The 51,912-nt window shown below is 64.0% G+C and carries 56 protein-coding genes, 1 tRNA gene and 1 pseudogene (1 of these 58 running past the window's edge); 29 read left to right on the top strand and 29 right to left on the bottom strand.

What is annotated here, in order from left to right; genetic code table 11:
• Together C495_RS12945 and C495_RS12940 are read right to left on the bottom strand one after the other, a co-directional pair.
• Positions 1-334, bottom strand: a pseudogene (locus tag C495_RS12945) (LUD domain-containing protein); the annotation flags it as partial.
• A 2-nt stretch (positions 335-336) separates the two neighbouring features.
• The gene (locus C495_RS12940) at positions 337-840 is read right to left on the bottom strand and encodes an LUD domain-containing protein (RefSeq protein WP_008163609.1); all 504 of its coding nucleotides are present in this window, start codon (positions 838-840) and stop codon (positions 337-339) included.
• A 385-nt stretch (positions 841-1,225) separates the two neighbouring features.
• On the opposite strand from C495_RS12940, the gene C495_RS18500 reads away from it, so the two are divergent.
• A complete protein-coding gene (locus C495_RS18500; RefSeq protein WP_008163607.1) occupies positions 1,226-1,348 on the top strand; it encodes a hypothetical protein in 123 nt (40 codons plus the stop codon).
• Positions 1,348-2,652, top strand: coding sequence for an RNA-guided endonuclease InsQ/TnpB family protein (locus C495_RS12935; RefSeq protein WP_008163605.1), 1,305 nt, complete (start codon positions 1,348-1,350; stop codon positions 2,650-2,652). Before C495_RS18500 ends, C495_RS12935 begins: the two co-directional genes overlap by 1 nt.
• A gap of 266 nt (positions 2,653-2,918) precedes the next feature.
• On the opposite strand, the gene C495_RS12930 is transcribed toward C495_RS12935, so the two are convergent.
• The 3 genes from C495_RS12930 to C495_RS12925 all read right to left on the bottom strand — a co-directional run bounded on the left by C495_RS12930 (position 2,919) and on the right by C495_RS12925 (position 4,079).
• Positions 2,919-3,533 (bottom strand): GAP family protein, encoded by a 615-nt coding sequence (locus C495_RS12930; protein ID WP_008163603.1) that lies wholly within the window; start codon positions 3,531-3,533, stop codon positions 2,919-2,921.
• Entirely contained in the window at positions 3,530-3,658 is a 129-nt protein-coding gene (locus tag C495_RS18495; protein ID WP_275039970.1) for a hypothetical protein, read from the bottom strand. The genes C495_RS12930 and C495_RS18495 overlap by 4 nt, the downstream gene beginning before the upstream one ends.
• 349 nt (positions 3,659-4,007) lie before the next feature.
• A tRNA-Ala gene (locus C495_RS12925) sits at positions 4,008-4,079 on the bottom strand.
• A 315-nt stretch (positions 4,080-4,394) separates the two neighbouring features.
• Between C495_RS12925 and C495_RS12920 the strand changes: the two genes are divergently transcribed.
• From C495_RS12920 to C495_RS12895, 6 genes are all read left to right on the top strand, one after another.
• Positions 4,395-4,862, top strand: a complete 468-nt coding sequence (locus C495_RS12920) for a 30S ribosomal protein S15 (protein ID WP_008163601.1) — start codon at positions 4,395-4,397, stop codon at positions 4,860-4,862.
• A 13-nt stretch (positions 4,863-4,875) separates the two neighbouring features.
• On the top strand, positions 4,876-6,084 hold the full coding sequence (locus C495_RS12915; RefSeq protein ID WP_008163598.1) for a hypothetical protein: 1,209 nt from the start codon (positions 4,876-4,878) through the stop codon (positions 6,082-6,084).
• A complete protein-coding gene (locus C495_RS12910) occupies positions 6,081-6,380 on the top strand; it encodes a KEOPS complex subunit Pcc1 (RefSeq protein ID WP_008163597.1) in 300 nt (99 codons plus the stop codon). The genes C495_RS12915 and C495_RS12910 overlap by 4 nt, the downstream gene beginning before the upstream one ends.
• Entirely contained in the window at positions 6,373-7,014 is a 642-nt protein-coding gene (locus C495_RS12905) for a 30S ribosomal protein S3ae (RefSeq protein ID WP_008163595.1), read from the top strand. Before C495_RS12910 ends, C495_RS12905 begins: the two co-directional genes overlap by 8 nt.
• 119 nt (positions 7,015-7,133) lie before the next feature.
• Positions 7,134-8,114, top strand: coding sequence for a ring-cleaving dioxygenase (locus C495_RS12900; protein ID WP_008163593.1), 981 nt, complete (start codon positions 7,134-7,136; stop codon positions 8,112-8,114).
• 116 nt (positions 8,115-8,230) lie between these two features.
• Complete coding sequence (locus C495_RS12895) at positions 8,231-9,457, top strand: iron-containing alcohol dehydrogenase family protein (protein WP_008163591.1); 1,227 nt, start codon at positions 8,231-8,233, stop codon at positions 9,455-9,457.
• 24 nt (positions 9,458-9,481) lie between these two features.
• Here C495_RS12895 and queC read toward each other — a convergent pair whose 3' ends face one another.
• The 4 genes from queC to C495_RS12875 all read right to left on the bottom strand — a co-directional run bounded on the left by queC (position 9,482) and on the right by C495_RS12875 (position 11,963).
• On the bottom strand, positions 9,482-10,207 hold the full coding sequence (gene queC, locus C495_RS12890) for a 7-cyano-7-deazaguanine synthase QueC (RefSeq protein ID WP_008163589.1): 726 nt from the start codon (positions 10,205-10,207) through the stop codon (positions 9,482-9,484).
• 18 nt (positions 10,208-10,225) lie between these two features.
• A complete protein-coding gene (locus tag C495_RS12885) occupies positions 10,226-11,005 on the bottom strand; it encodes a 7-carboxy-7-deazaguanine synthase QueE (protein WP_008163588.1) in 780 nt (259 codons plus the stop codon).
• 1 nt (position 11,006) lies between these two features.
• Positions 11,007-11,489, bottom strand: a complete 483-nt coding sequence (locus C495_RS12880; protein ID WP_008163586.1) for a 6-pyruvoyl trahydropterin synthase family protein — start codon at positions 11,487-11,489, stop codon at positions 11,007-11,009.
• A gap of 117 nt (positions 11,490-11,606) precedes the next feature.
• A complete protein-coding gene (locus C495_RS12875; RefSeq protein WP_008163584.1) occupies positions 11,607-11,963 on the bottom strand; it encodes a winged helix-turn-helix domain-containing protein in 357 nt (118 codons plus the stop codon).
• A gap of 353 nt (positions 11,964-12,316) precedes the next feature.
• Between C495_RS12875 and C495_RS12870 the strand changes: the two genes are divergently transcribed.
• Complete coding sequence (locus C495_RS12870; RefSeq protein ID WP_008163582.1) at positions 12,317-13,003, top strand: competence/damage-inducible protein A; 687 nt, start codon at positions 12,317-12,319, stop codon at positions 13,001-13,003.
• Positions 13,004-13,135: 132 nt separating this feature from the next.
• Here the strand turns inward: C495_RS12870 and C495_RS18490 are convergent, their stop codons facing one another.
• Positions 13,136-13,261, bottom strand: coding sequence for a hypothetical protein (locus C495_RS18490; RefSeq protein ID WP_008163579.1), 126 nt, complete (start codon positions 13,259-13,261; stop codon positions 13,136-13,138).
• 117 nt (positions 13,262-13,378) lie between these two features.
• On the opposite strand from C495_RS18490, the gene C495_RS12865 reads away from it, so the two are divergent.
• The 4 genes from C495_RS12865 to C495_RS12850 all read left to right on the top strand — a co-directional run bounded on the left by C495_RS12865 (position 13,379) and on the right by C495_RS12850 (position 17,627).
• Complete coding sequence (locus C495_RS12865; protein WP_008163577.1) at positions 13,379-14,494, top strand: ATP-NAD kinase family protein; 1,116 nt, start codon at positions 13,379-13,381, stop codon at positions 14,492-14,494.
• Positions 14,495-14,597: 103 nt separating this feature from the next.
• Complete coding sequence (locus tag C495_RS12860) at positions 14,598-15,629, top strand: phosphate uptake regulator PhoU (protein ID WP_008163575.1); 1,032 nt, start codon at positions 14,598-14,600, stop codon at positions 15,627-15,629.
• Positions 15,630-15,688: 59 nt separating this feature from the next.
• Complete coding sequence (locus C495_RS12855; RefSeq protein ID WP_008163573.1) at positions 15,689-16,978, top strand: MFS transporter; 1,290 nt, start codon at positions 15,689-15,691, stop codon at positions 16,976-16,978.
• Between the two features lie 145 nt (positions 16,979-17,123).
• Positions 17,124-17,627: a DUF5797 family protein gene (locus C495_RS12850; RefSeq protein ID WP_008163570.1), complete on the top strand. Its 504-nt coding sequence runs from the start codon at positions 17,124-17,126 to the stop codon at positions 17,625-17,627.
• Position 17,628: 1 nt separating this feature from the next.
• Here the strand turns inward: C495_RS12850 and C495_RS12845 are convergent, their stop codons facing one another.
• Positions 17,629-18,675 (bottom strand): DUF5787 family protein, encoded by a 1,047-nt coding sequence (locus C495_RS12845; protein WP_008163568.1) that lies wholly within the window; start codon positions 18,673-18,675, stop codon positions 17,629-17,631.
• 146 nt (positions 18,676-18,821) lie between these two features.
• Complete coding sequence (locus C495_RS12840; RefSeq protein ID WP_008163565.1) at positions 18,822-19,256, bottom strand: bis(5'-nucleosyl)-tetraphosphatase; 435 nt, start codon at positions 19,254-19,256, stop codon at positions 18,822-18,824.
• 188 nt (positions 19,257-19,444) lie between these two features.
• Between C495_RS12840 and C495_RS12835 the strand changes: the two genes are divergently transcribed.
• From C495_RS12835 to C495_RS12825, 3 genes are all read left to right on the top strand, one after another.
• Entirely contained in the window at positions 19,445-19,780 is a 336-nt protein-coding gene (locus C495_RS12835; RefSeq protein ID WP_008163562.1) for an uS10/mL48 family ribosomal protein, read from the top strand.
• 68 nt (positions 19,781-19,848) lie between these two features.
• On the top strand, positions 19,849-20,310 hold the full coding sequence (locus tag C495_RS12830; protein WP_008163560.1) for a hypothetical protein: 462 nt from the start codon (positions 19,849-19,851) through the stop codon (positions 20,308-20,310).
• A gap of 82 nt (positions 20,311-20,392) precedes the next feature.
• A complete protein-coding gene (locus C495_RS12825; protein ID WP_008163559.1) occupies positions 20,393-21,673 on the top strand; it encodes an amidohydrolase in 1,281 nt (426 codons plus the stop codon).
• 86 nt (positions 21,674-21,759) lie between these two features.
• Here C495_RS12825 and C495_RS12820 read toward each other — a convergent pair whose 3' ends face one another.
• Together C495_RS12820 and C495_RS12815 are read right to left on the bottom strand one after the other, a co-directional pair.
• The gene (locus tag C495_RS12820; RefSeq protein ID WP_008163557.1) at positions 21,760-22,629 is read right to left on the bottom strand and encodes a DUF4397 domain-containing protein; all 870 of its coding nucleotides are present in this window, start codon (positions 22,627-22,629) and stop codon (positions 21,760-21,762) included.
• Positions 22,630-22,833: 204 nt separating this feature from the next.
• On the bottom strand, positions 22,834-24,237 hold the full coding sequence (locus tag C495_RS12815) for a geranylgeranyl reductase family protein (RefSeq protein ID WP_008163556.1): 1,404 nt from the start codon (positions 24,235-24,237) through the stop codon (positions 22,834-22,836).
• Positions 24,238-24,426: 189 nt separating this feature from the next.
• Between C495_RS12815 and C495_RS12810 the strand changes: the two genes are divergently transcribed.
• The gene (locus C495_RS12810; protein ID WP_008163554.1) at positions 24,427-24,759 is read left to right on the top strand and encodes a 2Fe-2S iron-sulfur cluster-binding protein; all 333 of its coding nucleotides are present in this window, start codon (positions 24,427-24,429) and stop codon (positions 24,757-24,759) included.
• A gap of 51 nt (positions 24,760-24,810) precedes the next feature.
• On the opposite strand, the gene C495_RS12805 is transcribed toward C495_RS12810, so the two are convergent.
• The 3 genes from C495_RS12805 to C495_RS12795 all read right to left on the bottom strand — a co-directional run bounded on the left by C495_RS12805 (position 24,811) and on the right by C495_RS12795 (position 28,376).
• Positions 24,811-25,560 carry a pirin family protein gene (locus C495_RS12805; protein WP_008163552.1) on the bottom strand — a complete coding sequence of 250 codons (750 nt, stop codon included), beginning with the start codon at positions 25,558-25,560 and terminating at the stop codon, positions 24,811-24,813.
• Between the two features lie 133 nt (positions 25,561-25,693).
• Entirely contained in the window at positions 25,694-26,863 is a 1,170-nt protein-coding gene (gene ftsZ, locus C495_RS12800) for a cell division protein FtsZ (RefSeq protein ID WP_008163550.1), read from the bottom strand.
• A 154-nt stretch (positions 26,864-27,017) separates the two neighbouring features.
• The gene (locus C495_RS12795; protein ID WP_008163548.1) at positions 27,018-28,376 is read right to left on the bottom strand and encodes a D-aminoacyl-tRNA deacylase; all 1,359 of its coding nucleotides are present in this window, start codon (positions 28,374-28,376) and stop codon (positions 27,018-27,020) included.
• Between the two features lie 177 nt (positions 28,377-28,553).
• Between C495_RS12795 and C495_RS12790 the strand changes: the two genes are divergently transcribed.
• Both C495_RS12790 and C495_RS12785 read left to right on the top strand, forming a co-directional pair.
• The gene (locus C495_RS12790) at positions 28,554-30,662 is read left to right on the top strand and encodes a bacterio-opsin activator domain-containing protein (protein ID WP_008163547.1); all 2,109 of its coding nucleotides are present in this window, start codon (positions 28,554-28,556) and stop codon (positions 30,660-30,662) included.
• An 87-nt stretch (positions 30,663-30,749) separates the two neighbouring features.
• Positions 30,750-32,024, top strand: a complete 1,275-nt coding sequence (locus C495_RS12785) for a DUF7344 domain-containing protein (protein ID WP_008163545.1) — start codon at positions 30,750-30,752, stop codon at positions 32,022-32,024.
• Between the two features lie 50 nt (positions 32,025-32,074).
• Here the strand turns inward: C495_RS12785 and C495_RS12780 are convergent, their stop codons facing one another.
• Together C495_RS12780 and C495_RS12775 are read right to left on the bottom strand one after the other, a co-directional pair.
• Positions 32,075-33,019, bottom strand: a complete 945-nt coding sequence (locus C495_RS12780; RefSeq protein WP_008163543.1) for a calcium/sodium antiporter — start codon at positions 33,017-33,019, stop codon at positions 32,075-32,077.
• Positions 33,020-33,105: 86 nt separating this feature from the next.
• Entirely contained in the window at positions 33,106-33,522 is a 417-nt protein-coding gene (locus C495_RS12775) for a universal stress protein (RefSeq protein WP_008163541.1), read from the bottom strand.
• Between the two features lie 215 nt (positions 33,523-33,737).
• Between C495_RS12775 and C495_RS12770 the strand changes: the two genes are divergently transcribed.
• The 5 genes from C495_RS12770 (at position 33,738) to C495_RS12750 (ending at position 38,593) form a co-directional block, all read left to right on the top strand.
• On the top strand, positions 33,738-34,547 hold the full coding sequence (locus tag C495_RS12770) for a shikimate dehydrogenase (RefSeq protein WP_008163540.1): 810 nt from the start codon (positions 33,738-33,740) through the stop codon (positions 34,545-34,547).
• 80 nt (positions 34,548-34,627) lie between these two features.
• Positions 34,628-35,272, top strand: coding sequence for a DUF4332 domain-containing protein (locus tag C495_RS12765; protein WP_008163539.1), 645 nt, complete (start codon positions 34,628-34,630; stop codon positions 35,270-35,272).
• Positions 35,273-35,386: 114 nt separating this feature from the next.
• The gene (locus tag C495_RS12760) at positions 35,387-37,039 is read left to right on the top strand and encodes an anthranilate synthase component I family protein (protein WP_008163537.1); all 1,653 of its coding nucleotides are present in this window, start codon (positions 35,387-35,389) and stop codon (positions 37,037-37,039) included.
• On the top strand, positions 37,032-37,706 hold the full coding sequence (locus tag C495_RS12755) for an anthranilate synthase component II (protein ID WP_008163535.1): 675 nt from the start codon (positions 37,032-37,034) through the stop codon (positions 37,704-37,706). Before C495_RS12760 ends, C495_RS12755 begins: the two co-directional genes overlap by 8 nt.
• Positions 37,703-38,593 (top strand): aminotransferase class IV, encoded by an 891-nt coding sequence (locus C495_RS12750; RefSeq protein WP_008163534.1) that lies wholly within the window; start codon positions 37,703-37,705, stop codon positions 38,591-38,593. The genes C495_RS12755 and C495_RS12750 overlap by 4 nt, the downstream gene beginning before the upstream one ends.
• Positions 38,594-38,622: 29 nt before the next feature.
• Here the strand turns inward: C495_RS12750 and C495_RS12745 are convergent, their stop codons facing one another.
• Positions 38,623-38,913 carry a hypothetical protein gene (locus C495_RS12745; RefSeq protein WP_008163533.1) on the bottom strand — a complete coding sequence of 97 codons (291 nt, stop codon included), beginning with the start codon at positions 38,911-38,913 and terminating at the stop codon, positions 38,623-38,625.
• A 184-nt stretch (positions 38,914-39,097) separates the two neighbouring features.
• On the bottom strand, positions 39,098-40,216 hold the full coding sequence (locus C495_RS12740) for a saccharopine dehydrogenase family protein (protein ID WP_008163532.1): 1,119 nt from the start codon (positions 40,214-40,216) through the stop codon (positions 39,098-39,100).
• 91 nt (positions 40,217-40,307) lie between these two features.
• Here C495_RS12740 and C495_RS12735 point away from each other — a divergent pair, with 91 nt between their 5' ends.
• Positions 40,308-40,736 carry a Rieske (2Fe-2S) protein gene (locus C495_RS12735; protein WP_049890346.1) on the top strand — a complete coding sequence of 143 codons (429 nt, stop codon included), beginning with the start codon at positions 40,308-40,310 and terminating at the stop codon, positions 40,734-40,736.
• Positions 40,737-40,801: 65 nt separating this feature from the next.
• Here C495_RS12735 and C495_RS12730 read toward each other — a convergent pair whose 3' ends face one another.
• Complete coding sequence (locus C495_RS12730) at positions 40,802-41,164, bottom strand: DUF7344 domain-containing protein (RefSeq protein WP_008163529.1); 363 nt, start codon at positions 41,162-41,164, stop codon at positions 40,802-40,804.
• A 263-nt stretch (positions 41,165-41,427) separates the two neighbouring features.
• The gene (locus tag C495_RS12725) at positions 41,428-41,724 is read right to left on the bottom strand and encodes a transcriptional regulator (protein ID WP_008163527.1); all 297 of its coding nucleotides are present in this window, start codon (positions 41,722-41,724) and stop codon (positions 41,428-41,430) included.
• A gap of 129 nt (positions 41,725-41,853) precedes the next feature.
• On the opposite strand from C495_RS12725, the gene C495_RS12720 reads away from it, so the two are divergent.
• On the top strand, positions 41,854-42,828 hold the full coding sequence (locus C495_RS12720) for a sugar phosphate nucleotidyltransferase (RefSeq protein ID WP_008163526.1): 975 nt from the start codon (positions 41,854-41,856) through the stop codon (positions 42,826-42,828).
• 15 nt (positions 42,829-42,843) lie between these two features.
• Here the strand turns inward: C495_RS12720 and C495_RS12715 are convergent, their stop codons facing one another.
• The 5 genes from C495_RS12715 to C495_RS12695 form a co-directional block, all read right to left on the bottom strand.
• Positions 42,844-43,569, bottom strand: coding sequence for a diphthine--ammonia ligase (locus tag C495_RS12715; RefSeq protein ID WP_008163525.1), 726 nt, complete (start codon positions 43,567-43,569; stop codon positions 42,844-42,846).
• Between the two features lie 51 nt (positions 43,570-43,620).
• A complete protein-coding gene (locus C495_RS12710; protein WP_049890344.1) occupies positions 43,621-44,889 on the bottom strand; it encodes a DUF373 family protein in 1,269 nt (422 codons plus the stop codon).
• A gap of 72 nt (positions 44,890-44,961) precedes the next feature.
• Complete coding sequence (gene sppA, locus C495_RS12705; protein ID WP_008163522.1) at positions 44,962-45,957, bottom strand: signal peptide peptidase SppA; 996 nt, start codon at positions 45,955-45,957, stop codon at positions 44,962-44,964.
• Between the two features lie 143 nt (positions 45,958-46,100).
• Complete coding sequence (locus C495_RS12700; RefSeq protein ID WP_008163521.1) at positions 46,101-46,982, bottom strand: coiled-coil protein; 882 nt, start codon at positions 46,980-46,982, stop codon at positions 46,101-46,103.
• Positions 46,983-47,393: 411 nt separating this feature from the next.
• Positions 47,394-48,476: a tubulin/FtsZ family protein gene (locus C495_RS12695; RefSeq protein WP_008163519.1), complete on the bottom strand. Its 1,083-nt coding sequence runs from the start codon at positions 48,474-48,476 to the stop codon at positions 47,394-47,396.
• Positions 48,477-48,634: 158 nt separating this feature from the next.
• Here C495_RS12695 and C495_RS12690 point away from each other — a divergent pair, with 158 nt between their 5' ends.
• The 3 genes from C495_RS12690 (at position 48,635) to C495_RS12680 (ending at position 51,311) form a co-directional block, all read left to right on the top strand.
• Complete coding sequence (locus C495_RS12690; protein WP_008163516.1) at positions 48,635-49,060, top strand: DUF5791 family protein; 426 nt, start codon at positions 48,635-48,637, stop codon at positions 49,058-49,060.
• Between the two features lie 79 nt (positions 49,061-49,139).
• Positions 49,140-50,042 (top strand): SDR family oxidoreductase, encoded by a 903-nt coding sequence (locus tag C495_RS12685; protein WP_008163514.1) that lies wholly within the window; start codon positions 49,140-49,142, stop codon positions 50,040-50,042.
• Between the two features lie 54 nt (positions 50,043-50,096).
• A complete protein-coding gene (locus C495_RS12680) occupies positions 50,097-51,311 on the top strand; it encodes a DHH family phosphoesterase (RefSeq protein ID WP_008163512.1) in 1,215 nt (404 codons plus the stop codon).
• A gap of 38 nt (positions 51,312-51,349) precedes the next feature.
• Here the strand turns inward: C495_RS12680 and glmM are convergent, their stop codons facing one another.
• A protein-coding gene (glmM, locus tag C495_RS12675; protein WP_008163510.1) for a phosphoglucosamine mutase crosses the window boundary here: on the bottom strand, positions 51,350-51,912 show its 3' end. 766 nt of this gene lie beyond the right edge of the window; the window shows 563 of its 1,329 coding nt (coding positions 767-1,329); its start codon lies off the right edge, out of view; the stop codon is at positions 51,350-51,352.

Genomic DNA, 51,912 nt, shown 5'->3' with positions numbered 1-51,912 from the left:
AGATGTGTATAAGAGACAGGTTGGCGACGACATCCGAAACGTAGGCGTTCGCGTCTGCAGCGTCGTCGGCGACGTAGACCGTCCCACCGTTCGCCTCGACCGCCTCGCGAACCGTCTCGAGCAACTCGGGGAGCCGGTTGATCGCCTCTTCCTTGATCGCTCGTGCATCGGCCCGCAGCGTCTCGATGTCGTCGGTCTCGGCGTAGGTCTGTGCCTGGCGCGCGCTCATCGCACTCGAGTGGGCGTGGACGGCCTCACCTTCGGTCTCGAGGAGGTGTTGAATCCGCGCGGCCGTCTCGCTTCGGGAGCCGGGCTGATGGGCTCGCTCCGCCATCGTTACCGATCCTCCAGCACGATGACGCTGACCGTTCCGGGGCCGTGGACCCCGTGGACGAGGTCGCCCATGTCCGCCGTTGCGCTTCGGCCAGTCGCGAAGACGACGCTCTTTCGGTCGGCGAAACAGTCCTCGAGACGATCGAATCCGGCTCCAAGATCCGGAACGACGTCGCTTGCGGCGACGACCGCGACGTGGTGGTCAGGGTAGAGGCTGATCGGCTCGTCGCCCGCAGCCCGCGATTCGATGGCGACGGTGCCGTACTCGGCGATTCCGAACGTGGCGGGCGTGACGCCGGTTCGTGCCGCCTCGAGTTCACCGGCCGTCGGCCGCGTCGTCACCGACTCCGGCTGTGAGACGCCGTCGAACGGGAGGGAGACCCCGACGGCGGGTGCCTCGAGGATAGCTGCGATTCGCTCAGTCGCGTCGGCTGCCGGCACCCGTTCGACGCGAACCTCGAGCCCCTCGAGGGCGCGTTCGAACCGGCCGACGGTATCGGTTGTCATCAGCTACCACATTCGAACCGATAGTCAATAGCGTGGCGGTCATCGACGGGTGGCGAACCGATACGGCTCGGTCGCAGTGGGGTACACGGACTCGAGTTCACCCCGCCGACAGCCGTCACTGGCGTTTCCACCGCCTCGGTTCCGGTCATAACGGCGCTCGTAGCAGGTTTTAGCTGAATTGAGGCGCTAAGCCCCCTTCCTCAGCGAGCGCCGAAGGCGCGAGCAGGGAGGGGATACAGCGTTCACAAGAGCTTTGTTCTTGTGCGCGAACGAGACGCGAAGCGTCTCGTCAACGCCGCTCGTGTTTCTTGGACTGTTCTACAGCAGGCTCACAGGCCCACGTAATCGGTAATGTTTTGCGTATAGTGTGTATTGTGTGCATACGGTGAAACGGAAGACTATCACCATTCGGGAGGACCAAGACGAGTGGATCGAGGACCAGCACCTCAACCTCTCGTCGTTTGTCCGCGAAAAACTGGACGAACTAATCGAGGAACGCGAGGACTGATGTATTACGCCTACAAGTATCGCCTTGAGCCGTCCGGCGCCCAACGCGAGGAGTTGGACCGCCACGGCGATATCTGTAGGCAACTGTACAATCACACTCGCTACCGCCTCAACGAATACCGAGAGAACCACGGTGAACTGCCGTCCATGACCACACTTCGGTCGGAGCTACCTGACCTCAAGAAGTGGTGGGATGGTCTCTCGGACGTGTACTCGAAGGTTCTCCAAACCGTCGTCGAACGGCTATTCAACAACCTCAGTAGCCTTTCTGCGCTCAAGCAGAACGGCTACGGTGTCGGTCAACTCAAGTGGAAGCCACCACGGGAATTCCGCAGTTTCACGTACAACCAGTCTGGCTTCAAGCTCGACAAGAAGGGCGGTCAGACTGTGCTGTCGCTCTCGAAACTCGCGGATATTCCGATCCGGCTCCACCGAGAGATCCCTGACGACGCCACACTCAAGCAGGTCACACTCAAGAAGGAACCGACCGGCGAGTGGTTCGCTACGTTCGGTGTCGAAGTCGACCGAGAGCCACCTCAAAAGCCCGACCGGCCGAAGAACGTCGTCGGTATCGACGTGGGCATCCTGAAGTACGCCCACGACACCGACGGCCACGCGATCGAATCGGCTGACCTCTCGGACGAACGCACCCGACTCGAGCGAGAGCAACGGAAGCTCTCGCGGAAGCAACATGGGTCGAACAACTACGAGAAGCAACGCCGCCGAGTGACCGGGTGTCACGCCGACCTGAAGAACAAGCGCCGCGACTTCCTTCACAAACTCTCGAACTACTACGCTCGTGAGTACAATCTCGTCGCGGTCGAAGACCTTGACGCGAAAGGTCTGGTCGAGCTTGACGGCAACTCTCGGAACCGTGCCGGAGCAGCGTGGGGGACGTTCCTCCGAATGCTTGAGTACAAGTGCGAACGCGAAGGCACGCAGTTCGTGGCTGTCGATCCGGCCGGAACGACCAAAGAGTGTGCGGCCTGCGGTGTCTCGACCGACAAACCGCTGTGGGTCCGCGAACACTCCTGTCCTTCCTGTGGGTTCACGGCGGACAGGGACTGGAACGCGGCCTGGAACATTCTTTCTCGTGGTATCAAGCAAGTAGGAGCGGGACGCTCCGAATCAACGTCCTCAGAATCGCCGTGCGATTCTGATGGGCTGCGAAAATCGCACAGCGATTTTCGAACGCCTGTGGAGACTGCGCTCCCTACGGGAACCACTTCGGTTCCTGCAAAGCGCGTCATGGAATCAGGAAGCCCCATTCTCAAGGAGCGAACGGCGTCAGCCGTGAGCGAGTAGGATGGGGTAGTTCACTACGGGATCTGATTCGGCTTCGAACCCACATTGACTCTTGACGGCAGGAACGGGACGAGCGTACACGAGTGTTCCCAGCCACCGTGGAAAACCGCTCGAGGCAGAGGGCGAGGAGTTGCGAGATGAGAAGACCGATCGTTGAACTGCCCATCATGCTCAGACCCACAACGGTCGCTATCTGTACACAGTACTCGACGCACCGTGTCTGCTCATGGAAGTTCCGACGCCACGCTGTCCGCCGCGAGATGGAATCACCCGACGATGTTGGTGATGGTAATCACGACGAAGATGAGGATCACGAGTTCGCTCACGAGCCACGAATGTGTGTTCATCCACGTGCGAACCTTCGGAAGGAGCGTCTCCGCACGGTCGCCGATCATAACGAGAGATAGCGATGGAACGGCCAGAAACAGTAGCGTCAGTAAGACAAACCCGGCCGCGTGCCAGACCGGATCGCCATGACTCGCGAGGTAGGTCCCGACGGTGATCGACGTAAGCACGTCGGTCGGAAAGAACCCCATTAGCAGGAATCCAAGTCGAAACGAGAACGTCGGATTCGCGGTCTCGAGTTTCCCCATCCACGTCGGCGGCTCCGATTGCTCGCGCTGCAAGTAGACGTGCACCATCGCAGCGAGGAGAACGACGAGCATGAGCAGTTGCAACATCTGGTTCGACCCGCCCTGACGAACGCCACTGCCGAGATAATACGCGAGCGTGACGACGAGACTGATCGAGAGGGAGGCACCGAAGACGAACGCAGCCGAATTCCGCCGCCAGTCCTCGCTCGTGGCCAAAAAGATGGCGCTGAGGATTTGCGGCCCACCGATCATGACGAATACCAGCGGGAGAATCACCAGGAAGTTCATCGTTCGAGGATTACACGCGTGATCGCGGCCTGTCCGTCGATACTCGAGAGTTTCGGCTCACGGCTATGACTGACGCCGATTGGAACACCACGCTTCGAGTGTTGGCCGTTGTCAACGATACTCATGAAGCCTTCGATCGAATACACTATCCACCGACATTATACCCCGCTCTTGGGAAGAAGAGTGTTGCTGTAGTAACAACTGAAACGGGTTACACACCGATCACACAGCCGCCGTGCGATCGGATCTGCAGTGACGGTCAGTGGCTACGATATTTGAACGACGGACGCGGCAACCGCGACGCCGATTGGAATCCAATGAACGGCCCTCGCGGTGTTTTCCAATGTATGGCCGATATCTTCTGATAAAGTCTATTCTGAGAGGGAGTCGTTCGTAGCCCAAAAGTAGCGAATCCGGCCAGTTCAAGGCCCGTACCTTGCGGTGTCGAACGCTATTACGGCGGAAAATTTCGAGTGGACTCGCCGGGATTTGAACCCGGGGCCTCTCCCATGCCAAGGGAGTGATCTACCCCTGATCTACGAGCCCTCGTTCGCATTCAATCGTTTCTCCGGGGCATAGATAAACCCCTCGAAACGGATGGGCCGATACAGAGATTCCCACGCACAGAAGCGGATCGGCTACGACCGAAATCACCGCTCTCGAGTCTCCCGTCGGAGCCCCGAATCCGGTCTAGAAACCCTTTAGTCCGTCCGACGGAAAGCGATGGTGGGAAGCGCGCGGCCGCAAATCCGACTGTGTCAACCGCTGTTTCGGTTGGCTTGGGATTGCGGAAGTGCACCGACAGTCGGTCGAGCCGACTGTTACGTACGGAGCGGTCAGTGCGGTTCCTATCCTCGACCAATGGCACGAATGCACACCCGCCGTCGTGGCTCGTCCAGCTCGGACAAGCCAGCGGCAGACGAACCGCCGGAGTGGAGCGACGTCGACTCGGACAAGATCGAAGACCGAGTCGTCGAACTAGCAGAGCAGGGCTACGAGCCAAGCCAGATCGGCATGAAGCTGCGTGACGAAGGTGTCACGGGCACGCCGATTCCGGACGTCAAGCTGGCGACCGGCAAGAAGCTCACCGAGATTCTCGAGGAGAACGACGCGAAGTCGGACATCCCTGAGGACCTCTACAACCTGATGGAACGTGCCGTGCGTCTGCGCGAGCACATCCAGCAGAACCAGCAGGACTACCAGAACAAACGCGCCCTGCAGAACACGGAGTCGAAGGTCCGCCGACTCGTCGACTACTACCGTGGTGACGAGATCGAGCCTGACTTTACGTACTCCTACGACGTCGCAAAGCAGCTCATCGACGAATAAGCCACATTCCGATATGGCAACCGAAGGTCGGTCCGTCGAATCGGCGTCTGCCCCCGTCTCGGAGACACTCGAGAGCGCGGGCTTCGTCCAACTTCTCGCGCGAGCCGACGGCGATGCGCTCGCGGCGAGTGGCCTTCTCGCAAGGGCGCTTGTCGACCGCGACACACCGTTTCAGGTGAGCGTCGGCCGAACCGTCACAGCCCGAACCGAACGGGCACACGCACGAGAGCCGGCAGCGGACGACGTCACGGTCGCGATCGGTGCGATCGATGCGGACGTGACACGACTCGATGTGACTGACCGACCAGCCACGCTCGCAGCACTCGACTGTGTTCGTGATCTCGGCTCGACGCCGGACCCAGTGCTCGCACTCGCCGGCCTCGTGGCCGCCGATATCGCGCCGGGAGCCGGCGAGAGCGAGTGGGTACTCGAGACCGCGAAAGACCGCGGTCTCGTCGCCCGCCGACCGGGTGTCGCGGTGCCGACCGCGGACCCGGTCGATGGGATCGCCCACTCGACGCGTCTCCTCGGACCGTGGTCGGGCGACATTGATGCGACACGCGAGGCCCTCGCGGGACTCGATATCGCCGTCGACGACCCCGAAGCGCTCGAGGCCGACGACCACCGAACGATCGGCTCGGCCGTCGCCCTCGATGTCGTCGGTGCCGAGGAGGCACCCGCGACGGCAGCGGAGACGGTCCAGCGAGCGCTACATCCGTATACGACGCCCGAACACGCCGTCGAGACTGTTGGCGGCTATGCCGACGTGCTCGAGGCAACGGCCCGACTCGAACCGGGAACTGGCGCTGCGCTCGCGATGGGACACGCTGCCCACGAGCCGGCGCTTGCGGCCTGGCGCGAGTATGGCCGTCGTGCCCACACAGCGCTCGAGGAAGCGTCGACGAGCCGCTACAATGGCTTGTTCGTCGTCGAGATCGACGACGGGCCAGTCGAAGCGGTCGGCCGGCTTGCGGCAGCGTTTCGGTCGCCGGAACCGGTCGTGCTCGTCGTCAGCGACACCGACGGCGGAACCGGCGAGGCCGCGCTCGTGACCCAACACGACGACGCCCTCGGCGCGACCGTCGAAAGGATCGCTCGAGCGCTCGGCGATGAGCGCAATGTGAACGCCGAGTACGACATCGGACACCGACGTGGCTACCTTCGGTACGACACGATCGAAGAGCCCTCGACGATCGTTGAGACAGTGAGGGAGTTGCTATGAGTCGACGCGCGACTATTCGAACGGCACACGACGAGCCGGATCTCGTTGTGCGGGCGATTCGCCCCGACAACACCGACGAGATGGAAACCGTCGTGTCCGACGATGGTGACGCCGTCGTCACGCAGATCGAACGCGAAACGACGGGCGGACTCCACTCGACGGTCGACGACTACGTCGTCAACCTCGAGGTCGCAGTCGACGTCATCGAGCAGACACGAGCGGGACAGCGCGAGCAACCGACGGACACGGGCCCTGTGTCCGACAGCGACCAAGAGACACTACCAAACAATGAGTGAACGATCAGTTTCACGCGCAAAACAGGAAAAGCGGTGGTACACCGTTCTGGCACCGGAGCAGTTCGACCGCCAGGAACTCGGCGAAACCCCCGCTGACGAACCGGAGAAAGTCTACGACCGAACCATCGAAACGACGCTTGGCGAGTTGACCAACAACGCCAGCGAGAACAACACCAAGCTGACCTTCAAGATCACCGACGTTGGCAGCGACAGCGCCTACACGGAGTTCAAGGAACACTCCCTGACCCGTGACTACCTGCGCTCGCTGGTTCGACGCGGTGCCTCGAAGGTCGAGGCCTACGTCACCGTCCTCACGACGGACGACTACCGCGTCCAGATCCAGCCCGTCGCCTTCACGACGAAAAAGGCCGACGCGAGCCAGGAGAAGGCCATCCGCGAACTGATGGTCGACATGATCGAAGAGGCCGCCGCCGAGCGTACCTTCGAGGAACTCATCGACAGCGTTGTCGAAGGCCGACTCTCCTCGGGCATCTACGGCGAGGCCAAGACGATCTACCCACTGCGCCGTGTCGAGATCCAGAAGACGACACTCGAGGCCCACCCCGAAGAAGTCGCCGAAGAGGAAGCGACCGCCGTCGACGTCGACGAAGACGACGTCGCAACGGACGACTAACGCCGACGCTGATACCCCAATTTTTCGCGGCAGTGTCCGCTCCACCAGTAACGCCGATGTTAGTTGGTGACGTGAGCGTCCGCAAACAGTTCTCCGTCGTGGATTCGTAGGCGAACTCGATGTCACCACAGACACTCGGCCTCCATCACGTAACGGCCATCGCAGGCGATCCGCAACGAAACGCCGAGTTCTACGTCGAGACGCTGGGGTTGCGGTTCGTCAAGCGCACCGTCAACCACGACGATCCGGGCACGTATCACTTCTACTTCGGCGACGGGGTCGGGACGCTCGGCACGAACATCACGTTCTTCCCGTGGACGGGGACTGGTCACGAAGGCCGGTTCGGTGCTGGCCAGACCAAGACGACGGCCTACCGAGTTCCGGCCGATTCGGTCGACTACTGGCAGGATCGACTCGAGTCGGCGGCTATCGACGTGACACGAGACGAGCGCTTCGGTGAGACGGCCCTCCGATTTGCCGACCACGATGGGATCGAACTCGAACTCGTCGCGGCCGACGACGAATCGACAACTGACGATGGCACAGCCGCCGCGACGCCGTGGGACGAGAGTCCGGTTCCGAGCGAGCACCAGCTTCGGGGCTTCCACAGCGTCACAGTGGCAGTCGCCGACGTCGGGCCGACGGCGGCCGTTCTGACCGACGTTCTCGGCTACGACCTCGAGGCCGAAGCCGACGGCCGGTATCGGTACCGGAGCGCGACCGGCGGGTCGGGTTCGATCGTTGATCTGATCGAGACCGACGTGGGCCAGGGACACATGGGCGTCGGCACGGTCCACCACATCGCGTTCACAGCCCGATCGGTCGAGGAGCAAGAACGCTGGCGCGAGGCCTTTGCCGACCACGGCCTGCGTCCCTCGAGAGTCATCGATCGCAAATACTTCCGGTCGATCTACACGCGCGAGCCCGGTGGTATTCTCTTCGAGATGGCGACGACGGGACCGGGCTTTACCGCAGACGAAGCCCCCGAGGAGTTGGGCTCGAGTCTGGTGCTTCCCGACGAACTCGAGGCGGACCGCGAACAGATCGAAGCGCAGTTGCCGCCGTTTGACGGCCCGAACGCGGACTCGAGCGGGAACTGAGCAGAGATAAACTAACAGATGGTATATCGAATCCCGAAATCGGCCCGACGGCACGCCCACGTGAGTGTGCTGCCGGGAGTCGTACCTTTAGGATCGAACGGAACCGAGAGCAACCCATGACAGCGACGCACACGAACGCTCGCGACGCGGCGTTTCGATTCGAGTACGAGCCGGCGACGATCCGATTCGGTGCCGGCTCCGTCGGCGACCTCGAGGCCGAACTCGAGCGCCGGGGTCTCGAGCGTGCGCTGGTCGTCTGTGGCTCGACGGTCGGCTCCACGCCCGACGTAATCGACCCGGTCACGGACGGCCTCGGCGACCGACTCGCGGGGGTGTTCGCCGAGACGACACCGAGGAAACGGCTCGGGACGGCCGTCAACGGACTCGAGCGACTCGAGGACGAAGACGCCGACGTGCTCGTGAGCCTCGGCGGCGGGAGCAGTCTCGACGTGGCGAAGGTCATTAGCGTCCTCGCGGTGAGCGACCGCGAACCCGCGGCGATCGGCGACGAGTTCGCGGAGACGGGCACGATTCGAGTCCCCGACGAGGGGCTAGTGCCGATCATCGCGATTCCGACGACGCTCGCCGGTGCCGACCTCTCGCAGGTCGCGGGCGTCACCGCCACAGCCGAGTCGGGACTGGTCGACAGCGAAGTGGGCGGCGGCATCTCCGGATCGGGGCTGATGCCCGCCGCAGCCGTCTACGATCCCGAACTGGTTGCGACGACGCCCGAGTCGATCCTCGCGGGGTCGGCGATGAATGGCTTCGACAAGGGCCTCGAGGCGATCTACGCTGCTAACGCGACCCCGGTGACCGACGCCACGGCGACGCGCGGCCTCGGCAAACTCGAGGTCGGCCTCCGCGCGTTCGGGCGCGGCGAGCGCGATATCGAGACGTTCGAGACGGTCCTCGAGGGGATCGTGCTGGTCCAGTACGGGATCTCCCGGCCCGACGAGACGATGCTATCAATTGTCCACGCCTTCGGCCACGGGCTCACGCGCACGTACGAGGTCCAACAGGGTGCGGCACACGCCGTCGTCGTGCCACACGTGCTCGCATTCCTGTTCGATCAGGAGGGCGTCGACGCACGACAGGACACGCTGGCCGACGCGCTGGGCGTCGCCGATGCGGCCGACCCGGCACAGGCGGTCGTCGACAGCGTAGCCGACGTTCGCGACGCCCTCGCGTTGCCGACACGACTTCGCGACGTCGACGGCCCCGACCCGGACGAGTTCACCGCCGTCGCGGAGACGATCCTCGCCGACTCGTTCATGGCGAACGCGCCGCCGGGGCTGGCGGCTTCCGTTGAAGACATCGAACGTATTCTCGAGCAGGCTTGGTAACGAACCACGTCCGATCGATCCGACTTACTCGCCCACGTATGACGGCCGCTCGGCGTAGGTGATCGGGTCCCGAACGCCGATGTTCTGGAACGCCTGCAGGCGGAACGCACACGCATCACAGGTTCCACAGGCGGGTTCGTTCTCGCGGTAACAGCTCCACGTGTGTTCGTAGGGGACTTCGAGGTCGACCCCTCGTTCGGCGATGTCGGTTTTCGACCACTCGACGAACGGGGCTTCGATCGAGATCTCAGTGTCGGGTTTCGTGCCGACGTCGACGACCTGCTCGAAGGCCTCGAAAAACGCGGGTCGACAGTCCGGATACCCCGAGAAGTCCTCGCTGTGGGCGCCGATGAAGACGGCGTCACAGTCGTTGGCTTCCGCGTACGAGACGGCCATCGCGAGCAGGTTCGCGTTCCGGAAGGGGACGTAGGAGGTCGGGATCTCCTCGCTGTCCATATCGGCGTCTGCAACCTCGAGGTCGTCGTCGGTCAGACTCGAGGCCCCGATCGCCGCGAGGTGGCCGGTTTCGATCCGCAGGAAGTCCGCCGCGTCGAGTTCGTCGGCGAGTCGGCGAGCACACTCGAGTTCGCGGTCCTCGGTTCGCTGGCCGTAGGACGTGTGCAGGGCGTAGATCTCGTAGCCTCGATTATGGGCTTCGGCGGCGGCGGTGGCGCTGTCCATGCCGCCCGAGAGGAGGACGACGGCGCGTTTGGCGGTCGATTCGTCGGTTGTGGTGGTGTCGTCAGTCATTGGCATCAGTCTCAAATGTCAGGTTTCGGGCGCGTCGTTCCAGAGGTCGACGTGCAGGCGAGGCGTGTACCGGAAGCCGTGGTCCATGGCTAGCTGTGCGACGTCGGCGCGGGTCTCCTCGAGTCGGTCCCGCGTCGCCCCTTCGGGCATGAGGAGGACGTTATCGTCCCGAATCGGGACAGCAGCGACCTCACGAAGGTCCTCGAGCAACGCGAGAATTTCGGGCATGTCGCCCTCGTCGGTGACGACGAATTTGAGCTGGAAGTCGGAGTCTTCGACGAGGCGGGCCAGCGCCTCGAGGTCGATCCGGTCGCGCTCGTGGCGATCTTCCCACTCCCCGTCGCCTTTGGGATCGCGCTCGGGCGTGGGCGTGCTGCTCTCGAGTTTCGGGCTGATCGAGGCGAGGTCGATCGGCGCGTCGCGATAGATCGTTCCGTTGGTCTCGACGGTGGTGTGATAGCCGCGTTCGTCGAGGGCCTCGAGGAGGTCGACGCTCGTTTCGTGGAGCAGCGGTTCGCCGCCGGTGAGGACGACGTGATCGGCGTTCTCGTAGGATTCGACCTCTGCGAGGATCTCCTCGACGTCCAGCCAGGCGTGGGTGGGTTCCCAGGAGGTGTGATAGGAGTCACAGAACCAACAGCGGAGGTTACAGCCGCTCGTCCGGACGAAGACGGAGGGGACGCCGGCAAGCGTTCCTTCCCCTTGCAGCGAGTAGAACAGTTCGTTGATCGGGAGCCCGTCGGCTGGTGTGTCCTCGGCAACGACTCCCTCCCGATCGACCGAGTCGGAAACCGGCATCTCAGAACCGACCGCCGCCACAGAGTTCGCTCGTCTCGTTGACCTGGACGGCGACGTGGGAGACGGTGTCGGGCAGCGCTGACTCGAGTTTCCGTTCCAGCAAGACGCTCATCACTTCGGCCGTGGGGGGCTGCTCGAGGACGACGAGCGCGTCGGCGTCACCCGCGGCTTCGAAGGCGTCGATCAGGGGGTCGCCCGCCTCGACTAGGAACATGTGATCCCACTCGTCGATTACTGCAGTAATATCTCCCTTATCAGCGATCCAGCCCTCCTCGGTCAGGTCACCCGTTACACGGACGGAGATTTCGTAGTTGTGCCCGTGCGGTCGCGAACACTTCCCGTCGTGGTGAAGCAGTCGATGGCCGGTACTGATCCTGATCGGCCGGTCGCGGCCGACGTGGAGGACGCGTTCGGTCCCGATGACCGGCTCGCCACCGTCGGTGGCTACGGCCGCGCGGTCGGCGCTGCCTGCTCGTTCAGTCATATCTCAGTATTCCCGTGAGATTACTTAAGCGTGACCGACTGACACCGTAACTCCGGCCACGGGGCTGTGAGACATACGGACACCGTCTCGGCTGTGACTGCGCTCGAAACGGAACGGCTAGTCCTCGAGTTGGTCTCGAAGTCGGTTTTTGGCTTCCGTCCGGTGCTTGCGCGAAAACTCAGGGTGGTCATCGGAGAAATCGACCTCGATTTCGTCAAGCGTTCGTCGGTAGATGTTCGTCCGTCGGCCCTCCTCGGAGAGCTGTCGTCCTTCACAGGTCAACAGTCCGGCTTCGACGAGGTCCTGAATTCGGCGATAGCAGGTCGCAATCGGAATCCCGATATCGTCGCTCAACGCTTGGGCGGATTTCGGGGTCCCAGCCGCACACAGAATCTCCGCGCTGTACTTGCTCCCGAGAGCTGAGAGAATCGCAGTCGACTCCGACTCGGTTCGTTTCGTCCGACTCTGAGACATCGTTCACTGTATACTGAATTATCAGAATTGAATCTTGTGGTTGCTAAAATTACACTGAGCGCCAATGTATAAGTAGTCCCGACGTATACAGGGCTAACTATGTTCATGTCAGAGAATATGTGTTTTGGGCCACGCATCAACTGTTACTAATACTGACTGTCGTGGTGACTGATCGAGGAAGACGGCTATTGTCTCCGGCACCCGACCGAACGTGTCCTGATACTGCCGGACAGAACTATTGTGCGTATTCGCTGCTCCCGTCTGGCGAATACGCTTCATTGACTTCTGTCCGGCAGTATGAGTTTCGGTTGCAGTCTCGATACTCGTTTCACTCCGCGCGCCGAACGACAGCTATGAACGTTGCAATCGTCACCGTCGGGGATGAACTGCTCGCCGGGCGAACGACGAACACCAACGCCACGTGGCTCTCCGAGCAGCTTACCGAACGCGGCGTCTCCGTCGAGCGCGTGACAACTGTCCCGGACCGAGTCGGCGATATCGCCCGCGTTGTCAACGAGTACCGTGCCGAGTACGACGCCGTTCTCGTCACTGGCGGACTCGGGCCGACCCACGACGACGTGACGATGGAGGGTGTCGCCGCCGCACTGGGACGTTCCCTCGAGGAACACGCGGATGCACTGGCGTGGCTCGAGGCCAACGGCTACTCACGGGCCGAACTGACGAACGGGACGGCGGACGTGCCGGCCGGTGCACGGCCGCTGCACAACGAGATTGGCGTCGCACCAGGGGCGGTCCTCGAGGGCGTGTACGTCTTCCCCGGCGTTCCCTCGGAGATGAAAGCGATGTTCGAGTCGGTCGCAGACGAATTCTCCGGGACGCCGACCTACCGGACGGTTATCGTCGCCGAGGAGCCTGAAAGCGCGCTCCTCGACCGCATTGACGCGGTGCGCGAACGGTTCGAGGTCACTGTCGGCAGCTACCCCGGCGAGTCGGTCCGCCTCGCACTCGAAGGCACGGACGAGGAGACCGTCTCGGCGGCCGCGGCGTGGCTCCGCGACCGTGTCGAACTCGCCGAGTAGTGGTCATACTGCCGGACAAAACGGTTCACACACCGATCGCACGCGACCGGCCGTCAGCGGCCTGACGGCCGGTCACAGCGCGATTGAGTGTTTACTGACTGTTGTCCAGTAGTATCAGAACAGCGCCGTCGATTATCGGTAGAAGTAGGCAAGCCAGACGATCGTCACGAGCAGGGCTAAGATGAGGGTTCCCCAGCCGGTCAGCGCCATCGGGAGTGCCGGTTCTGCTTCGAGCACGGCGAACATGAGTTCGTTCATATGGTGCGATCAGTTCCCATCCCTCTTAATATTTCAGAAAATCCGCGCACCGACGACGGTACTCGAGTCGTCCGAAAACACCACACGGCTTTTGGATCGGCTCTCCGTACGTCGGCTATGAAGTCTCTCGGTGTCGTCGTGAACCCGATCGCAGGGATGGGCGGGCGGGTCGGGCTAAAAGGAACCGATGGCAAACTCGAGGAAGCACGCGAACTGGGAGCCGAGCCACGCGCACCCGATCGGGCCCGCGAAGCGCTCGCGGCGCTGTACCGACGTGAACCCGAGTTGACGGTGTATACGGCCGCGGGTGTGCTGGGCGAAGACGCGGTTCGAGCGGCTGGCTACGAGCCCGTCGTCGTCTACGATCCGGCGGAACACGACGAGATGTCACGGGCCAACGCAGCTCATCCGGACGATCCCGGCGACGCCGAAACGACCGCCGCCGATACGCGCGCGGCCGTTCGAGCCGTTCTCGAACACGACGTCGACCTCGTCTGTTTCGTCGGCGGCGACGGCACTGCGGTCGACGTCGCGTCGGTGCTCGAGGAGACGGACACGCCGATGCTCGGCGTCCCGGCGGGTGTCAAGATTTACTCGTCAGTTTTCGCCGTGACACCCGCCGATGCCGGCCGGATCATCGCCGAGTTCGACCGCGTTACGTCCCGCGAAGTGAACGACATCGACGAGGCTGCCTATCGCGACGGCGAGGTCCGAACGGAGCTCAAGGCCGTCGTCTCGGTTCCCGTCGCACCCGACGTCCAGTCGGGCAAACAGGTCGCAAGCGGCAGCGTCGACGCGCTGGCAGCGGGCGTCGCCCGTGAGATCGACCCGGACCGAACCTACGTCTTCGGTCCCGGGGGGACCGTCGGCGCGATCGAGGCCGAACTGGGGATCGACGCCTCACCGCTCGGTGTCGACGTCTGGCGCGATGGGGAGGTGCTCGCCAAAGACGCCTCCGAGCGCGAGATCCTCGAGGTTCTCGAAGCGCCGGCGACGATCGTCGTCTCACCGATTGGCGGGCAAGGCTTTATTTTCGGGCGGGGGAACCACCAGCTCTCACCCGACGTGATCAAGCGAGCCGATGAGATCGAGGTCGTCGCGTCGGGGGCGAAACTCGACGGGATCGACGCCTTGCGCGTCGATACCGACGACGCGGCGGTTGACGAGGAGCTACGGGGCTGGCGACAGGTCCGGACGGGACGGTTTACGACCCGCCTCGTCAAAGTTGTATAAGGAGTGGGGCATCCTCGCCTCTGAAATCAAGGATATAACTACTTCCCGCTCATGTAATGAGTATATAGTCAGGATTAAGGCCGACTCTCGCCTAGGGTGGCACATGGAAACGCGGAAAGTGCAACGATTGGGTCCATCGACGCTTGCGATGACCCTCCCCGCAGAATGGGCGTCCGAACACGGTGTCGAAAAAGGCGACGAGGTCTCCCTCCGGACCAGCGGCAAGGGCACGCTGACCGTCATGCCCGAGTCGGCCAACACCGAGGAGACGGAGGCGATTATCCACGCCGACAATCTCGATGCCGACGCCGTCGAGCGGGCGATCGTCGCCCAGTACGTGCTGGGCCGGCGTGTCATCCGCATCGATACCGAAGACGGCGCGCTCGAGTCCGACCACATCAACGCGGTCTATCAGGCTGAAACGCAGCTGATGGGGCTGGGCGTCATCGAAGAGACACCCGAAAGCATCTCGATTCGCTGTTCGGTCGATCCGGAGGACTTCACCCTCGACAACCTCTTAGAGCGCCTCGAGCGAACGGGACAGACGATGCGTGGCGAGGGAATCAAGGCGCTGGCTCACGGCAACCCCGATCTGGCCCAGCGTGCCCTGAACCGCGAACGACAGGCGAACAAGATCTTCGTGCTCCTGTTGCGCCTGATCTTTACGGCCTACCAGAACCCGAACCTCGCCCGCGCAGTCGGCCTGAACAGCGGCTTCCCGCTGATCGGCTACCGATCGATCGCGAAAAACCTCGAGCTGACGGCGGACAACGCCGAGGATATCGCCGAAATCGTCATCGAGACCGAGGGCCACAGTCTAAACGTCGACAGCTCGGTGATGCGTGACATCCGCGAGCTGAACGAACAGGTCGACGAGATCACCTCGCTTGCAGTTGAGGCAGCCGTCGAGCGCGATTACGATAAGTCGAACCGCGTTCGAGCACTCTTCCACGAGATTTCAGACCGTGAGAAAGAGATCCTCGCCGAACTCCCGGAGATGTCCAACGAGGATCTCCTTCGAGTGCGTGAAGTGCTCGTCAGCCTCCAGCAGACGGCGCAGTACGCGATGCGAAACGCCGAAATCGCGGCGAATCTCGCGTTGAACGAGGAATCCGAGCACACGACGATCAACTGATCGGCCGCTCACCCACCGAGTCGAAACAGTAATCCGGGCTGGCGACACACGTCTGTCCGATGCGGTCTCTCCTTCGGCGGATTCTCGCACAGTTTGCCGTCGATCGACGAGTCCTCGCGCTGGCGTTTGCCCGGATGGCTGATGGCATCGGCAACTCATTTCTGATCATCGTGATCCCGCTGTACGTGGCGAGTGGCACCGTCAGCGGGCGAAGCTTCGGCCTCGAGGAGGCGATGATTATCGGCGTCATCCTCTCGCTGTTTGGGTTTCTCAACAGCAGCTTTCAGCCGTTTACCGGCCGTCTCTCCGACCGTGTCGGCAAGCGAAAACCGTTCGTCCTGATCGGGCTTGCCGGGTTGGCGATCACGAACGTGGCGTACGTCTTCGCGGAGACGTATCTCTCGCTGGTCGTTATCCGCGGCCTGCAAGGTGTGAGCGTCGCGTTCATCGTCCCAGCCTCGATCGCGCTGGTGAACGAACTCGCGACAACACAGAACCGTGGGGGCAACATGGGCGTCTACAACACGTTCCGGCTGGTCGGTTTCGGTGCCGGGCCGGTTGTCGCCGGTGCCGTCGTTAACCTCGGTCCGTACACGCTGCCCGCGGGGCCGACGCTCAGCGGCTTCGACGCCGCGTTCGCGATCGCCGCGATCACCGCGGTCGCCAGCTATCTGCTTGTCACCGTGCTCATCACGGACCCGGACGCGACGCAGGCCAACGCCGGCGCGGACCTCTCGATCCCGATTCGGGACCAGTCGGGGTCGCACCTGCTCGATCCGATCTTCACCCTCGGCGTCGCCTCGCTGTTTATGGCGACATCGATCGCGCTGTTCGCGACGATCCAGCCACAGGTCAACGCCCGCCTCGAGCAGGGCTCGACTTGGTTTGGGCTCCAGTTTGCGGCCTTTATTTTGGCACAGGTGCTCTTACAGACGCCGATCGGGCGAGCGTGTGATCGGTACGGCCGTCGGCCGTTCATCCTCGGCGGCATGCTCTTGTTGCTCCCGACGACGCTCGTTCAGGGGTTCGTCACGACCTCGGAGCTGATGTTCGTTGCTCGGCTGCTTCAGGGCATCGCGGGCGCGATGGTGTTCGCACCGGGGTTGGCCCTCGCTGGCGACCTCGCGGGCAAGGGCGAGTCCGGCTCGAAGCTCTCCGTGCTCACGATGGCGTTCGGCTTCGGAATCGCCATCGGCCCGCTCTCGTCGGGCGCGCTGGTCGGCTACGGCTTTGCGATGCCGTTCGTTTTCGGCACCGCACTCGCCGCCATCGGCACGCTCCTCGTCTATACGCAGATCGAGGAGACACTCGAGACGACACAGCCGCTCCCAGTCCTCGGTGACGACTGACAGGGGATGCTGTAGTCCGGTTCCCACACAGTCGCGGCTGCGCCGGAACTGACTGCACCCCGTCCAAAACGGTCGCTGACAGCACTGGTCCTCGAGAACGGCTGGGACGCAACGCAAAAGTATCGGATGCGCATACGCTTCGACAATGACGCTCTCGGAGGAGGCCACAGATCGGTTAGCAGACGTCGTGGAGCTACAGCCGACGAAGAACGCCGAGCTACAGGATCGGTGGGGGATGGACAGCGGCAGCGAGGTCCACCAGTATCTCGAGAACGAACTCGGCGACTACTACTTCCGCGACGACAACAGCCTGATTCGGGCGACGAGCGAGGCGGCCGACCTCGTCGACGTCGAACCCGGTATCGAGAGCGACCCCGACGACGAGGGCCCGCCGTCCAGAATCCGCGTCCCGGAACTCCAGTCTCAGATCGTCGCGGTGCTGGCCGGCCCCGACGAGGAATCCGAGAGCGTCGTCTCGGTCCTGCACAAACTTCGCGATGCGTTCGACGTCGACCCCGAGGCCGAGGACGTCCGCTCGGGACTGCAGAGTCTCCGGCGCAAGGACGTCGTCGAGGTCGTCTACCGAACGGTCCCCACGTTCCGGCTGGCCGTCGACCGCGAGGATCTCGAGGTCGGCGTCTCCGACTGAGCTATCGCCCCGGTCGCCGTCGACGCCGGCGATCCTCGAGCAACTGCCGACAGCGCTTCCCGGGGCCACCCTCGATCGGCCAGCCTCGTGTCCGCCAGCCCGGTGGCTCCGGTTCGAAGTCGGCACAGCGGCTGGAGCACGCTGCAGCCGTCTGACAGCGTTCGTTCGCGCCGCAGTATGGCTCGAGTTGATCCCCGTCTCGAGCGCGCAACTCGAAGTGCCGACAGTCGGGTCGCATGGTCTCGATGAACGAGCGCCAGCCGCGTTCGTAGGCGCGTTCGGCGATCGCGAGCCGAGTTTCGGCTTTCGCCTCTGGATCGACGTACTCGAAGCGGGCTGCCGAGCGATCTCGCTCGTCGCCGTCGGGTCGCTCGAGGATGCGCGTGCCGGGCTCGTCGACGGCGAGCGTTCGGGGATACCACGCGACCTCGGCGGCGAGCGTCTCGGGCTCGAGCGTGAGAATACCCGCTTCGATCGGCAGATCCTCGAACAGCGCGGGTTCGACGCTGTCGCCCGTCGCCCGCGTCGCGACCCAGACCGCATCAGCTAGCGAGACAGCGACGTCGTACTCGAGTTGCGAGCCGAGCGCGCGAGCCGCGCTGGCGTCGAGGTCGGGTTTGTTCTCGATCGCGACGATCCGGTTGAGCCAGTCGGGATAGGGCCATTTCCGGCGGATCTGGATGCGGTTGCCCGACTTTCGGGTCTCGAGAATGCCGCGATCTGCGGCTCGATGAATCGCCTCGCGGACGTAGCGCCACGGGTAGCCGGGCTCAGGGAGACAGTCGCGATAGTACGTCCACGCCGTGGGCGCGTTGCGGACGATGTGTAAGAGGTCACTGTCGAGTCGTTCGCGGCCGAACTTCGCGCGCTCGCGGAGCGCCTCGGGATCGCACTCGAGGACGATCGTGTCCCAGCGACGGCGTTTAGTGCCGAGTTGGCGGGCGACGATCACGCGGTCGCCACTGCCCGACTCGGCCGGCGGCCAGACGCGTTCGGCCCAGCGACAACACCGAAGTTCGAACGCAAATTCGGTCTGCGTACGCTCCACACCGTGCCTTGGCGCGACGATGGCAAAAGTACTGCTCGATTGACGTGGGTGTGGGCGACTCGCGTTCCACACGGGGCTCGAGGCGTCCTCGAACAGATGTGGTCGTCACTCGCCAGCAGTCCCGAAGACTGACCGGCTGGGCGGCCCTACTCCTCGTCTTCCTCGCGGTCGTCGAGGAACTCGTGGGCCTGCTCTAAGATCTCTCGTGGCCCGTCCTGTGTGACGGTGTTGACTGCCTGCTCGTAGTCGCGCCACTGGAGGTCCCGGTGTTCGTTTGATAGTTCCGCGCTGGCCTCGAACGATTTCGCAATAAAGAGGTGAACGGTCTTGTGGATCGTCTTGCCGTTCGCCTCGAAGACGTAGTTGTAGTCCTCACGAAAGCCGTCGAGAAGTCGGAACTGCTCGATCCCTGCCTCTTCCTTTACTTCGCGGATCGCCGTCTGCTGTAGCTCTTCATCTCCTTCGACACCGCCCTTGGGAAACTCCCAATCGCCTGGGCGGCTCTTGAGTAGAAGATACTCGCGCCGGCCCCGCGTATCGCGGAAGAGGATCGCGCCTGCGCTCGTAGCTTCAACTGCCATTAACTGTGATAACAGGTGCGACGTTAAGAGAATATCGGACTGTTCGTCCAGCGTATGTGCTATTCGGTGGGACGATATCGACGGACGCCCCCGTGATCGGTCCCAATTCGTTCACCGCACACAGCACGAACTGGGCGTATCTCAGCAAGTTTTTACGCACCGGCCGTTGACGAATGGACAGCACAACTATGACCTTCGTTACCCGCCTCACGCTCCAGAGCGGCGATCGAGCCGCGCTGGATGGGATCGTCGAAGATATCAAATCCACCGCCGAGCGCAAGGGGGCTGCACTGAAAGGGCCCCACTCCCATCCACCCGAGAAGCTCTCTGTGCCCCAGCGGTGTCGGCTCCACGCCGACGACGACCGCCAGTTCTCCTCGTGGCAGTATACCGTGTTCACCCGCGAACTCGAGATTCACGGCCACGACGACCTCGCGCGCAACATCGCCGAGCAGAATTTTCCTGATTCGGTCCACATCGAGGCCGAAGTCGAGCAGATTCGTGGCGTCGGTCGCGGAAACTAACGCCCGCGACGCAACGCTCGCCCACGTTGGCTTGCTGCTTTTATTCGCTCGAGCCAAACGGTCGGACAATGTATACGGGCAAGACCGAGAAGCCCTGTTGTCTCTGTGAGCGCCACGATATCGACCACCGAATCGACCTGCCGCCACGGGCGATCCAACAGCTGAAACACGGCGAGGCCATCGCCTGGCAGGACGTCATCGGAGAGGTGTCGCTGTACTTCTGTGAGGAAGACTGGGAGACGGTCTGTGAACTCGTCCTCGAGACCGGCATGACGCCGTTACCCCGGTGTAACGCCGCCCGTGCCTCTTTCGATCTCCGGGAGGACTTCGAGGCGTTCACCAACCGAACGAAAGACGTGCCCGACCACCAGCCCATCGAGGAGCGTTTCTGGACCGACAGCCAGCGGATTCTCGCCGGCAACACCGAGTATCCGCCATCCGACCGAGAGCTCGTTCAAGCCCGGGTCGTCACGTGGGCGCTCGAAGACCTCGAGGCACCCATCGCTCGGGAGACCGCACAGCAAGGGTGAGCAGAGGCACGCAGCTGGCGTACACTCGACGGGACACTGATTTTCAGTGGCACCTATACGTTCTGTCGTCGAACGGATGCGTATGGCACTCACCGAATCGGAGCTCATCTCGCTGCGTCGGGACCTCCATCGCAGACCCGAACCCGCCTGGTGTGAGTTTTACACCACCGCACGGCTCGCCACAGCACTCGAGTCACGACTCGACCTCGACGCACTCCACGTCGGGCCGGACGCCATCGCGGGCGACCACCGAATGGCCGTCCCCGACGAGGCCGAACTGGCTCGCTGGTACGACCGCGCCCGCGAGGCCGGGGTCGACGAGGCGGTACTCGAGTCGCTCGAAGGCGGCTACACGGGACTCGTCGCCGTCCTCGAGCGCGGCGAGGGACCCACCGTCGGGCTCCGGGTCGACATCGACGGGCTGCCGGTCGAGGAATCCGACGACGCGGCCCACGAACCCGCTGCGGAGGGGTTCCGATCCGAGTACGAGGGAGCGATGCACGCCTGCGGCCACGACGCCCACGCGACGATCGGCGTCGGCGTCCTCGAGCGAATCGCTGAGAGTGAGTTTTCGGGCACGCTGAAGGTCTTTTTCCAGCCCGCAGAGGAGGTCGTCGGCGGCGGGAAGTCGATGGCCAAAAGCGACCACATTCGGGACGTCGACCACCTGCTGGCGCTCCATATCGGCCTCGACCACCCGACCGGCGAGATCGTCGCCGGCATCGACGGCTTTCTCGCCGTTCGCCACCTCGAGGCGGAGTTCACAGGCCAGTCGTCCCACGCTGGCGGCCACCCCGAACAGGGCAAAAACGCCGTCCAAGCGATGGCGACGGCCGTCCAGAACCTCTACGGCATCCCCCGGCACAACGACGGCGCGACGCGAGTCAACGCGGGCGTCGTCGAGGGCGGCACTGCTGCTAACGTCATCCCCGAAGAAGCGCGCATCCTCGCCGAAGTTCGCGGCGAGACGACCGAGCTGATGGAGTACATGCACAGCAAAGCGCGCCACGTGGTCCGCAGCGCCGCCGAGATGCACGAATGCACGGTCGAGTTTTCCATCGGCGCGGAAGCTCCGAGCGCGACGAGCGATCAGGAACTCGTCGACATCGTCGCCGACGTCGCGGGACGGACTGAGGGCGTCGAACGAGTGCTCGAGCGCGACGAACTCGGCGGCAGCGAGGACGCGACGTTCCTGATGCAAGCGGTCCAGGAAAACGGCGGCACCGCCTGCTACGTTGGCATCGGCACGGACCACCCCGGCGGCCATCACACGCCGACGTTCGACATCGACGAGGCGAGTGTAGCCCATGGTATCGACGTGATCGCCGGCGCAATCGAGCGGATCAACCAAAGAGGGTTCTAAGCGGCAGCGCGTCGGGACGTGGGGTTCAGAAAAAAGCGAATCAGTTGTCGTCGGCTGGCAACCGGCGGTCCGAGGTGGCCTGTCGATCAGTACCCGTCGTCATCGTTGTCATCGTCATCATCATCATCATCATAGTCATCGTGATCGTCACCAGCGTCGGCATCGTCGTGATGTTCAGCATCGACCACGACCTCGAGGTCGAACGGTTCGTCTGCCGGCGCAGCCTCGGGTTCGAGGTAGCCGACCGCAAAGGCCGAGTAGACGGTGCCGGCCATCGGTTCGACGTCGAACGTTGCGACCACATCGCCGTCGTTGTCCTCGGTCGCTGCACGGACCTCGAGAGTGTACATTTCAGGGGGGACCTCGACGGCGGCAGCGTCGCCGAAGGCAGCGTCCTCGAACAGTACTGTCTCGCCATCGCCGGCCGTGACGTCGACGGCGGGCGCATCTGGCGAGGCGTGGACGAGTCTGATGCGGGCGTCCTCACCGGGGTCGCTCAGGTCATCCTCGAGTACTGCGGGTGCAAACGGCTGATTCTCTTCCTCTGCGAGTTCGCCGAGGGCGGCGATCGTGTAGTCGCCGTCACCGACCTCAACGTCGTCATCGAAGACGACGGTGTCGGGGTCGCCGGCGGCGGTGATCATCACCCCGTACGTCTCGGGGGCGAGCTCGAGGTAGTCGCTGACAGCCCGATAGGGAACGTCCTCGAGGACGGTGTCGCCGTCGACGTAGACGTCGACGTTTGGCGCATCAGGCGAGAGGTGGGCGACACGGACCCCTGCGTCATGGTCGTCCATCGCTCCGTTCTCGGCGTCGTCGTCCATGTCGTCATCGTGGTCGTCAGCCATCCCATCGTCGTCCGTTCCATCGTCGCCACCCAGACAGCCCGCGAGGCCGATGACCCCAGTGGCTCCGATCAGTGACAGTGCGCGTCGGCGTGTGTGTTGTTGTACCATCGAGACAGTGTAGCCTACCAACAAGAATAACCAAGACCCCTAACAGAGTAGGTTTTTGGCCAGTTAGTATTTATATCATGTCGCTATTAACGTCTGTGCGTCGAGCTGTTGTATCGCTGGTGACACGACAGTTTACTCGAGATTCCCGGTCGAAAAGGATGAGATGTGGGGACAAAAACGGTACCCAGCAAACCGACTGTAAGGTCAGTACTTGGGATCAGCGCCAGTCGTCTCGTACACCTGTTCCATCAGGTCGTCGCGGCGTTCCTGCCAGTGCTCGAGGGCGGCGGGATGGTGGGGGTAAGCCTCGTAGAGTTCGAGCAGGTCGTCAGCCCGGCGCTTGGTCTGGAAGAAGTTCCAGATCGTGCCCCAGTGGCCACGGCTGTTGTACAGGCTTTCTGCGGCAAGTTTCGGGCCGATGCTCGTACTCCCCGAGTACAGCGCCTCCGCGAGTTTCTCGCCGGGCATCGCGGCGAGCAGCCCCATCAGGTCGTCGACGTCGATGGCCGTCGAGAGGATGTTGTAGACGTCCAAGGCGGCATACCGTGCGCCGAAGTGGTCCATGACGCGCTCGTTGTACTCCCAGAGGGTTTTCTCGCCGACGTCGCCGGTCTCGAGACCCTTGATCGCGGCTTCGGCGGCGTACTTGCCGGCGTAGGCAGCGCCGGCGATGCCACCGCCAGTCGTCGGGTTGACGTGGCCGGCAGCGTCGCCAACGGCCATGTAGCCCGGATGGACCGCGGAGTCGTACGGTCGCCGGGTCGGGAGGGCCGCGCCGAGTTTGTCCTCGACTTCCGCGCCAGCGAACTCCGGCCGGTTCTCGAGGTCGCGTTTGAGGTCGTCGACGAGTTTCATCGGCTCTTCGGTCATCTGGAAGCCCAGTCCGGCGTTGATTTCGGTGTCGGTGCGGGGGAAATACCAGAGATAGCCCGCCGCGCGTTCGGTTGGCTTGAACACGAGGGCGTCGTCCCACTCGACGGGTTCGTCGACGTGGACGATTTCGCGGTAGGCCGAACAGAAGTGGCTGTAGTTGACGTTCGTATCGAACGTCGACTCAGAGAAGTCGACGTGATCTTGAAGCACCGAGAGCGAGCCGGCGGCGTCGATGACGACCGCCGCTTCGTAGGTTCGGGGCTCGCCTTTCCGGATCGCTTCGACACCCGTCACGCGGCCGTCATCAGCCTGCGTGACGTCGTTGACGACCGTATCGTAGTGGAAGTCGACACCGACGGATTCGGCTCCCTCGATGATGCGTCGGCCGTACTCCCAGCGGTCGATGACGGCCAGTTCACCGGGAATCGGGATCTCGAGGACGGTATCCTCCTGTGGGATTTCGAACCGGCCGTGGTCGACGCCCGTGTTCGTAAACGCGGGCTCGAGTTTCGATTTGGGGATCGCCTCGGGGAAGGCATCAGCGCCTTTCAGTGCGTCGCCACAGGCGATATGGCCCGCTTCGTCCTCGGTCTTGCGCTCGAGGATGACGACGTCGTAGCCTGCTCGTGCGATAGTCGCGGCGGCATAACAGCCCGCCGTTCCGGCACCGACGACGACCACGTCCGGCGACTGGGTCTGCGTCGTGGGGGCGGCCGACTGCTCCTGCGTACTCATACCAACAAGATGGTCACCAGAGGAAGAAAACGTTTTATGGTCGGTTCGTCGGATTGTCGGTAACAATTTCACGATCCGGGGACCGTCGACGGACTGTCGACCGGGCGGCGACGCCGTCAGTCGACCTCGCAGCCTCGTCTCGATACGGTGAAATAAAGAGTTTTAGTGAGGTCGGCCGTACCGAACGGTATGACCGAGTACACGATCGAGTTCGTCGGGACGGGTGAGACGATTACCTGTTCGGACAAAGAGACGATTCTGAGTCGCTGTCTCGAGGCGGGGATCGCCCAGGAGTACTCCTGTCGCGTCGGGATGTGTCTGGCCTGTTCGGCGGAGATCCTCGAGGGAGAGGTCACCCAGCCCGCAGCGCGCGGTCTGACGGAGGAAGAGGCCGAACGCTACGCGCTCACCTGTATGGCACGGCCCCAGTCGGATCTGAAACTCGAGCGTGGCAAGTACCCGCCGAGCATCGAGGGCGATCTCGCTGGCGGGTCGTGTGCTGGAACGCCTGCTGACGACTGAGACGGACTGTTGTCGGCACGGCGACTGTTCGAAACCGATCGTCACCGATCGTTACAGTACGAACGGCCCACGCTGGCGGATCGGCTCGCCGTGTGGCTGGCCCGACACGGCGACGACGCGGAGGCCGTCCTCGCTTCGGATCTCGACGGACCGACCGTCGGTGACCGGACGCACGTCCCCCTCGCCGAAGGCGTCGCCGTCGACGAGACCCGAGCCGGCAACGCCGTAGCAAAAGCCCGACCAGCCATCGGGAATCGACCACGTCCACGACTCGCTCACGCGAACGTCGAGGTACTCCATCGGCGTCTCGAGGTCGATCGGCGAGCCAGCACCGACGACGGTCGTGACGGTTGCCCCGTCGTCCGTCGCCGTCGGTAGCTCGTCGGCAGCCGCATCGACGTACTCGGGGTCGATCGCTTTCCTGTCGCGTGGCAAATTGATCCAGAGCTGCAGCCCGTTACAGGCCGCATCGTCGGCCGGAAACTCCGAGTGTTCGATGCCGCTCCCGGTCGTGATTCGCATGACATCGCCTGTGGCTGCGGTGTTGGACACGCCAAGCGAATCCGCGTGTTCCATTCCGCCCTCGAGCATATAGGAGACGATCTCGAAGCCGCGGTGGGGATGGGTTGGGAACCCCTCGTTCGGGTCGATGAAAAAGCGCTCGAACAGGACGAACGGGTCGAGATTCGACGGATACGCGTTCGTCGGAAACGCACGGGTCGCCGTCACCCCGGTCCCGTGTCGAATCGTCTGCCCGGCGATCGGCTCGCTCGAGTCACCCGCGTGGCCGTTTGATTGCATACCCTCACCTCACGACGGTGGCTGTAAGTCAGTTCCGGCGCGGCCAAGCACAGTCGGGACACGGGATCAACGAACGGTGAACGATGGACTCCATCGGTCGCTGTGGTCCGACAGCAAGGTGAGTCGACCGGCGTTAGTCGACGAAGTCGATGTCGTCGCCGCCTGCGCCCGCGGGCTGGACGGCCTCGCCGTCCTGACGACCGTAGATCTGCGGTGATTCGACGCCCGTGACGACGATCATGGTCCGCATGCTGCCCTCGAGGCTCTCGTCGATGGAGGTCCCCCAGATGATACGCGCGTCGGGGTCGATCCGGTCGTAGATCTCCTCGACGACGCCTTCGGCTTCTTCGATGGCCATGTCGTTGCCACCGGTGACGTTGACCAGCGCGGAACTCGCGCCGGAGATGTCGACGTCGAGCAGCGGCGAGCGAAGCGCGGTCTTGACCGAATCCTGCGCTTTGGCTTCGGAGTCGGACTCGCCGAGGCCGATCATGGCGACGCCGCCGCGTTCCATCACGGTGCGAACGTCGGCGAAGTCCAGATTGACGAGGCCGGGTTTCGTGATGAGTTCGGTGATCCCTTTGACCGAGCGCATGAGCACCTCGTCGGAGACTTTGAACGCCTGTCGGACGGGCAGTTTGCCCACCGAGTCAAGCAGACGGTCGTTGGGGACGACGATGACGGTGTCGGAGACGTCACGCAGGCGCTCTAAGCCGGCTTCGGCGTTGGTTCGGCGGACCTCTCCTTCTGCCGTAAACGGCGTCGTGACGATCGAAATCGTCAGCGCGCCAGCCTCGCGGGCGGCTTTGGCGACGACTGGGGCGGAGCCGGTACCGGTGCCGCCGCCGAGGCCGGCCGTGACGAAGACCATGTCAGAGCCGTCGATGGCGTCGTAGATGTCCTGTTGGCTCTCGAGAGCGGCTTCCTCGCCGACCTGTGGGAGCGAGCCGGCACCGCGGCCGCCGGTTTTCTCCTCGCCCATCAGGATCTTCGTGTCGGCTTCGATCTCGACGAGGTGTTGGACGTCGGTGTTGGCGGCGACGAGTTTCGCGCCGTGAATCCCTTCCTCGTGCATCCGGTTGACGGTGTTGCCGCCGGCACCGCCACAGCCGACGACCGTAATGTCCGTCTGGAGGTCCTGCAGTACGTCCTCGAGTTGATCGTCGGTCATCGTTCCCGTCCGCTGGGTGGTCGATTCGTCTCCGTCCGGCGACTGCCCGTTCTGTGAGGTGGCGTCGTCGGGGGCCGTCGCCGGCTCCCCGTTTTCGGCCTCGTCGATGGCGTCGTCGATGATGGAGTCCATTCTTGGCACCTTCTAAAAGATGGAGCATAATTACCTTTCCCCTACACGTCAGACGACTGTCTGACGTCGCCCGGCGCGGGCCCGCCAGCGGACGGCGTCGCCGGATTCCGTTTTCGAGACGGCAGACGGAAGGTACGCCGCCGTCTCGAGGTCGCTAGATCGGAAACCGATCCGTCTGCTGGCTTCGAACTGTCTCGGGGCTGATTGTTTCGCCGTCGACCGTCACGGACTCGCCGTTTGCCAGCGCGCCGAACTTCGGTCCCTCAGGAATGCCGAGCGTACGAGCGAGTGACGGATCGAAACTCGTCCGCTCGGCGACGACGGCGTCGTCCTCGAGCGTGACCGTCTCGTACTTCTCCTCGAGGACACGCGAAAGCCCCTCGATGATCGTCGCGCTGGCAGACGCTGTCCCCGTCGAATCCGACGACCCCGCGTGCGAATCGGGGATCGCAGCGCGTGCGCCGACTCGACTCCCGCCGTTGTCGGTCGTGAAAGCGACGGTGTTCGCCTCGACGACCCGTCGCACCGCCGCCGGATCGAGTCCGTTTGCAGCGTCGACCAGTTCGGTCGGGAGGTCAACGACGGCAATCGACTCGGTCCGTCGGTCGCCGAAGCGAACCCCGTCGTCGACTGCTCCGAGGGCGGATTCGACGGCGTCGACGGTCTCGAGCGATCGATCACCGACCTCGCGCAGCCACGTCTCGCTGACGAGCCGAACACCGAACTCCTCGAGCGTCTCCTCGAGCACCGGCCACTCGCCGTCGAGCACGGCCATCTCGGCCTCGCTCGCGTCGAACGCCGCCTCGAGAACGTCACGGTGGGCGTCGGGATGGCCCATCGCCTCGAGCGCCCAGTCGGCGGCGATGTGACCGACAGCCCACGGCGTCTCGCGGACGATGCGCGTAAAGCGGGGGGCGTAGTGGTTGCCGCCGAAGCCGACCACCTGGGTACTGCGGTGGGGTGAGACGTCCCGAAGCGCGAGAATGCCGCGAGCGACGGCCGCCGCGCCGTCGGGGTCGTCCCACTGCTCGTCGCCGCTACCGAGTTCCGCAAACAGCGACGGACAGCCGACGTCGGTGGGGCCGTGGTGGGTACACTCCATCCCGACGTCGTAGCCCTCGGGGGCGTACTCGTCGAACGCCTCGAGCAGCTGTGTGAGGGCGTTCGGACAGGCCTCAGCGACGGCATCGGCCTCGCCGCCGAACTCCGCCGAGCCGAAGTTGCCCGTGAAATGGCCCGTCAGCAGCGGGCCCGTATCGCCCGAGTGACGCGAGGCGAAAACGAGCAGGTCGGGGTCGCAGTCGAACGCCTCGGCAGGGTGTTCGAGGTCGAGATGGAAGTCGTCGAACGACCGCAACTCGACGCCGTCTCGTCGGTAATAGGTGCCGCCGCCGTCGGCTGCGGGTCGGGTCTCGTCCTCGAGGGCGTCCCAGTCGGCGAGGTCGCGAAGCTGCTCACAGATGTGGACCGACGCGCGGTCGGCCCGGCTCTCGACGATCGCGAGCGCAGTCATACTCGAATGCGTGGGCCGGGACCCGGTAACGCCGTCGGTTCTCGACGCCGACTCGAGTGTGGCCCGACCCTGATCGGAACATATGTGAAAATCTAGGTGATGGGTACCGTCGGTTTTTCAGTCCTGCGAATGGTAACTGGCAACAGGAACAACTATTGACGACCCTGTTTCCGCTCTATGACTCCGTTATTCCCGGATGACAGCGACGACTCGGAGGAATCGCCACCCCGGTCGAGTGGCGTCGACATCCCGTCGACGTTCAGTCTCGACGTCCGACAGCTCGCCGATCTCGTTAGCGAGTACGCCGTCTCCATACTCGATGCCGACGGCCGACTCGTGAGATGGAACGACCATGACAGTCAGCTGACGGGCGACGACGAACTGGAGGGGACGCCGTATCGGACGTTCTTTCCCCCAGCGAAACGCGAGGCTGGCCACCCAGCCCACCTGCTCGAGCAGGCGCGTACCGACGGCCGAGCCGAAGACGAAGGGTGGCGGGTCCGCCCCGACGGGAGTCGGTTTTGGGTCCGGGAAGTACTCGTTCCGATCCGAGACCACGACCATGGGCTCGATCTCGGACACGTCGGCGAGGCTGACGCCGACGGGCAGCCCGCCCCGCTCTGGGGCTATCTCCGCATTCTCCACGATCGGACCGACGAGTACAAACGCGAACGCGAACTCCGCGAGAAGAAAGCACTCACGGAGAGCATCTTCGAGGCCCAGCCCGACCTGTTGTATGCGTTCGGTACGGACGGGAATCTCGTCCAGTGGAACGGGCGATTCGAACAGGTGACGGGCTACGACGCCGACGACCTCGAGGGAAAGCGTGCTCTCGAGTTCATCGTCCCGGAAGACCGCGAGCACATCCGTGATGCGATCGACCGAGTCCTGCACGACGGCGACCGGGTCACTGCCGAAGGGCGGGTGCTGACGAGCGACGGCCGTCGAATCCCCTTCGAGTTCAACAGCGCACGGATCACCGGGGCGGACGGGATCGTCTTCGGCTTTACGGGCGTCGGGCGTGACGTCAGCGATCGCAAAGCCCGCGAGCGAGAACTCGAGCGCCTCGAGCGCCTCAACGCGACGATCCGGACGATCGACGAGACGATGGTCACGGCGGAGACCCGCGAAGCGGTCGAGACCGCAATCGTCGACGCGTTCGCGGCTGCTGACCCCTACCAGTTCGCCGTTATCGGGCAGGGTGATATCGCCTCGACCGGCGGCACACAGCCGTTGGAGCCGCGTTCGTGGGCCGGGACTGATGCGGCCGGCGCTGCCGATATGCTCTCGACGTTCGTCGAGCCGCCGGCCGATGGCCCGGGCGCGTCACCGTTCGAAACGGAGACCGTCCAGTGCTATCACTCGCTTCGAGAGCATTCGATCGACCGCTGGCGAGCCGACGCTCGCGAGCGCGACTACGGCTCGGTTGCGGCCGTTCCGATCACGGCGAGTGGCCGGACGTTCGGCGTCCTCCTCGTCGCTGCGAAGGACGCGGTCGCGTTTGCCGACCGAGAACGGGAAGTCCTCCAGGAGTTCGGCGCGACGGTCGGGCATGCGCTCAACGCGATGGCCGTCCGTCGACTGCTCTATCTCGACACCGCCGTCGAACTCGAGTTCGAGTCGACCGATCACAGGGACGTCTGTACGGAGCTTTCGTCGACGCTGGGGTGTCGACTGAGTCTCGATCACGTCTTGCCACTGACCGAAGAGGTGTTCGTCTACTACGTCTCCGTCACCGGCATCGATCCGGACACAGTCCAGACGTTCACCGACGAGCACGCCGAGATCGGTGAGGTTCGCCATATCGACACCAGCGGGGACGAGAGCTACTGGGAGCTCGTGGTCTACGGCCCGACGATCACCAGCCTGCTCGCGGATTACGGCGCGCGGATGCGATCGCAGATCATCGACGACGGCGTCTCGAGCATCGTCGTTCAGGCCAGCCCGGACGTCGCCGTTCGGGAACTGGTCTCCGCGATTTCGGAGACCTACCCCGAGACGGAACTGCTCTCGAAACGCACCGTCGAACGGCCAGTCGAAACTCGCGGTGACTTCCGGCGACGCGTACAAGACAGGCTGACCGACAAACAGCGAGCCGCCCTCGAGGCGGCCTACTACGGCGGCTACTTCGAGTGGCCGACGCGAAACAGTGACGCCAGCGAAATCGCCGAGCGACTCGGGATCGCTCGGCAGACGTTCCACCAGCATCTCCGGGTCGCACAGGCGAAGCTCCTGACGACGTATTTCGAAGACCGCACCGCCGTCAACGGCGAGCGATCGGACTGAGTGGCGCGCGTCGGCGGCCGGTCTCGACCGACCATACCAGAGTATGCTGGTACACTCCTTTCCGGCATTCGTCGTCTTCTTCAGGCAATGAGTTCCAGCCTGACTGCCGAACGAACGACCACAGCGTTCGACGTTCTCGCCGATCCCCGCCGGCGATATCTGCTCTCGATCCTTTTCGAGCGGATGGAACCAGCCGGGAGCCAGTCGGAGCCGCTCTCGGTCGAGACGCTTGCAACCGAGGTCGCCGTTCGTGACCACGGCTGTCCGATCGTTACTGACGAGCAGTGTCACGCGGCACACATCGAACTCGTTCACCATCACGTCCCGCGGCTTCTCGATGTCGGGCTGGTAACCGAACGCGACGACGGTGACACACGACGGATCGCTCTCGCCGAGCATCCGATCCTCGAGACCGAGTGGGTCAGCGACGTCCTCGCGGACCCATCTGGTGGGGCAGCCATCGACGACGCGTCGCTCGACCGACTGCTCGATGCACTCCAGCCCGCACGCTGCCGGCTGAGCTGTGCCATCCTGGCGCGACAGCGTGGCGAACTCGCCGTCGCCGATCTGGCCGCGATGATCACGGCCCACGAGGAGGAGTGTCGCCTCGTCGACCTCGAGGAGTCGGACTGGCGGCCCGTGGCGACGGCGCTGCGACACAACTACCTGCCCTCGCTTGCGGCAGCCGACCTCGTCGAGTACGACCACTCGAGCGAAACCGTCTCGCTCAACGCCGAGGCGGCGACGTGGCGGGCCGACTGGCTGACCGCGAGTCCGCTTCGCGAGGTCGTCGTGGGACTCGAGGCGATGCAAAAACAGGCTGGAAGCGACGGAGACGAGCGCGAGACGAACGCCGAACAGGGTGGGACAGGCACGTACTGGACGATCGACGGCGGCGCACGTGTCATCGAACGAGGCCACGAGATCGCCGACAGCGCCGACGAAGAGCTGTTCGTGACGGCTCCCGACGAAGAGATGACTCGGCAGTGTTGTCTCGAGCGCTGGCAGGCCGCCACGGAGCGCGGCGTCGATGTCTATATCGGCTCGCGCTCACCACGTGTGCGAGACACCGTTCGGTCGGCCGTCCCCGAGGCGACGGTCTGTAAGCCACAGTTCGACTGGCTGAACTTCCCGGTCGACGACATCCACCACGGGCGCATCGTCTTTGCCGACCGCGAACGTGTGATGCTCGTGACGGCCGACGATGCGGACGACTGTGCGAGTGCGATCACCGGTGATGGGCCGGCAAACGCGCTCGTCAAACTCGTTCGCGAGCACATCGGCCCACGACTGGATCAGTTGCAAGCCCGCTGTGCCGATGCGAGCCGGGAACACGAACAGGCGACGCCACTGCCGTTATAGCTCGCTACCTTTCGTCGACGCCCCTGTTCCGGTCGCGGTGTTCGACTCGATCAGGAAGCGAGCAGCGCGAGAAAGACGACGTAGCCGCCGACGAGGACGGCACCGTCGAATCGGGTGAGCGTTCGGCCATACGCCATCATCCCGACGAGAACGACCGTAAACACGGCGACGAGGGGGACTTCGAACCACAGCGTGCTCGAGGCGATCTCGATCGGCGTAATCAGGGCGACGATCCCGAGGACGGCGAGGATGTTGTAGATGTTCGAGCCGACGACGTTGCCGATGGCGAACTCGGTCTCGCCGCGGACGGCACCGACGGCCGACGCCGCAAGCTCCGGCAACGAGGTGCCGAGTGCGAGCACCGTCAGCCCGATCACTAGATCCGACACGCCGAGTGCCGACAGCAACGCAGTGCCACCCGACACCAGCCATCGCGAGCCGAGCACGAGCGCCAGCAACCCACCGAGGACGAGCACAACAGCTCGCAGCGTGATGCCGTCGCCAGCGCCGGGACGGTCATCCGCCGGTGCCGGATTGGTGTTGGCGGAGGAGATCAGATACGCCGTAAAGCCGCCGAGGACCAGCAGAAAGACCGCCCCCTCGAGTCGGCCGATCGTTCCGTCCATGCCGAGCGCGACGAGTAAGACCACTGCAAAGAGCATGAACGGCACGTGACGCCGCATCGCCGTCTGGCTGATGTGCAACGGCTTGATGAGCGCGGCGACGCCGAGCACGAGCCCGATATTGGCGATGTTCGAGCCGAGGACGGCACCGAGACCGATATCGGTCGAGACGTTCACCGCACCGATAGTCGCGACGAACAGCTCCGGGGCGGTCGTCGCGAAGGCGATCACCGTCACGCCGACGGTTGCAGCCCGGAGTCCGACACCCAGTGCGAGCCGGCCGGCTCCGGCGACGAGCAACTCGGCACCGCCATAGAGCGCGACGATGCCGGCCGCAAGGAGGACGAGAGCGAACGCCGGTCCGGAGAGCATGACGACCGCTACTGCACAGCAGGGCAAAAGGAGCCCGGAACCGAACACGGCGTCAACTGATGCAGACGGGACACGAAAACTCCGTCTCAGCGAACGATCGTCACCGGGACGGGTGAACGACGGACGACGCGTTCGGCAACGCTGCCAAGCAACACTCGACTTGCACCCGAGCGACCGCGACTCCCCATGACGATGTGATCGCTCCCGTGATCGTCCGCGTACGTGACGATCTCTCGAGCCGGGCTTCCGACGACGGTCTCCGTGATGACCTCGCCCTCGTGGGCAGCGACGAGCGTGGTCACGTCGTCGAACAGCTCCGCTGCGGCGTCTTTGCGCGTCTCGAGTATCGACTCGTAGGCGTAGATCCCGCCGTTGCCGTACTTCGAGACGCTGGGGTCGATAACGTGAAGCACCGTGATCGTCGCCTCGGGATACCTGTCAACGGCGTGCTCGAGTGCCGCCCGTGCCGTCTCCGAGTCGTCGATCGGAACCAGAATGTCCATATCGAGACATGGGCCGACCCAGCCATAAGTGACCGGGACATACCCCAGTCGCTGGTAACGGGCCCGCCCCGCGCAGACGGACGACTGGCGTCACGGCCCGCCGATCACGGGCGACAGGGGCGGCAATTGATGGAACACGGGCACAGCAGACCGTCTCACACCGGCATCCTGTCGGGCAGTATATATCCCCACCGCCTCGAGTGTGGCGTATGGCTATGGACATCTTCGGGTTGCTCGGCAACCCGGTCGGACACTCGCTGTCTCCGCCGATGCACGAAGCGGCCTACGACCAGCTCGGGCTCGACGCCCGCTACGTCACGTTCGAACCCGAGCCGGCGGCCCTCGAGGCCGCGATCGACGGAGCCGACGCGCTCGGGATCACGGGGCTGAACGTGACGATCCCGTTCAAACAGGACGTCCTCGAGTTCGTCGACGCCGACGAGTTAGCGACCCGGATCGGCGCGGTCAACACGATCGATTTCACGGGGGATGGAACGCCAACGGGCCACAACACCGACGCCGTCGGCGCGATGCGTGCCCTGCGCGACCACGACGTCACGCTCGAGGGTGCAGACGCCGTCGTCGTCGGTGCCGGTGGGGCCGGCCGGGCGATCGCGTTCGGGCTTGCGGATGCGGGTGCGACGGTCGAGATCGCTAACCGAACCGAGTCGACGGCCCACGACCTCGCCGAGGCGGTTCCGGGGGCGACGGGCCACGGCCTCGAGGCCGGCGCGCTCGCCGACCTGCTCGCCGAGGCCGACATCCTCGTGAACGCGACGAGCGTCGGCATGGAATCAGACGAGACGCCGGTGCCCGCCGACGCGCTCCACGGGGAGTTGGCCGTGATGGACGCCGTCTATCAGCCACTCGAGACGCGACTGCTGCAAGACGCGGCCGCCGTCGGGGCGACGACCGTCGACGGCGCGTGGATGTTGCTCTATCAGGGCGTCGAGGCGTTCGAACTGTGGGCCGGCGAGGAGCCGCCGGTCGACGCGATGAACGAGGCGCTTCGGTCGCAGCTGTAGCTGTCGGCCGAATCGACCGTCGGGACGATACATCCGGTTATCAGGCGAATTTAAGTGATGGTGCCAACTATATCGGCACAATGGCACTCCTCCAGAAGCTGAAATCGCTCCTCGGACTCGGCGACACCGAGTCGGAGCGAGGACAGACTCGCGAGGTCGGGGTAACGGTCGAGCGGGAAGGGTCACAGGAGGGTGACCGCAACGCTAAATCGGCCTCGACAGCAACCGGAACAGAACCACCGGCACCGGCAAGCGCAACAGCCGGGTCGAAAACTGAAGCGGCCACCGACACCGAGCCCGAACCGACGCCCACCGCCGACGAGTCGACGGACTCGGTGATCGAACCCACAGACGACTCCGACGCCGCGGTGGAGGCGACCGGTCCCACGACGACGGACGTGTCTCCAGTCGAGGAAGCCGAGTCCCAACCCGCAGACGAGGTCGATAGCGAACTCGAGGAGGCCACACCGGCGACCGACGCCGACGAGTCCGAGCGCGCTGTCGACGAGACCCCAGCCGACGACGAGCAGGATGTCGATCCGACGACGCAGGAACCCGTCACTTCGATCAAGGGAATCGGGCCTGCCTATGCGGATCGGCTCGCGTCGGCGGGCGTCGAAACCGTCGCCGAACTCGCCGCCGCGGACGCCGCCGAACTCGCTGAGGGGACCGATATCTCCGAGAAGCGCATTCAGGGCTGGATCGACCGCGCCGAACTCCGATAATTCCCGTTCCATCCTGCCCGCGCGTTCTCTTCTCTACCGCCGACGGTCTGCGTTCAGGTCGCTGACACGCCCGAAACCGCAAGAGGATTAGGCACCCACTCCCTCCCTGAGCACATGCGCGACCCGCGCGTCGTCACGTCGTTCGCGTCGTTCCGAGCCACCGCCAACGAGTGGCTCACACAGCGCGACACCACGATTGACACTGACTCGACGACGCGCCCCACCGCCGTTCGACTCCCGATCGAAGTTCGAGTGACCGTCGACGATCCATTTTTGGCCTACCGCCGCGCCCGACCGGCCGACGCCCGTGGCGGGGCGTTCCTCGAGACGACTGGCGGCCAGCCCGGCTGGGGCTATTTCGGTGTTGATCCAGTCGATCGGCTGACCGTGACACCCGATGCAGTCCCGCGCTCGCAAGCGGACACCGGTTCGCCGACGCTCGCCGCACTCGAGGGACTGCTCGAGGGTGACGACCTGATTCGTGGCGACTGTGACGTCCCCTACCCCTGTGGCGCGATCGGGTGGCTCGCCTACGACATCGCCCGCGAACTCGAGAGCCTCCCCGAGTCTGCCGTCGACGACCGCGGCCTGCCCCGACTCGAGGTCGGCGTCTACGACCGGCTCGCAGCGTGGGAAGAACCCACCGACGGCGACGACGTGACGCTGCGGATCACGGCCTGTCCGCGCCTCGAGGCCGAGCCAGTCGACGGCGGCGTTTCGGACGCGGCGCTCGAGGCCGAGCCAGTCGACGGCGGCGTTTCGGACGCGGCGCTCGAGGCGGCTTACGACCGTGGCCGCAAGCGAGCGCTCGAACTCGCACGGGCGACACTCGAGGGCGAGCCAGCCGTCGGTGAACCACCGGCGGCAACGACCGAAGCGACGTTCGAAAGCGACTGCGGACGTGCGGCCTTCGCCGAGCGCGTCAGCCGAGCGAAATCGTACATCCACGACGGTGAGACGTTTCAGGCGAACGTGTCACAACGGCTGGTCGCCCCGGCGGCAGTCCACCCCGTCGCGGCCTACGACGCCCTCCGTCGGGTCAACCCCGCGCCGTACTCGTGTCTGCTCGAGTTCCCCAGCACGGATCTGGTGAGCGCCAGCCCCGAGTTGCTCCTCGAGCGCGAGCCGTCCGAGGGCCACGGTGGCGACTTCCTCCGGACGGAGCCGATCGCGGGGACGCGGCCTCGTGGGACGACGCCGGAAGAAGACGCGACACTCGAGGACGACCTTCGAACCGACGAGAAAGAGCGCGCCGAACACGCGATGTTGGTCGACCTCGAGCGAAACGATCTCGGGAAAGTCTGTGAATACGGCTCCGTCGACGTCGCCGAGTATCGACGGATCGACCGCTACGCGGAGGTGATGCATCTCGTCTCGAACGTCACGGGCCGGCTTCGAGAGGGCGAGACGCTGGCCGACGCGATCGCAGCCGTCTTCCCGGGCGGGACGATCACGGGCGCGCCAAAGCCCCGGACGATGGCGATCATCGACGAACTCGAGGCGACTCAGCGAGGCCCCTACACGGGCAGTGTCGGGATCTTCGGCTACGACGGTCGGGCGACGCTCAATATCGTGATTCGGACGCTCGTTCGCCACGCCAACGAGTATCACCTCCGCGTGGGGGCCGGGATCGTCCACGACTCCGACCCCGAACGCGAGTACGACGAAACGCTCGACAAGGCCCGCGCGCTGATTGCAGCCGTCGACGACGCGCTCGGTGAACGAGCCGCGATGGCCCTCGAGACAAAGGGTGAGAGCCATGAGTGAGGCGACGCCGACCGAAAACGTCCGTATTCTCGTCGTCGATAACTACGACTCCTTCGCGTACAACCTCGTCCAGTACGTCGGCGAACTGGCAGACGAGGTAATCGTCCGGCGCAACGACGAACTCGATCTCGCGGCCGTCGATGAAATCGATCCGACCGGAATCATCGTCTCGCCGGGGCCGGGAACCCCACAGGAAGCCGGCATCTCGATCCCGCTGTTCGCCGAAACCGAGTATCCAATTCTCGGCGTCTGTCTCGGCCATCAGGCGCTGTGTGCAGCCAACGGCGCACGGGTCGTCCACGCCCCCCACGTCGTCCACGGCAAACCCTCGACGGTCAGCCACGACGGCGAGGGCCTTTTCAGCGGTCTGCCGCCGACGTTTCAGGTCGGCCGCTATCACTCGCTCGCCGTCGAACGTGACGACCTCCCCGACTCGCTTGCCGAGACCGCACGGACGACCGACGAACGCGGCGTGTTGATGGCGGTTCGCCACCGCGAGAAGCCCCACATCGGCGTCCAGTTCCACCCCGAGAGCATTCTGACGCGTCGCCACGAAGACGCCGCGGACGGCGACGGGATCTCGCTTGCGGTCGGCAAACGGATGATCGCGAACTTCTGCCGATTCGCCGCCGAAACCGGCGAACAGTCCGGGGCAGACCACGAATGAGCGACGACGTGCTCTACCACGTCGACGGCGACCTCGTCCCCGCGAGCGAAGCCACAGTGAGCGTCGACGACCGCGGCTTTCGCTACGGCGACGCCGCCTTCGAGACCATGCGCGTCTACGGCGGCACGGTCTTCGCGTGGGGCGCCCACATGGAGCGCCTCGAGCGAACCTGTGACGCCCTGTCGTTGGCTCACGGCCTCGCAGCAAACGACCTCCGGGGTCGAATCGACGAGACGCTCGCAGCGAACGACCTCGAGGACGCCTACGTCCGGCTCTCGATCACGCGCGGCGTCCAGCCGGGAAAACTCACGCCCCAACCCGACATCGACCCGACGGTCGTCATCTACGTGAAACCGCTGCCCCGTGGTGGCGTCGACGGCGACTCGGTCTGGGACGACCCGGCGACCGTGCGAACGGTCGACACGCGCCGAATCCCCGCCGACGCGATACCGGCCGCAGCGAAGACGCACAACTATCTCAACGGAATTCTGGCCCGCGCGGAGCTTCGGGACGAAGACGGCCAGCCAAGCGCGGACGAGGCGCTTATGTTCGACTGCGAGGACCACGTTGCCGAAGGCGCGACGAGCAACCTCTGGTTCGTCCGCGACGGCGTCGTACATACACCGACGACCGACGGTCCCGTGTTGCCGGGAATTACGCGGGCGATCGTCCTCGAACTCGCCGCCGAGGCCGGACTCTCAGTTCGCGAAGGCCGCTACGACCTCGAGACCGTACTCACAGCCGACGAAGCGTTTCTCACGAACCGCACGTGGGAACTGCGCCCGATCGAGACGCTCGACGGCCACAAGCTCGGTGGCGGCCCGGTGACGGAGCGGCTCTCGAGGGCGTACGACGAACGCGTCGAGCGAGCCTGCTATCAGGAGTGATTTTGGAGGGTCATGGTCGCCACGCAACGTTACCGTTTCCAGCGCTCGAGGCCGAGCATCGCGCTTCCGAGCGCGAGGAGTCCGAGGGCGATCGTGACGATCGGTGTATCGCACCGATTGACGCCCCCGTCCGGCGAGTACCCGAGCCAGCCCAGGTAGAACTCGTAGTAGACGAAGCCACCGGGCGGCTCGTCACCGACGTACCCGACATCGGTACACGACGAGAGCGGCAGTTCAGGGAACGAAATCGCGATCAGCGCCGCGAGGACGCCGCTGCTCAGGAGCAGCCCGGCTCCGGCGAGTGCCCAGTGACTCGACATGGGTGATTGTTCTCACTCGAGCAACATACGAGATATGGTCGCCGTTCGAGACGACAGAAACACCGCGCCGACGCCACTGGCGGCGTTCCTCGAGACCGCCGACATCAGCACGTCATACTGTCAGACAGCACGATTCGACGATCGGTCGTTCGACTGTGGCCAAAACGCGGTACAGCAATCCGTCTCAGTCGTCCGATTCGACCGGCGATCGATCGGCCTCGTCGACCGCAACCGGCGTCTCGAGAACCTCGCGTGTTGTCCCCTCGAGTTCGAGGACGAACTCGGGGCCGAACGCCGACGACGGGGTCTGGAAGCCGGCTGGAACCGGCGCGTGTGTCCGATCACGTCCGTCGAGAATGCGTTCGGCGGCGCTGACGGTAGCCTCGGCCGTCAGCGTGTAGGGGTTCGGTGTTCGCACTCGAGCGCGGGCCCGTTGCCCCGTCGATTCGTCGACGGCCTCCCCCCAGACGACCGCGGTGTCTCGAGCCCGTTCTCGTGCGTCGGGACCGTCGACACGGGTGTCGATCAGCCGCTCCAAGAGGGGTTTGACGGGGCGGCGATCGACGAGCCACCCGAGCGAGTCGGTCGTCGCCATCGCTCGTGTCAGCCACGACGGCATCGCTGCGTAGACTTCGATCGACTCGATCCCCGTGCTGCGGGCGGCTGTGACGACGTCTCCCCACGGGATCGTGACGGCGTGTTCGGGGCCGACCCCGAAGTCGATCTCGCGGGTCCGAAAGGCGGGTGGCACCTTGATCAGCCGACCGTTTCGACGAACGACACCGTCGCTGCCGAACTGCTCGAGGGCAGTTCTGGCGGTTCCTCGCGACAGCGGCCCGCGTGCTTTGATGCCGAGTGAGAGTGTCGTTGCCGACGGGAGCTGTTCGGAGAGGAACGCGGCCAGACAGTCCGACGGGACCACGTCGAATCCGACGCCCGGAAGCAGGGTGACACCTGCCGCACGTGCCTCGTCGTCGCGCTGGCGGAGTCGCTCGAACACCCGAAACTCGCCGGTGATATCGAGATAGTCGGTCCCGGTCTCGAGGCAGGCGTCGACGATCGGGTCGACCGTCTTCACGAACGGCCCAGCACAGTTCACCACGGCATCGAACCGTTGGAGGGTCGCTGAAACGTCATCGGTGAGTTCGAACGTCCGCCCTTCGACGCCGAGTTCGTCGGCCTGCCGTGTCACTTCACGAGCATTACGGCCGGCAACGACCGGCGACCCTCCTCGGGAGACGGCCTCGCGGGCGATCAGCCGGCCGGTATAGCCATACGAGCCGTAGATGAGAAGGGAGTCCATAGCTGTCGTTTGGCGTTCAGGCGGTTAAAGTTGCGTCAGACATCCGGCATACCGGAACGTTCAGGGTCGGTGATCGAAAACCGAGATGACGATGGACGCGTCCCAACGGATTACTGCACTCGAGGCAGTGTCGACTGATTCGACGGTCCTCTTTCGTGTCACGAACGCGGCCGACGAACTCCGAGAGGCGGTTCTCGTCGCAAACGAGTCGGGCGACAGCGAACCGGACCTCGCCTGCTGGCTCAACTACTGTCAGCATCTCACCCATATCAAAATCGACAAAGGGTCGGGTGCGCCGATGCGCGACGGTGAACTCGTCTGTGCGAACCACGGCGCGTACTTCGACGCTGACTCCGGCGTGTGTACGTACGGCCCCTGTGAGGGGGCGTATCTCACCGGCCTCGAGGTGACGGTCGCAGACGAAGCGGTGTATCTGACCGATGACGACTACACGTACGTCGGCGACGGTCCGATCGATGACGACGACGATCTCACGTCGACGTCGAACGTCAAAATATAGCACATTCAGACTGCGAGAATCACGGGCCCACCGCGCACCGCCCGTACTCGAGACCACAACCCGTCTCAGGGGAGTCCGGTCGGCGCGACCATATCCCGTTCCTGATTGTACTCGAGCAGTCCGGCATCGGTCAGTCGCGGGAGGTGATCGTGGTACAAGGAGAGATAGACCTCGTGGACGTGTTCGGCCGAAATGTTTTGCATCTGCCGACCGGTTTCGCGGACGGCGACCTCCTCGGCGGCGTCCGGGAGCGTTAGCGATTCTCCGTAGGTGCGCATCACCTCGAGCAGGAGCCGTCGGCGCTGGTCGGCGAGCAACCCGAACGCGTCGTCGATCGTTTCAGCCGATGCCTCGCACGTATCGAGGGTTTCGAGAACCGACAGGACGAACTCGACGCAGTCGGACTCGGGATGGGGCGTGGCAGTCATTCGTATCCTCCATAATCTCTCGAAGCGAACGCATCCCCTGTCAGGTGGAGACGAAGACGGTGACAGGCGGTACTGGGATCACATGCTGGACGCCAGCGTGCTCGAGAGTTCGTATCGGTTTCTCGCCTCCCCAGTAAATATTAGTATCGAATCTGTTTCAGGTTGTCAGCGGAACGAGATAGTCACTGCAACGGGTACATCGTGATCGATGACTGTCCGTCCTCGAGTCGGACACGTCGCAATCGTCAAGCGGTGGCTTCGGCTCACTCGATCGTCAGTGTCGGCTCAGAGACGGCCTCGCTTTTACAGTTGGGACACCGCGAGGGGAGGTTCAACAGGTCGTCGAAGTCGTCGAACCCACAGTCCGTACACGTTGGTGGTGCGACAAGCAACTGTTCGTCCGTCTCGGCTCCGTCGACCGAGCGAAAGACGTGTTCGGCGTGCCGGAGCACCGACTCAGGCGTCAGATCGAGGGAAACCGCAAGTTCGCTGGGTGTGGCGGGTTCGACACGGAGCGCGTCGGCAAGTCGCTGTCGTGTTGTTTCGTCGGCCTCGCGCATGGCTCGAGAAAGGGGCGTCGGGGATTTATACTGTGTGACACGGCCGGCAGCCGTCGACCGGCGGTCACGGCCGACAGCAGTTCCTATGAAAGGACAAACGACTTACCATGGGCAAGTGAACCTCGAGTCATGAAAGCCGTCGTCCTTGCCGGCGGGTACGCGACTCGGATGTGGCCGATCACGAAACATCGACCCAAAATGTTTCTCCCGATCGGTGAGTCGACCGTCATCGACCGCATCTTCGACGCCCTCGAGTCTGACGACCGGATCGATGAGGTCTACGTCAGCACGAACGAGCGGTTCGCGGCTGACTTCGAGGCCCACCTCGACGCGAGCGAGTTCGAGAAGCCGCGGCTGTCGGTGGAGGAAACGTCCAAAGAACAGGGCAAGTTCGGCGTCGTCGGCGCACTCGCACAGCTGATCGACCGCGAGGACGTCGACGACGACCTGCTGGTCATCGCTGGCGACAATCTGATCAGCTTCGACATCGCAGACTTTCTCGAGTACTTCGAGCAACAGGACGCCCCGACGCTTGCCGCCTACGACGTCGGCTCCCGTGAGAAGGCCAAATCCTACGGCCTCGTCGACCTCGAGGGCGACCGTGTCGTCGATTTTCAGGAGAAACCTGACAACCCGAAGAGTACGCTCGTCTCGATTGCCTGCTATGCGTTCCCCGCCGACTCGTTATCGCTGCTGCCGACGTATCTCGAGGACGGTAACAACCCGGACGAGCCGGGTTGGTTCGTCCAGTGGCTCCAGAACCGCGAGCCGACGTACGCCTACACTTTCGAAGACGCGTGGTTCGATATCGGAACGCCCGAAAGCTACCTCGACGCCGTGTCCTGGCATCTCGACGGGGAGTCGATCGTCGCCGACTCGGCGACCCTCGAGAACGTCTCGATCGGCGACAACGTCCACGTAATGGACGACGTTACCCTCGAGAACACGACGCTCGACCACGCGGTGATCTTCCCATCGGCGACGGTTCGAAACGCCGACGTTCGTCACTCGATCATCGACGAAGGGACCCACCTCGACGAACTCGATCTCGCGGGTGCACTCATCGGTGCTCACACGACGATCAAAAACGGGTCGCCACAGTGAGCCGACCGGTCTCCGTTACTCGAGTCGGGCGTCCGTGATCCGTATCCGTCCACGGGTTCCGTCCCACTCGGTGTCGTACTCGAGGGCGATGCGTCGGTCCATGTGTGGCCCATCGACCACCAGCGTCTCGAACTCGCCGCCCTCGCCCAAGATGTGGACGCCGTACTCCTCGTTGAGTCGTTCCAGTTCGGCAAGCGCCTCGTGGTCGAGGGTGCGGCCGAGCCACGAGTCATCGAGGCCGTAGGCAGCGACCTGAATAATCGTGATCTCGAACCCGGCCTCGAGCATCGCCTCGGCCAGCGCCCGCGGGTCTTCCTGCCACAGCGGCGCGAACAGCTCACAGCCCAGTCGGTCACACATCTCCTGAATGCGACTCGTCTGGTACTCGCTTTCGACGGCCCCTGCTGTCACGCCGGCGATCCCCCCCTCGAGTCGGTCGTCGAGGTCGACCAGTGCGGCCTCGAGTGGCTCGAGTTCGTCGTCACCCTGTGTGCTCGAGTCGGCTGCCTTGGCCGCCTCGAAATCGCCGGGGTTGACATCAACAAGCGGAATGCCGGTGCTTTCTGCGGCCAGTGCCGCGAGATCCGTCGCAGGGACGTGATACATGTAGGAGTCGCCCTCCGGGTGGACGGTGACGAGGTGTGAAACGTCGAGGCCGTCCTCGAGGGCTCGATACAGCGCCCACACGGAGTCTTTACCGCCGGAAAAGAGACTTACCCACGTCCCGTCTGCGTCGCTCATGGTCGTCAGTGAGCGCACAGGGGTAAATGCGTACCGAGTCAGGTGATCGGGCTACTCGTTGTGCCCATCCGCACGGCTGCTGTCCGATCCGTCTGCGGGCGGTTCCGTCGGCCCGCCGTCGGTCAGCTCCGATTGTGGACGGAGCGCGGCGTCCGGCTCAGTGCCCGTGTCGGACTCAGCACTGCCGTCGGGTTCTTCGTCGGGCCCGTTCTCGCTGACGGACGATGCGACCCGTGCACCGATGAGACTGATCACGATCGCGGTCACGACGAACAAGGCGAGTCGTTCGCCCGCGGTCACGACGAAACTCTCGTTCGAGAGCGCACCGAACTCGGCGGCCGGGACGACGAACGGGTCGATGACGCCCTGTTGCTCGAGGACGTACGCCGAAAAGCCACGCACGGCCAGCCCGACCGCGACGACAATAAAGGGCAAGCTCAGATACGAACTGCGGATCGGCTCGTCGCTAATCGCTTCGTCGAGGAGCCGCCCGGCACTCGCCGTTAGCGCAGCCATCACGAGCCACGGCACGCTGTCGAAGGCGAACTGCATCGCCGGAACCACTACGCCCGCGGTGTGCTCGAGACTCGAGACACCCAGTGCGCCCGCAAAGAGCCCAACGAACGTGAGGCCGGCGGCGACGACGTAGGTAACGACCGACACCTGCCCGGAGTACAGCGATTCGCGTGCCTGATGGGCGAGTCCGGTGACGAGTTCGTCGATGTTGAAGCCCTTATACAGCAGGAAAACACCGATCACGGTCGTGATCGCCGCGGCACCCTCAGCAGGCCCGGCAAGGGTCGCAAGCATCGGGAAGACCAACAGCGTGAGTCCGATGGGGACCAGCACGGTCTGTCGGAGCTCCTCGTCGGCGAGAAACTGCTTGAGCAGATAGTACGTCGATTCGATGTCTCGAGCCTGTCGGACGACGACACGGTCGACCGAGTCGACCTGCATACGGCTCTCGACGATCGGTACCAGCCGCTCGTCTTCCGCACTGTCGATGACGACGACGGCTGAGTCGGGATCGTACTCGGCGACGAGTTCGTCGAGCTGGTGGGCGACCGCCCGATCCGCCGAGACCATCGACTCTCGGTCCCCCGAGACGACCGCGACGACGACGTCTTCGTTCTCGTCTCGTAAGTCCTGGGCGACGCGCAGCGTCTCGAGCAGGGAGTTCACTCCCGAGTCCTCCGGATCAGCCAGTCCGACGTCGGTCACCAGCGCGCGGACGGCTTCCCAGCCGACGACGGGCGACCGAAGGCCGGTCTTGCGGCCCACGTCGTCGGTTCGATCGAGACAGACGACCAGCGTTGTCACGATATCCGTTCCATGCTGTGTGACGATAAAACCACTCACTCGTTCGATACGGTGCCAGCGTTGACAGACGGGTTACAGCCGCAGCCGAAACTCTCGATCCTCCGCGATACCGGCGATGCCGGCCCCGAAGGCGTAGGCGAGTTGCTGGGCACCGGTGCCAATCCGAGCCATCAGCGGTCGCTCGGGTTCGAACGCTTCGACCGCGACGGCGTCCCTGTCGAGTCGATCCGCCAGTTCGTCCTCGAGTTCACGACGTGTGCCGAGGTGGTCGACCAGCTCCATCTCGTAGGCCTCCTCGCCGAGGTAAATCCGTGCTTCGGTGTCTCTGACGAACTCGGGTTCTAAGTCGCGGCCGTCGCTGACTCGTTCGACGAACGTCTCGTAGTAGTCGTCGATCAACCCCTGGAGGTACTCCCGTTCGTCGTCCTCGAGTTCTTTCAGCGGCGTGCCGGCGTCTTTGTACTCGCCCGCCGCGAGTCGCTCGTACGAGAGGCCGACTTTCTCGGCGAGGTCGTTCGCGTTCACGCGCGACCCGATGACGCCGATTGAGCCGACGATACTGCCGTCGCGAGCCCAGAGCTCATCACAGCCGCTTGCAATCCAGTAGCCGCCGCTTGCACAGACGTCGGTCGTGTAGGCGATCGTCGGGCCGTCGAACCGTTCGGCAGCGAGCCGAATGTCGTCGCTTGGAACGATCTCGCCACCCGGCGTGTTCAGCTTCAGCAGCAATGCGTCGACGTTGTCGTCCTCGTCGGCCCGGTCGATCTGATCGACGATGTCGTCAGCCGGCGTCCCCCGTGGACTCGAGGGAAGTCGCCCCCCGCCACCGTCGCGGGTAATCGGCCCCTCGACGGCGACCTCGGCGACGTCGTAGCCCGGAAAGAGCGAGCCAGCGACGCTGCCGGCGATTCGAATCCCGGCAACGACGACGACGAGCGCCACGAGGACGCCAGCCAGATCGGCCATCGACGCCGGATACACGACGAACAACGAGACTCCAATCACGGCGAACACCGCAGCTCCGACCACGACGATCAACAGACGTGCGATCCCACGACCGCTAGCCATCGTCACCACCTCGAATCATGCCAGCATCTGTGGCTGCTGGCGAGTTAAGCGTACGTGTTCACACTCCTGAGTGACTCGAGGCCAGCGCAGTCGCTCACGCCGGTGGAGAAAAACCGCAAAAAGACACAGGTGGACGAACCGAGTTAGAGCAGCCCCGTCTTCTGGAGCTTCATCAGGTCCTCGGTGTCGAGCGTCTCGCCTTCCTTGAACTTCTGATAGATCTCTTCGGCCTCTTCTTTGGCCGCTTCCTTCTTCTTGTCGCGCTGGGACTTGCGCTGTTCTTCTTCTTTCTTGTCCAGTTCGCGCAGACGCTTCTGGACGCGGACGAAGTCTTCGTGGTGGCGGTCGGCGGCCTCCTGAGCCTCGACGAAGGATTCGTGCATCTCGTCGGCCTCGTCACGGATGTCATCGGCTTCGCGGTAGGCCTCGATCATCTGGTTGTGATGTTCTTGGGCCTTGTCCGCAAGCTCCGTGACTTTCTGGTGGTGTTTCGAGGCTTCCGAACGCACTTCCTCGGCTTCCTCGACGAGCGCCTCGAGGTCCTCGTTCTGGTCGAGTTTCTGCTTGCGCTCTTCGTACTCCTCGCGCTTGGACTCGATCTTCTCGATCAGCTCTTTCTCGTCTTCACTCGAGAGAACTTCCGTCTGCTGTTTGAACTCGAGTTGCTCGATCTCCTCTTTGAGCTCCTCTAAGTCTTTGCCCTCGTCGAGTTCCATGTCCGACTTGAGCTGTTCGACTTTGTCGAAGAGTTCGTTGGCCTCGGCGTTGAGCTCGTTGCGTTTGTCCTTGTGTTCCTGGACCTGCTCGTTGAGCTCGTCACGCTTTTCGCGGTGTTCCTGGGCTTCGTCGACCTTCTCGCGCGTCTCAGCGTTTAAGTCGTCACGGTTGGAAGCCCGCTCGGAGGCCATCTGATTGAGATCGTTTCGCCGGTCTCGGAGCTGCCCGGCCATCTTGATAAGCTGGCCTTTCGATTTGTTTTCTAGGTCGTCCTCTGTAAGTTCGATGTTCTGTGATTCGTCTACCATGTGTTAGTCAAACCTCTGTGCCATACCCGCACCGGGGGGCGATCGGCGTCTCGAACGGAGTCGACACCCGTCGCTCGGGGGTCAGTCCATCGGTGGGAGACGCGACAGTGAACAGCGTGCGCTCACAATCTGCGAAACCTCGGTGAATAAGATTTCCTGTCATCGATCGTCGAGCGATACGCGCCCCGGTGGCGTTCTGGTACTCATCTCTACTGTCGCCTTCAATTTAAATGTACCGGTACCAAAACCCCTGAAAACGGTTGACACGGCCGTCCTCGGCTGTGTTGGGCCGTGACACGGGTTCGGCGACGATATATAAATACACGGAGCCGGTCGAGCTCTCGTTCAGTTCCGACACAGACAGTTGAACCGAGTTCGACCACCGACCCGTCGGCTGATCGAAAGCCGTCGCTAAAAGAGGTCCTCGAGTCGGTCGTCGGCGAACTGCGCGGCGTGGTCCGTCTGCTCTTCCTCACGTGCGCGTTTCGCCTCGCGTGCGCGCTCCATGAACTGTTGTACGCGCTCGGAGCGTTCGGCGCCGCCGAGCAAGACGAGCGCGCCGAGACGATCGCTCTCGAGCGGGAAGTCGCCGCCGCGAACCTGCATGCTGCCGGTTTCGTCCTCGAGCCAGCGGCGGGCTCGCTCGACGCCCTTGCGGGGGATTCGGTCGGGGTCGCCGGCGATCACCAGCAGGGCCGAGTCAGCTGTCGTCGCGTCGGGCAGGCTCGTCCCCGTCAACAGCGCCTGTCGCGAGACGCTCATCGCGGTTCGGATGTTCTCGGCGCTGTCCTCGCTCGCGAGTTCGGTGGCGTAGCCGAGCGCAGCGACGCCGCCGGCTCGAAGCGTGTTGATGACCTCGCTCGAGTCGACGACACTTTCGCCGACGCCCTCGACGGCCTCGCCGGAGGCGAACAACAGCCCAACGCGCTTGGCGATCCGCTCGTTGATCGTCTCGAAGGCTCCTTCGACGCTTTCGCCCTGCTCGTGCCACGCGTCGTTGTCGACGAGCAGGGTCGAGTCGGCTTCGCGGATGATCGTCTTCAGCGAGCGGCCAGCGTTGGCCTGATACAGCGCCCCTTCGTTGCGCCCCGGCAGGATACCGAGCGCGTAGACGGGCACGTCGTAGACCTGCTGGAGGTGGTGGACGAGCACCGGCGCACCGCCGCTGCCGGTGCCGCCGCCGAGTCCCGCGACGACGAAGATCGCTTCGGCACTCGAGGTGACACGCCCGTCGAGTGCGCCCAGCACCTGCTGGATGTCCGACTGCATGACTTCGGTGCCGAGTTCGTTGTCGCCGCCGACGCCGTGGCCGTTGACTCGGTCCGCGCCGATCAGTTGGGTGTCGACGTACTCGAGCGACTGGAGGTCTGGTTTCGCGGAGTTGACGGCCAACGCCCCTTGAACGGCTCCAAAACCCATCTCCGCGTCGAATCGGGCGAGTCGTTCGGTTACTTTGCCGCCGGCCTGTCCAACACCGATCAGGGCGACTTTCATGTCACGTGTATGTAACGGTAGCCTGTTGAACGTTCCGGTGAGCGAGTGTTTCTCGCCGACTGATCGGTTGTTCGGATCGGCCTCGAGTGACAGCCGTCCCACCGCAAGAAGTGGCGACGATAGCAATACCTTTCAGCGCGATACCCGTGTTCTCTGGCATGTTCTACGAACAGCGGATGACCGTTCCCGACTCGCCCGCTGACCTCCGTGCGGAGTACGACGCCGACCTCCGGTCGGTGATCGAACAGCACGGCCCCGACGAGGTCGCCGAAGCGACTGACGTCGCCCACGACACCCTCGAGGCGCTACTCGAGGGCGAGTCGCCCGACCTCACGCTCACCGAGGCGGCCCAGATTCTGGCGCTCGAGGACGGCGAACCCGACGCCGACGAGATCGTGACCATCGCCTGTGAACATCTCCTGTTGGGCATGTCGACGGCCGTCCTCGACGTCGAGGCGATCGAGAGCCACATCGACATCGACCTCGAGGCGAAAGAGATCCAACAGAAGATCGAACAGCGCTCCCCAATGTCGTTCGCCGAGTTCGTCCACATTCAGTACGTGATCGCCGACGGCGCGCCCTGACTCGAGGCGACGATCAACCGGTGCCAGCCAGTCTCGCTGCGAGCAGGGTAGTTATACTCGTTCAGGCGCGACTGTGGGCATGGACGTTGCAATTTTGGGCTGTGGACACGTCGGCCTCGAGCTGGGCCGACAGCTCACCGCTCGCGGCCACGATGTGATCGGCGTTCGCCGATCCGAGGAGGGTATCGAGGCGATCGAAGACGCCGGCTTCGCGGCCGTCACGGCCGATATCACCGATCCAGCCGGACTCGAGGCCGTGCCGGATGTCGATGCCATCGTCTTCGCCGCCAGCAGCGGCGGCCGCGGTGCCGAGGCGGCCCGCGAGGTCTACGTCGAGGGGCTGCAAACGGCGATTGAACAGTTCGGCGAGCGCGAGCACACACCCGAGCGACTACTGTACACCTCCTCGACGGGGGTTCTCGGCGACCACGACGGCGGCTGGGTCGACGAGGAGACGCCCCTCGAGCCCACAACTGAGAAGACCGAAGTGCTCGCCGAGGCCGAGCGGATCGCCCGCGAGTTGCCACCCGAGTACGGCTACGAGGGCACTGTCGCTCGCTTTGCGGGACTGTACGGTCCCGGCCGCTACCGCCTCGAGCGCTATCTCGAGGGCCCCGTCGTCGAGGGCTACCTGAACATGGTCCATCGCGACGACGCCGCGGGAGCCGTCCGCTACCTGCTCGAGGAGGACCTCGCCCGCGGTGCGGTCGTGCAGGTCGTCGACGACGAACCCGCGGACAAGTGGGTCTTTGCCGACTGGCTGGCTGACGCCGCAGGCGTCGAGCAGCCGCCAAAGCGGACGAAAGAAGCGCGACTCGCGGACGACGACCTCTCGGAAGCCGCGCGGCGACGACTGCTGACGAGTAAACGCTGTGCCAACAAGAAACTGCGCGAACTGGGCTACGAGTTCGCGTATCCGACGTATCGAGAGGGGTACCGGGATGCGGTCGACGCGTTCGTCGCCGACGCCACCAGCGAATAACGGGGCCATCACCTGCGGGGGAAATTTCTTGAGGATTCGATATAATTGTGTGATATGCGAACCCGGACCATCTCGAGCGAGCCGTCGCTCGAGGTGGACGTCGCAGCGATCGATCCCGCCGTCGATGCAGCCCGATCGCTCGAGCCAGTCGTCGATACGGCACGATCGCTCGAGCCGCTTGTCCTGTCACTCGTCGTGTTGGCGATCGCGTCGGTCGGCGTCGGAAGCTGGTGGGTCGTGCGCTGGTTTCGTCGACCACCCGGCGTCCACCTCCAGCGACTGCTCGGCGAGTACGACGACGTCGCGGTCCTCATGCATCCGAACCCGGACCCCGACGCCATGGCCTGTGCGATGGGGGTCGCGGACATCGCGGCCGCCGTCGGCACCGACACCACCCTCCAGTACGCCGGCGAGATCCGCCATCAGGAAAACCGGGCGTTTCGAACCGTCCTCGACGTCGACCTCGAGTCGATCGAGGCGAGTTCACAGCTCGCCGCTGATGCCGTCGTGCTCGTCGACCACAACACGCCGCGTGGGTTTGCGGGCTCTCAATCCATCGAACCGATCGCGGTCGTCGACCATCACCCCGGAAACGGGACGGGGACGGAGTTTACCGACGTCAGAACGGCGTACGGGGCGGCATCGACGATTCTCGTCGAGTATCTCGACGAACTCGATGCGACGGTCGACCCGGACGCGGAGGCTGCCCTCGAGGTCTCGGACGAACTCGCGACCGGGCTGCTCTACGGTGTTCTTTCGGATACGAACCATCTGACCAACGGCTGCTCGAGCGCGGAGTTCGACGCCTGTGCGACGCTCTTTCCGGGTATCGACGAGGATCTGCTGGACCGAATCGCCAACCCGCAGGTCAGCGACGACGTCTTACAGATCAAAGCGACGGCGATCACCGAGAAACGCGTCGAGGGTCCCTTTGCCGTCTGTGACGTCGGCGAACTCTCGAACGTCGACGCGATTCCACAGGCCGCAGACGAACTCATGCAGTTAGAGGGCGTTACCGCAGTCGTCGTCTACGGCGAACACGACGGCACGATCCATCTCTCGGGTCGCTCTCGAGACGACCGGGTCCATATGGGCGAGACCCTCCGCCACGCCGTCAGCGACATTCCAATGGCGAACGCGGGCGGCCACGCCCGGATGGGCGGCGGGCAGGTGTCGGTCGATCACATGGAAGGGATCGGCCCTTCCGAGGGGATCAGCGGCGTCGAGTTCGAAGACCGGCTCTTTTCCGCGCTGGCCGGCGAACGATAAGGACTGGCCAACCGCGGCAGTTCGTGCTCGAGGCCGGCTTATTCTGTCCCCGCGTCGGCCGCGTCGGCGACGATCGCACGAGCGTCCGCGAACAGTTCCTCGGCGCGCTGTGGATCGCGTGCTTCCGCGGTGATGCGGACGAGTGCCTCGGTGCCACTGGGCCGGACGAGTGTCCAGCCGTCGTCGTACTCGATGCGAACGCCATCGAGCGCATCGAACGCCAGATCGCGCTCGCGGACCGTCGCCTCGACACGATCCATCACGGCAGCCTTGTTCTCGACGTCGATCGCGGTCCGGTGGATCGGATACGTCTCGAGGGCGTCGACCGCCGTTCCGAGCGGGCCGTCTCGAGCGACCATCGCGGCGAGCGTACAGGCCGCGTACGGACCATCGGGACAGAGCGTTTCCTCGGGCCAGATCCACGCGCCGCTCGGTTCACCGCCGAAGACGACCCCGGGGTCGGTTGCTCGCTCTGCGACGTAAACGTCGCCGACGGCGGTGCGTGTGACGCTTGCGCCGACGGCTGCGAGCGCGTCGTCGACGGCGAGGCTGGTGTTCAACGGGGCGGCGACCTGCTCACCGTCGCCCGCCGCCTCGCGAG

Origin of the sequence: Natronorubrum sulfidifaciens JCM 14089 (assembly GCF_000337735.1) — an archaeon.
Lineage (GTDB): Archaea > Halobacteriota > Halobacteria > Halobacteriales > Natrialbaceae > Natronorubrum > Natronorubrum sulfidifaciens.
Note: the sequence above shows the minus strand (reverse complement) of the source record. Positions and strands in the feature narration are given on the sequence as shown.

Excerpts from the sequence above, each read along its gene's own strand:
- C495_RS12940 (WP_008163609.1), bottom strand. The coding sequence starts at position 840 with ATGACAACCGATACCGTCGGCCGGTTCGAACGCGCCCTCGAGGGGCTC.
- C495_RS12935 (WP_008163605.1), top strand. The coding sequence starts at position 1,348 with ATGTATTACGCCTACAAGTATCGCCTTGAGCCGTCCGGCGCCCAACGC.
- C495_RS12930 (WP_008163603.1), bottom strand. The coding sequence starts at position 3,533 with ATGAACTTCCTGGTGATTCTCCCGCTGGTATTCGTCATGATCGGTGGG.
- C495_RS18495 (WP_275039970.1), bottom strand. The coding sequence starts at position 3,658 with ATGAGTATCGTTGACAACGGCCAACACTCGAAGCGTGGTGTTCCAATC.
- C495_RS12920 (WP_008163601.1), top strand. The coding sequence starts at position 4,395 with ATGGCACGAATGCACACCCGCCGTCGTGGCTCGTCCAGCTCGGACAAG.
- C495_RS12915 (WP_008163598.1), top strand. The coding sequence starts at position 4,876 with ATGGCAACCGAAGGTCGGTCCGTCGAATCGGCGTCTGCCCCCGTCTCG.
- C495_RS12910 (WP_008163597.1), top strand. The coding sequence starts at position 6,081 with ATGAGTCGACGCGCGACTATTCGAACGGCACACGACGAGCCGGATCTC.
- C495_RS12905 (WP_008163595.1), top strand. The coding sequence starts at position 6,373 with ATGAGTGAACGATCAGTTTCACGCGCAAAACAGGAAAAGCGGTGGTAC.
- C495_RS12900 (WP_008163593.1), top strand. The coding sequence starts at position 7,134 with ATGTCACCACAGACACTCGGCCTCCATCACGTAACGGCCATCGCAGGC.
- C495_RS12895 (WP_008163591.1), top strand. The coding sequence starts at position 8,231 with ATGACAGCGACGCACACGAACGCTCGCGACGCGGCGTTTCGATTCGAG.
- queC (WP_008163589.1), bottom strand. The coding sequence starts at position 10,207 with ATGACTGACGACACCACCACAACCGACGAATCGACCGCCAAACGCGCC.
- C495_RS12885 (WP_008163588.1), bottom strand. The coding sequence starts at position 11,005 with ATGCCGGTTTCCGACTCGGTCGATCGGGAGGGAGTCGTTGCCGAGGAC.
- C495_RS12880 (WP_008163586.1), bottom strand. The coding sequence starts at position 11,489 with ATGACTGAACGAGCAGGCAGCGCCGACCGCGCGGCCGTAGCCACCGAC.
- C495_RS12875 (WP_008163584.1), bottom strand. The coding sequence starts at position 11,963 with ATGTCTCAGAGTCGGACGAAACGAACCGAGTCGGAGTCGACTGCGATT.
- C495_RS12870 (WP_008163582.1), top strand. The coding sequence starts at position 12,317 with ATGAACGTTGCAATCGTCACCGTCGGGGATGAACTGCTCGCCGGGCGA.
- C495_RS18490 (WP_008163579.1), bottom strand. The coding sequence starts at position 13,261 with ATGAACGAACTCATGTTCGCCGTGCTCGAAGCAGAACCGGCACTCCCG.
- C495_RS12865 (WP_008163577.1), top strand. The coding sequence starts at position 13,379 with ATGAAGTCTCTCGGTGTCGTCGTGAACCCGATCGCAGGGATGGGCGGG.
- C495_RS12860 (WP_008163575.1), top strand. The coding sequence starts at position 14,598 with ATGGAAACGCGGAAAGTGCAACGATTGGGTCCATCGACGCTTGCGATG.
- C495_RS12855 (WP_008163573.1), top strand. The coding sequence starts at position 15,689 with ATGCGGTCTCTCCTTCGGCGGATTCTCGCACAGTTTGCCGTCGATCGA.
- C495_RS12850 (WP_008163570.1), top strand. The coding sequence starts at position 17,124 with ATGACGCTCTCGGAGGAGGCCACAGATCGGTTAGCAGACGTCGTGGAG.
- C495_RS12840 (WP_008163565.1), bottom strand. The coding sequence starts at position 19,256 with ATGGCAGTTGAAGCTACGAGCGCAGGCGCGATCCTCTTCCGCGATACG.
- C495_RS12835 (WP_008163562.1), top strand. The coding sequence starts at position 19,445 with ATGACCTTCGTTACCCGCCTCACGCTCCAGAGCGGCGATCGAGCCGCG.
- C495_RS12830 (WP_008163560.1), top strand. The coding sequence starts at position 19,849 with ATGTATACGGGCAAGACCGAGAAGCCCTGTTGTCTCTGTGAGCGCCAC.
- C495_RS12825 (WP_008163559.1), top strand. The coding sequence starts at position 20,393 with ATGGCACTCACCGAATCGGAGCTCATCTCGCTGCGTCGGGACCTCCAT.
- C495_RS12820 (WP_008163557.1), bottom strand. The coding sequence starts at position 22,629 with ATGGTACAACAACACACACGCCGACGCGCACTGTCACTGATCGGAGCC.
- C495_RS12815 (WP_008163556.1), bottom strand. The coding sequence starts at position 24,237 with ATGAGTACGCAGGAGCAGTCGGCCGCCCCCACGACGCAGACCCAGTCG.
- C495_RS12810 (WP_008163554.1), top strand. The coding sequence starts at position 24,427 with ATGACCGAGTACACGATCGAGTTCGTCGGGACGGGTGAGACGATTACC.
- C495_RS12805 (WP_008163552.1), bottom strand. The coding sequence starts at position 25,560 with ATGCAATCAAACGGCCACGCGGGTGACTCGAGCGAGCCGATCGCCGGG.
- ftsZ (WP_008163550.1), bottom strand. The coding sequence starts at position 26,863 with ATGGACTCCATCATCGACGACGCCATCGACGAGGCCGAAAACGGGGAG.
- C495_RS12795 (WP_008163548.1), bottom strand. The coding sequence starts at position 28,376 with ATGACTGCGCTCGCGATCGTCGAGAGCCGGGCCGACCGCGCGTCGGTC.
- C495_RS12790 (WP_008163547.1), top strand. The coding sequence starts at position 28,554 with ATGACTCCGTTATTCCCGGATGACAGCGACGACTCGGAGGAATCGCCA.
- C495_RS12785 (WP_008163545.1), top strand. The coding sequence starts at position 30,750 with ATGAGTTCCAGCCTGACTGCCGAACGAACGACCACAGCGTTCGACGTT.
- C495_RS12780 (WP_008163543.1), bottom strand. The coding sequence starts at position 33,019 with ATGCTCTCCGGACCGGCGTTCGCTCTCGTCCTCCTTGCGGCCGGCATC.
- C495_RS12775 (WP_008163541.1), bottom strand. The coding sequence starts at position 33,522 with ATGGACATTCTGGTTCCGATCGACGACTCGGAGACGGCACGGGCGGCA.
- C495_RS12770 (WP_008163540.1), top strand. The coding sequence starts at position 33,738 with ATGGACATCTTCGGGTTGCTCGGCAACCCGGTCGGACACTCGCTGTCT.
- C495_RS12765 (WP_008163539.1), top strand. The coding sequence starts at position 34,628 with ATGGCACTCCTCCAGAAGCTGAAATCGCTCCTCGGACTCGGCGACACC.
- C495_RS12760 (WP_008163537.1), top strand. The coding sequence starts at position 35,387 with ATGCGCGACCCGCGCGTCGTCACGTCGTTCGCGTCGTTCCGAGCCACC.
- C495_RS12755 (WP_008163535.1), top strand. The coding sequence starts at position 37,032 with ATGAGTGAGGCGACGCCGACCGAAAACGTCCGTATTCTCGTCGTCGAT.
- C495_RS12750 (WP_008163534.1), top strand. The coding sequence starts at position 37,703 with ATGAGCGACGACGTGCTCTACCACGTCGACGGCGACCTCGTCCCCGCG.
- C495_RS12745 (WP_008163533.1), bottom strand. The coding sequence starts at position 38,913 with ATGTCGAGTCACTGGGCACTCGCCGGAGCCGGGCTGCTCCTGAGCAGC.
- C495_RS12740 (WP_008163532.1), bottom strand. The coding sequence starts at position 40,216 with ATGGACTCCCTTCTCATCTACGGCTCGTATGGCTATACCGGCCGGCTG.
- C495_RS12735 (WP_049890346.1), top strand. The coding sequence starts at position 40,308 with ATGGACGCGTCCCAACGGATTACTGCACTCGAGGCAGTGTCGACTGAT.
- C495_RS12730 (WP_008163529.1), bottom strand. The coding sequence starts at position 41,164 with ATGACTGCCACGCCCCATCCCGAGTCCGACTGCGTCGAGTTCGTCCTG.
- C495_RS12725 (WP_008163527.1), bottom strand. The coding sequence starts at position 41,724 with ATGCGCGAGGCCGACGAAACAACACGACAGCGACTTGCCGACGCGCTC.
- C495_RS12720 (WP_008163526.1), top strand. The coding sequence starts at position 41,854 with ATGAAAGCCGTCGTCCTTGCCGGCGGGTACGCGACTCGGATGTGGCCG.
- C495_RS12715 (WP_008163525.1), bottom strand. The coding sequence starts at position 43,569 with ATGAGCGACGCAGACGGGACGTGGGTAAGTCTCTTTTCCGGCGGTAAA.
- sppA (WP_008163522.1), bottom strand. The coding sequence starts at position 45,957 with ATGGCTAGCGGTCGTGGGATCGCACGTCTGTTGATCGTCGTGGTCGGA.
- C495_RS12700 (WP_008163521.1), bottom strand. The coding sequence starts at position 46,982 with ATGGTAGACGAATCACAGAACATCGAACTTACAGAGGACGACCTAGAA.
- C495_RS12695 (WP_008163519.1), bottom strand. The coding sequence starts at position 48,476 with ATGAAAGTCGCCCTGATCGGTGTTGGACAGGCCGGCGGCAAAGTAACC.
- C495_RS12690 (WP_008163516.1), top strand. The coding sequence starts at position 48,635 with ATGTTCTACGAACAGCGGATGACCGTTCCCGACTCGCCCGCTGACCTC.
- C495_RS12685 (WP_008163514.1), top strand. The coding sequence starts at position 49,140 with ATGGACGTTGCAATTTTGGGCTGTGGACACGTCGGCCTCGAGCTGGGC.
- C495_RS12680 (WP_008163512.1), top strand. The coding sequence starts at position 50,097 with ATGCGAACCCGGACCATCTCGAGCGAGCCGTCGCTCGAGGTGGACGTC.